The following is a 56,936-nucleotide window of genomic DNA, read 5'->3' on the forward strand; positions in this document are numbered from 1 at the left end:
GGGGGGGGGGGGGGGGGGGGGGGGGGGGGGGGGGGGGGGGGGGGGGGGGGGGGGGGGGGGGGGGGGGGGGGGGGGGGGGGGGGGGGGGGGGGGGGGGGGGGGGGGGGGGGGGGGGGGGGGGGGCGGGGGGGGGGGGGGGGGGGGGGGGGGGGGGGGGGCGGGGGGGGGGCGGGGGGGGGGGGGGGGGGGGGGGCCGTCGTGACGGGGGCGCCGGGGGCGGGCGGCATCAGGGTCCTGGTCGTGGAGGACGACCCGGTCGCCGCGGACGCCCACGCCCTGTACGCCGGGCGCGTGCCGGGGTTCACCGTGGTGGGCGTGGCGCACTCCCGCGCCGCCGCGGTGCGGCTGCTGGAGCGGACGGCCGTCGACCTGATCCTCCTGGACCTGTACCTGCCGGACGGGCACGGCCTGCACCTGCTGCGGTCGCTGCGCGCCGCCGGTCACCACGCCGACGTCATCGCGGTCACCTCCGCCCGGGACCTGGCGGTCGTGCGCGAAGGCGTGTCGCTCGGCGTCGTCCAGTACGTACTGAAGCCCTTCACCTTCGCCACCCTGCGCGACCGCCTCGCCCGGTACGCCGAGTTCCGGGCGGCCGCCGGTGAGGCGTCCGGCCAGGAGGAGGTGGACCGGGCGCTCGCCGCGCTCCGTGCGCCGCAGCCCGCCGCCCTCCCCAAGGGGCTGAGCGCCCCGACGCTGGCCGCGGTCACCCGCACCCTGCGGGAGTCGGCCACCGGGCTGACCGCCGCCGAGGCCGGGGCGGCGGTCGGCATCTCGCGCATCACCGCCCGCCGCTACCTGGAGCACCTGGTCGCCTCGGGGCGGGCGGAGCGCAGCCCGCGGTACGGGCAGGTGGGGCGCCCGGAGCTCCAGTACCGCTGGACGACCGGGAGCCGGTAAATTACCGACAGGTAGGACACCAGGGTACGCATCTGGACGTTCCTACGACATTTGGCCTTGGCTGAACGCACCGTAGCCAGATGTGACCCTCCGCATCTACCTTGTGCGCGTGCACCCCTCTGTACCGTCCCCACCGTTCAACGCCCTCGCCGCCCGCCGACTGCGGGAGGCGCTGGGTATGGCTCCCGCCCACGTCGCCTACGGGCTGCGCGCCCAGTACGGCCTGGGCGTGCCGCCCGAGACAGTGATCGCCTGGGAGCGCGGCGTGGCCGCCCCCGACGCACGGGAGCTCACCGCCCTCGCCGGGGTCCTGTGGTGCTCGCCCGGCGAGCTGCTCGCCGCCGCCACGACGCTGCGCGAGCACCGCATGGCACGGGCCATCGCCCCCGAGGACCTCGCGCGCCGGGTGGGCCTCGACGTCAAGGCGTACCTGCGCATGGAGGAGTCCGGCCGCTGGCGGGGCAACGAGCGCCAGACCGCCGCGCTCGCCGAGGCCCTCTCCCTCGGGCCGCGCGAGCTCATCACGGCGACCGGCCGCGACGAGGAGCTGGCGGACGTGCTGCGCAGCGCGGCGACGACGCGCTGGCAGGCGTACGTCAAGCCGGCGGCCAAGCTGCTGCCGATGGAGCGCTACCACCTGGAGGAGGTGCTCCAGCAGCTCTACGCCGACTATCAGTCGCGGATGGTCGCCACCAACAGTTGGGGGTCGGACGTCACCGGCGACAGCGGCGGCGAGGCGGGCCGCGAGTTCCTGGCCCGGATCGTGGAGCACTTCTGGGAGCTGGCCCGGCTCTGACGCCGGCACGCGGCGCGCCCCAGGGGCCGCCGGAGGGGCGCTCGGGCGCGCCCCAGGGCCGCCGGAGGGGCGCTCGGGCGTGCCCTAGGGCCGCCGGTCGAAGCTGAAGAGCCGGCCCCCGGCGCCCGCGCCGCCCTCGCCGCACGGCCGCTGGACGACCTCCGCCCACGGCTCGGCCGAGGCGTCCCGTACCTCCAGGCACAGGTCCGCGTGGGCGGCCCGGATGCGGTACCCCTCGCCGTCGCCCGAGTCCTCGATGCGGAACGCCTCATGGGTGCCCGGCGTGCCGCAGTCCTGGTCCAGCAGCGGCGCGCCGTCCGGCCGCCCGGACCCGCCGGGAACGCCGGCGCACCCGGGCCCGCGCTCCGGGTGGTCGGTGTGCAGCCGCCACAGCCCGCCGCCCAGCGGGACGAGGGAGTAGCGCGGCACGACCGCCCCGGCGCACGGCACCTGGTACACCCGGCCGTCCGGCCGCCCCGGCCGCTCGTTGAGGCACAGGCCCGAGTGCACGGCCCGGACGTCCACGGTCCCGGCGGCCGGCGCGGTCACCCGGCCGCCCCGCGGGTGCTCGGCGTCGCCGCCCCGGACGAACGCCACCACGGTGAAGGCGGCGACGGCCAGCGTCAGGACGCCCATCACCGGTATGAGCACCCTGAACCGCCCCGCCTCCGGGGCGCCGGCGTCCGGGGGCACCCCGCCCTCGCCACCGCCCGGGCCGGTCCCCGCACCGTCCGTCATGCGCCGCCCCTCCCTCGCCCGTCCCGTCAGCCTCGCGGGTGGGACGGGCCGTCTCAAGGGGGGTTTGCGGCAATCACGGTGAAGGGGAAGCGCCACGGGGACGGCAGGGACGACGAACGGCCCCGGCCGCCAGGGGTGGGGCGGCCGGGGCCGTGGGACGCGGGAGTGTCAGAAGACCGACTCGGCCTCGTACATCCGGTTCTCCGGCACCGTCTTGAGCCGTGTCACGGCCTCCGCGAGCGGCACCAGGTGGATGTCCGTGCCGCGCAGGGCGGTCATGTTGCCGAACTCCTTGCGGTGCGCGGCCTCCACGGCGTGCCAGCCGAAACGGGTCGCGAGGACGCGGTCGTACGCGGTCGGCGTGCCGCCCCGCTGGACGTGGCCCAGGATGACCGGCCGGGCCTCCTTGCCGAGGCGCCGCTCCAGCTCCTTGGCCAGCCGGTTGCCGATGCCCTGGAACCGCTCGTGCCCGTACTGGTCGATGGCGCCCTTCTCGTACTCCATGGAGCCCTCGGCCGGGTGGGCGCCCTCCGCGACGCAGACGACCGCGAACTTCTTGCCGCGCGAGAAGCGCTCCTCGACCATCTTCACCAGGTCGTCGACCTGGAAGGGCCGTTCGGGCAGGCAGATGCCGTGCGCGCCGCCCGCCATGCCGGACTCCAGGGCGATCCACCCGGCGTGCCGGCCCATCACCTCGACGACCATCACGCGCTGGTGGGACTCGGCGGTGGTCTTCAGACGGTCTATGGCCTCCGTCGCCACCATCACGGCCGTGTCGAAGCCGAAGGTGCGGTCGGTGGAGGAGATGTCGTTGTCGATCGTCTTCGGTACGCCGACCACCGGCATCCCGGCGTCCGAGAGCATCCGGGCGGCGGTCAGCGTGCCCTCGCCGCCGATGGGGATGAGGACGTCGATGCCGTACCGCTTCTGGAGCTCCCCGCAGTTCTCCGCGGCCTCGCGCAGCCGGTCGCGCTCCAGGCGGGCGGAGCCCAGGATGGTGCCGCCCCGGGCGAGGATGCCGCTCACCGCGTTGAGGTCGAGCGGCCGGTAGTGGCCGTCCAGCAGGCCCTTGAACCCGTCCTCGAAGCCGATCACCTCGTCGCCGTGGCCGGTCATGGCCCGGTGCACGACCGACCGGATCACTGCGTTCAGGCCGGGACAGTCGCCGCCTGCGGTGAGAACTCCGATGCGCATCGTGCTGTGTCTCCTGCTCAGTAGTGGTACGGGTGAGCCTTCCCGAATTGTCCCACGACGGGCTTGCGCCCCGTGCTCACGCGACCCCCGCCGCGGGCGTGCGTGTCCCGGGTTCCCCCGTCTTCGCAGGCCAGGCGCCCGGCGGGCGCCCTACCCAGCGCCAGAGGTATTGTCAAGGGGGTACGGCCACCCTTACGGGGTTTTTTCTTCACATACGTGTTCGACTTGACTCATTCGACTGCATGGAACGGGAGAGCTTGCGTGGCGCGCAGCGTGTACGTGACCGGGATCGACCGCGGGGACGGCCGGCAGGTCGTGGAGCTGGGAGTCATGGAGCTCCTGACCCGGCAAGTGGACCGTGTGGGGGTGTTCCGGCCGCTGGTGCACGACGGCCCCGACCGCCTCTTCGACCTGCTGCGGGTCCGCTACCGGCTCTCCCAGGACCCGGCCACCGTCTACGGCATGGACTACCAGGAGGCGTCCGCGCTCCAGGCGGAGAAGGGCACGGACGAGCTGGTGTCCCGCCTGGTCGAGCGGTTCCACGCGGTGGCGCGCGACTACGAGGTCGTCCTGGTGCTCGGCTCGGACTTCCACGCCACGCAGCTCCCCGAGGAACTGGCGCTGAACGCCCGGCTGGCCAATGAGTTCGGCGCCCCCGTGATAGCCGTGGTCGGCGGCAAGGGCCAGGAGGCCGACGCCGTGCGCGCCGAGACGCGCAACGCGTTCCGGGCGTACGAGAGCCTCGGCTGCGACATCCTCGCCATGGTCACCAACCGGGTGGCGCCCGAGGACCGCGACGCCATCGCCGAGCGCCTCGCCGCCCGGCTGCCCGTCCCCTGCTACGTGCTGCCCGACGAGCCCGCGCTGTCCGCGCCGACGGTCGCGCAGATCACCCAGGCACTGGGCGCCGAGGTGGTGCTGGGCGACGGCTCGGGACTGGCGCGCGACGCCCTGGACTTCGTCTTCGGCGGCGCCATGCTGCCGAACTTCCTCAACGCGCTGACCCCCGGCTGCCTGGTCGTCACCCCCGGCGACCGCGCCGACCTGGTGGTGGGCGCGCTGGCCGCGCACTCGGCCGGGACGCCGCCGATCGCGGGCGTCCTGCTCACCCTGAACGAGCGGCCCAGCCAGGAGATCCTCACCCTCGCCGCCCGGCTCGCCCCCGGCACCCCGGTGATCTCCGTGAGCGGCAACAGCTTCCCGACCGCCGCGGAGCTGTTCTCGCTGGAGGGCAAGCTGAACGCGGCGACGCCCCGCAAGGCCGAGACCGCGCTCGGGCTGTTCGAGCGGCACGTGGACACCGGCGACCTGCTGAAGCGGATCTCGGTGGCCCGCACCGGCCGGGTCACGCCGATGATGTTCGAGCACGACCTGCTGGAGCAGGCACGGGCGGACCGGCGCCGGGTGGTGCTGCCGGAGGGTGCGGAGGAGCGCGTCCTGCGCGCCGCCGACGTCCTCGTACGCCGTGACGTGTGCGAACTGACGCTGCTGGGCGACGTGGAGGTCATCCGCAAGAAGGCCGCCGACCTGGGCATCGACCTGAAGGACACGCAGCTCATCGACCCGGCCGCCTCCGAGCTGCGCCAGCGCTTCGCGGAGCGGTACGCCGAGCTGCGCGCCCACAAGGGCGTGAGCGTCGAGCTGGCGTACGACGTGGTGTCGGACGTGAACTACTTCGGCACGCTGATGGTGCAGGAGGGCCTGGCCGACGGCATGGTGTCGGGCTCGGTGCACTCCACGGCGGCGACGATCCGGCCCGCCTTCGAGATCATCAAGACGAAGCCGGACGCGTCGATCGTCTCCTCCGTGTTCTTCATGTGCCTGGCCGACAGGGTCCTGGTGTACGGCGACTGCGCGGTCAACCCGGACCCGAACGCCGAGCAGCTCGCCGACATCGCCGTCCAGTCGGCGGCCACGGCCGCCCGCTTCGGCGTCGAGCCGCGGATCGCGATGCTGTCGTACTCGACGGGCACGTCGGGCTCGGGCGCGGACGTCGACAAGGTGCGCGAGGCGACGAAGCTGGTGCGCCAGGCGCACCCGGAGCTGAAGATCGAGGGCCCGATCCAGTACGACGCGGCCGTCGAGCCGTCCGTCGCGGCGACCAAGCTGCCGGGCTCGGAGGTGGCGGGCCAGGCGACGGTGCTGATCTTCCCGGACCTGAACACGGGGAACAACACCTACAAGGCCGTACAGCGTTCGGCGGGCGCCGTGGCCGTGGGCCCGGTCCTCCAGGGCCTGCGCAAGCCCGTCAACGACCTGTCGCGCGGCGCGCTCGTCAGCGACATCGTGAACACGGTCGCGATCACCGCGATCCAGTCCCAGCCCACCGCGTCCGCCCCCTCCGTTCCCCCCGGCCCCTCCGCATGACCGCCCGTACGGCAGAAAGCACCGAACCCATGACCAACCCGACCCGGGTCCTCGTCCTCAACTCCGGCTCGTCGTCGGTGAAGTACCAGCTTCTCGACATGCGCGACGGAGCGCGCCTGGCCATCGGTCTCGTGGAGCGGATCGGCGAGGAGACGTCCCGCCTGGTCCACACGCCGGTCGCCGGCGGTGAGCGGCGGGAGCGCACCGCCCCGATCGGGGACCACGAGGCGGCCCTCAAGGCGGTCGCCGAGGAACTGGCGGCGGACGGCCTCGGCCTGGACTCGCCCGAGCTGGCGGCCATCGGGCACCGGGTGGTCCACGGCGGCCTGAAGTTCTCGGCGCCGACCGTCATCACGGACGAGGTCCTCGCCGAGATCGAGCGCCTGGTCCCGGTCGCGCCCCTGCACAACCCCGCCAACATCACCGGCATCCGCACCGCCCGGGCGCTGCGCCCCGACCTTCCCCAGGTGGCGGTCTTCGACACGGCGTTCCACACGACGATGCCGGAGTACGCGGCCCGGTACGCGATCGACACCGAGACCGCCGACGCGCACCGCATCCGCCGCTACGGCTTCCACGGCACGTCGCACGCGTACGTCTCACGCCGGGTGGCGGGCCTGCTGGGCAAGGACCCGGCCGAGGTGAACGTGATCGTGCTGCACCTGGGCAACGGCGCGTCCGCGTCGGCGGTGGCGGGCGGCCGGTGCGTGGACACCTCCATGGGACTGACCCCCTTGGAGGGGCTGGTGATGGGTACCCGCTCCGGCGACGTCGACCCGGCGGTCGTCTTCCACCTGAAGCGGGTGGCCGGAATGTCGACGGACGAGATCGATGTCCTGTTGAACAAGAAGAGCGGATTGGTGGGGCTTTGCGGCGACAATGACATGCGTGAGATCCGCCGGCGGATCGATGAGGGCGACGAGCGGGCGCAGCTCGCGTTCGACATTTACATCCACCGGCTGAAGAAGTACATCGGCGCTTATTACGCGGTGCTCGGCCGGGTGGACGCGGTCGCGTTCACGGCGGGTGTCGGGGAGAACGCGGCCCCGGTGCGGGAAGCTGCCATCGCCGGTCTGGAGGAGCTGGGCCTGGCGGTGGACGCGGACCTCAACGCGGTCCGCTCGGCGGAGCCGCGGCTGATCTCGCCGGAGTACGCGCGGGTGGCGGTGGCCGTGGTGCCGACGGACGAGGAGCTGGAAATCGCGCAGCAAAGCTACTCACTGGTCACTTCCAAGGGCCTTTGAGCCCCACGATTGAGCGCCGGTCCGCCCATTTGCACATTCCACCAGACGGAATATTCCGCAGTGAAACAAACCGATAGGATCCGCCTTATGCGCCGTTCCAAAATCGTCTGCACACTGGGCCCCGCCGTCGACTCGTATGAGCAGCTCAAGGCTCTCATCGAGGCCGGTATGAACGTGGCCCGTTTCAACATGAGCCACGGGTCCCACGCTGAGCACGAGGAGCGGTACCACCGCCTCCGCCAGGCCGCCGAGGACACCGGCCGGGCCGTGGGCGTCCTCGCCGACCTCCAGGGCCCCAAGATCCGTCTGGAAACGTTCGCCGAGGGGCCGGTGGAGCTGGTCCGCGGGGACGAGTTCACCATCACCACCGAGGACGTCCCGGGCGACAAGTCCATCTGCGGCACCACGTACAAGGGCCTGCCCGGTGACGTGTCCAAGGGCGACCAAGTCCTGATCAACGACGGCAACGTCGAGCTGCGCGTCGTCGAGGTCGACGGCACCCGCGTCAGGACCATCGTCGTCGAGGGCGGGGTCATCTCCGACCACAAGGGCATCAACCTGCCGGGTGCCGCCGTGAACGTCCCGGCGCTGTCCGAGAAGGACGTCGAGGACCTGCGGTTCGCGCTGCGGATGGGCTGCGACCTGGTCGCCCTGTCCTTCGTCCGCGACGCCGGCGACGTCAAGGACGTCCACAAGGTCATGGACGAGGTCGGCCGCCGCGTGCCGGTCATCGCCAAGGTGGAGAAGCCGCAGGCCGTCGAGAACATGCAGGACGTCGTCATGGCGTTCGACGGTGTGATGGTCGCCCGCGGCGACCTGGCGGTCGAGTACCCGCTGGAGCGGGTGCCGATGGTGCAGAAGCGCCTCATCGAGATGTGCCGCCGCAACGCCAAGCCGGTGATCGTGGCGACCCAGATGATGGAGTCGATGATCACCAACTCCCGCCCGACCCGCGCCGAGGCCTCCGACGTCGCCAACGCGATCCTGGACGGCGCGGACGCGGTCATGCTGTCCGCCGAGTCGTCGGTCGGCGCCTACCCGATCGAGACCGTCAAGACGATGTCGAAGATCGTCGCCGCGGCGGAGGACGAGCTGCTCTCCAAGGGCCTCCAGCCCCTGGTCCCCGGCAAGAAGCCCCGCACCCAGGGCGGCTCGGTCGCCCGCGCGGCCGCCGAGATCGCCGACTTCCTGGACGGCAAGGCCCTGATCGCGTTCACCAAGTCCGGCGACACCGCCCGCCGCCTCTCCCGCTACCGGGCCCAGCAGCCGATCCTCGCCTTCACGACGGAGGTCTCCACCCGCAATCAGCTCGCCCTGAGCTGGGGCGTCGAGTCCTTCGTGGTCCCCCACGTGGACAACACGGACGCGATGGTCGACCTGGTCGACGCGGAACTGCTGAAGCTCCAGCGCTACAACGCCGGCGACACCATGGTCATCACCGCCGGCTCCCCGCCCGGCGTCCCCGGCACCACCAACATGGTCCGCGTCCACCACCTGGGCGGCGAATCCCGCTCCTGACGCGACACCCACTTCTGGGCCGCCCCTCCCGCACCGGGAGGGGCGGCCCACTGGCGTATGCGCGGCGAGTGACGCCGCGACCGGTGCGGACCTGCTCGTGCGCCCCGGCTGACGTACTCGTCCCGCGCCGGCCGAGCCTGCCGGCGCACCACGCAGGACGGCCCGGCGACCTCGACGCCTCCGACCGGACCCGCGTGATCGTCCGGCCGGCGTCGCCCACGGGTCCGATCGCCGCCCGTACCCCATCGGCACAAGGGAGGGATTATCGGCCAACTTCTGGCCGACGATCCGCACCTCTCGCGCGATCCTTCACAGCAGCCACACGGGTTAACCATGGCATGAGCACGGCGTTTGCCCGCTGGCTCGCGGCGACCGGCCGAAGGATCCTTCGGCCGGGGCCAGAAGCTTCCACAACACGGCTTGCCCAGTGGTGTTGGCCTCTGCCTATGGTGACCGCCGCACGCGTGGGCGGCACCTGACCCTTCCGCCCCGCTGCGTGCATCAGTCGGCGGCCGGGGGGTCGGCGCCGTCAGGGGGAGGACGAATCGTCATGCTGCGCTGCCGGCTCACTGCGACCACCGACTCGGTAGGCGCCCTCGTGCGCCCCTTTCTCCGCGCGCGGCCGGCCCACTGACCCGGCGCACCCTGCTCGCACCTTCCGGGCCGGTCACCCCCGCCTGCTCTCCTTCGTTACAAAGGAAGCTTCTTTGCGTTCCATACCAGGATTGTTCAGATCCAGATCACGCCCATCCGCGGCGCTCACCTCCGCGATCACCTCCGTGGCCACGCTCGCCGTCCTCAGCGGCCTGGCCGTCCAGCCCGACCTGCGGGACCTCGGCCGGCACGCGGCACCGGCGGGCAACGACTACGACTGGTACGAGGAGACCTCCGACGAGGAACTGCGGCAGGACCAGTGCCTGATGGCCGATGTGCTGCGCCTGGGCGGGCCGTCCATGGCCGCCACCGCGCAGGACGGCCTCAACCAACCGCAGGACAAACTGCACGAACTGGCGAACCGCAAGCACTGGGAGAACACTCCGCTCGCCCAGGCGTACAAGACGGACCGGGAGGTGGCGTCCAAGGAACTGGACGCCCTCTCCGCGCTGCGGGACGGCTGGAAGAAGCCGCTCGAGGGGCTGGAGACTCCGCGCGGCTTCACCGATGCCGATTTCCACTGGCCGCCGGGCACCAGTGACGGCAAGGAGGACTTCTACAGCCGGACCGGTCTGAGCAAGTGGACCGCCGAGCGGTTCTGGAAGGACGAGAGCGACTTCTACGAGGACCCCACCCCGAGGGCCGACGAGCAGACGGTGAAGGCCGTCAAGGACCTCGGCACGCCGCTCTACGGCAAGGACCCCGAGGCCGCCAACAACCCCCACTGGGACCGTGAACTGGCCGAACACGACGGCTTCGAACACCTGTCGGCCTGGTCCCTGGAGCCGATGGGCGCGGACAACGCCCGTCTGTTCCTCGCCTCCGGCGGCTTCTCTCGCACCGCCCCGCAGCCGGGTACGGCCGAGCACCGCGTCGCGGTGGAAGACATGAAGACCCGGTTCGCGTCCTGCGCGTGGCGGGACCCGATGGACCCGAACAAGGTACTCGGCGACATCGCCACCACGGCCGCCAAGGAGTGGCAGCAGGAAATCGCCGCGCAAGCATCGCAGCGCAACCAGATTCTGACGGCCAACAAGGACGCCACCAAGGCCCTTGCCGCGGGCGCGAAGTCGCTCGGGGACCTCCTGGGGCACTCCTGGGCGGCAGATCACCTCGCCCAGTGGCAGGACTACTGGGCCGCAGGCGGGCTGGGCTGGATCGGTGACAGCCCTGTGACCATCGAGGTGCCCGGGGCGAAGGGCAACTGCCTGGATGTCCAGGGCGGCGGCAAGACCAACGGTACGCCGGTCCAGATCTACACCTGCAACGGTGGGGCGGCCCAGCAGTGGTTGCTCGAAGGCGGGGGCGACGACCTCCACCTGCGCAACGTCGGCTCCTACAAGTGTCTGGACGTGGCCGGGAACAAGGCAGCGAACGGCACGAAGATTCAGATCACTGACTGTTACAGCACTCCGGGGCAGGCGTGGACGGGTGACGTCCGCGCCGCCGCACCGCTGAAGAGCACCACCACGGGCAAGTGCCTCGATCTGAGCGCGTTCACCAAGAGCACCGACGCACGGCTGTGGGACTGCAAGGACGCCGACTCGCAGAAGTTCCTGATCAAGCCGTCCGGTCACAAGGGAACCGACAGCCTCTCCTACCCGGACAAGGCACAGTTCGACAAAGCGAAGAAGAATCTCGCCGGCACCCAGGCGGCGGCGAAGAGGCAGCTCGCCGCGCTGAAGGCGCAAGCCGCGGCCGCGAAGACCGCGTCCGCCACCAGCGACGCCGCGGAGAAGGCCGCGTACGCCGTCGCGGACGGCAGTGGCGCCCCCCGGGGTCGTGGTCTGCTGGTGGGTCAGCAGAAGGCGCAGGTCACCAAGGGCGCCCTCGCCGCGCTTGATGCGATGGTGAAGGCGGGTGAGACGGCTGAGGCGGCCACGCGTGCGTCGGCCGGCGACAGCGAAACCATCACTCAACGCGCGCTGGCCCAAGCCGCGCAGGTCAAGGCCGAATTCCGCAAGAAGGCGGCGTACACCGCGGAACTTCAGGCCAAGGCCGCCTCCGACGCGGCCAGGATTCACCGGGACAACGCGAAGAAGGACAAGGAGACCGCCGAGGCCAAGCTCGCCGAGGCACTGAAGGCCGAAGGCGACGCCAAGGCCGCGGCGGCCGACGCGCACGCCAAGCGGCTCTCTGCCGAGGCCGAGGAGAAGACGGCCAAGGCGGAGAAGGAGACCGCAGCCGCCAAGCAGGCCGAGGCGGCCCAGCACAAGAGGAACTCTCAGGCGGAAGCGGGCGAGGCCGAAGACGCCAAGAAGCAGGCCGAGGCCGCCGAGGCCACCGCCGCGGAGAGAAGGAATGGCGCGGTCACGGCCCGCGACAACGCTCAGGCCAAGCGGGACGACGCCTGGGACGCCGAGCAGAAGGCGGACGCCGCACGCGCGAAGGCCGACGCCAAGGAGGCCTACGCCCATTCCCTGGACGCCGGTGATGAGGCCGTAGCCGCACGCGCCGCTGCCGATGCGGCGGACAAGCACGCGGACGACGCCGAGGCGGCGGCGGGCCGGGCCCGTGCCGAGGCAGACGCCGCCACCCAGGCGGCCACCGAGGCGGACGCCGCGGCAACCCGAGCCGAAGCGGCGGCCAAGCGCGCCCGCTCCGACGCGGACGCTGCCCAAGCCGCGAAGCTGAAGGCCGACGCTGCGGTCAGAACCGCGACCAGTGCCGCGGCCGACGCCATCGAGGCCTCCGAGCATGCCTCCGCAGAGGCCAGCACAGCCGTCAAACTGGCGGTCGAGGCGGAGAAGCTGGCCAAGACCGCCAAGACCCACGCGGACGAGGCGGGCAAGGAAGCAACCAGAGCCGTGGCCGCCTCGGCGAAGGCCGCCGGATTCGCCCACGTCACGGCACAGGCCTCCGTCGACGCCGCCAACGCGGCGGCGCAGGTGGCCAAGCCCGCCAACGACGCGATCCAGCTCGGCTCCCCGTATGTCACCACTGACTCGGCCGCCGGTCTGGTCGTCCTCACCGGGCAGGCGTCCAAGTCGATCGCCGAGCAGCAGAAGGCCGTCGCCGACGCCCACGCCAAGAACGCCCAGGCGGAGGCAGCCGCGGCGAAGAACATCGCCGACCAGGCAACCGGCGACGCGAAGCTCGCCTACCAGCACGCGGCCAACGCCGCTTCACACGCGGCGACGGCTCGCACGTACTCCAAGGAGGCTCTCGGCTACGCGGCCGAAGCCGCCACAGCCGCATCGAAGGCGTCGCAGTCCCTGGCCCGCACCATCGAGTACGGCCGCCAGGCCACCGCGGACGCCGCGGCCGCCGACAAGGCGGCGGGCCGCGCCGAAGGCTACGCCAGGGAAGCCCGCAGTTCCGCCGACCAGGCCGCCCTCGACGCCTCAGCCGCCCGCGAAGCCGCGGCCGCGGCCGAACAGGCGGCCAAGGACGCACGCGCCGCCGCCACCCGTGCCGACGCCGCCGCGACCGAAGCCGAACAAGCCGCGAAAGACGCCGCCAAGTACGCCAAGGAAGCCCAGGAGGCGGCCGACAGGGCGGAGAAGGCCGCCAAGGCGCAGCACATCGACACCGGAACGGTCGTCGACGGGACCGGTGGGTCCATCGGCAACATGTTCTACGTCATCGACCACATCGAGAAGGTCGGCGATCCGGAGACGGTGAAGAAGACGGACGGCTGCGACGGCTGGATCGACAAGCTCTTCTACAAGGGCGACTGCACGATCACCGCCAAGCTCCGGTACAGGGCCGTCCTCGACCTCTACCTGTGCACCGCTGAGGATCTGGACCCGTCGAAGTACACGTGCCCCGCCGCCGCGACGGTGTACCTGGGCGAGCACTCGACCAAGGAACTGTCGCACGAGGTCACGTACACCATCACGATCGCCGAGTACCAGGCGAGCGTCGACCCGGTGGACCTCCTCTTCGGAAGCTGGATCAGGTGCGCCCAGAAGATCGCCCCCGGGGGCGCCAACGGGAGCTGGGGCGGATGTGCCTGGGCGGCGGTCGATGTCGCGGCCCTGTTCGCAGGCAAGATCCTCAAGCCCATCGCGGATGCCGTGAGGGCGGCCGACGCCGCGGTGAGAACCGGTGTCGGAGTCGCGGACGCCTATAAGGCCCTGCGGACCCTCGGCCTGTCCGAGGCCGCCATCGAGGGCATTGGCGCGAGGGCTCTGCGCGGTGTGATGGAAAGGTGCAGCACCAAGCCCGACACGAAGGCTGTGCGCGCGGCGGCCGCCCAGAGCGTCAACCCTTGCGAGGGGGTGGTCACCTACCTCAGCACCGAGCTCAGCCGCATGGCGTACAAGGCGAGGGTCGCGGCCGGCATCACCACCGGCCGGAATGTCGCTGTCGCCCGGGTTCCTGGGTGGAACGACCCCAAGACCGGCGATCTCGTCATCGGCTTCAGCAAGGGTGGTGGCTACCACTCGGAGCACCACATCCTGGACCAGTTGGCGGCCAGGAAGTTCAAGCCGACTCAGATCACCGAACTGTACAGCGAGCGGCGCCCCTGCCCGGTGTGCGGACCCATGCTGAGTGACGTGCTGACCCCGGGAACTCCGATTTCCTGGACCATTCCCGACGGACCCGGCTCGGGTGATCTCCTCTACGCGATCATCCGGCCATTGGGAGGGAGGTCTGCTCTCAGCCGGTCCGAGGACCAGTAGAACCATGCCAGGGTGTGGTGGACCTTTTCGGTCCGCCACACCCTTCCGGGAGAAGTGAACGAGAACCATGACCAAGTACGGATTCACCCGCGCCTCTTCTGAAGTCATCGCCGTGCGCGTTGAGTTGGCCGATGACGTCGTCCACGCACTCCGGCGTGCCGGCCTGCCGGCCTTTTGGGACGGGGAGGGGTCCGGCGGCCCTGAGCAGCCGGGCGCGGTGGTCTACGTCGACCCCGACGCCGAGACCGCTTCGGCATCCGTGTCCGTGGGATGGAGGTGCGACACCGGGCTGGTGCAGGCCGCCGTGGACGCTCTCGCATCCGGAAGTCCCCTTGACGCGCCCGCCGTCCGTCATCCGGGGATGATCGGTCTCCACATGCAGGGTGCGCTGATCGGAATCCTCTTGTCGGCGGGAATCATCGCGACTCCGGAGAACGACCGGACGAATCCGGATCATGTCCTGGTGTTCGGGAGGATGACCGACCTGCCACCCGCGCTGCGACCCACGTTCGTCCCGCCGGGAAGCCGGCCCGGACGCGCGTGAACGCGATGGCCTCCCCGCCGGTGTGGTGGGGAGGCCATCGTGCTGTGCGGCTCAGGGAGAGGTTCGGATCAGCCCTCGATGAAGTTCTTCAGGCCCGGCACCGTGAGCGTGCCGCCGAACTGGCCCGCCTGGGTCACCTTGACGTCCGTGAAGAACGCGTAGGGGACGTTCAGTGGGGGCGGGCTGTCGGGGCTGAACTCGATCGGGATGATGCCGAAGAGGTTGCCCTTGAGCGACTCGGTGTACATCGTCACCGTGCCGCCCCGGATGGTCGACTCTGAGCCCGGGCGGGACGTCACATGACCGGTGTGGCCCTCGGAGTGGGCCGTGAGCTGGTGGAGGTCCTTGATGTCGACCTCGCTCGCGGTGAACTTCAGGACCTTCTTCACCTTGCCGCCGTAGGTCTTGACCTCCACGATGCCGTGGTAGTCCAGGCCGCGCAGGGTGAGCTTGGTGCTCTCCAGCTTCCACGGCTCGTCCGGGAGCAGCGGGATGCCGGGCTCCAGTTCGGCGGCGGCGAGGGCCTCCGGGTCGGCGGTGGGGCAGGGGAAGCGCGGCTTGGCGCCCTCAGGGATGTCCTCGTCCTTCTTGGGGTCGAGTCCCTTGACGTCCTCGGGCAGTTCCTCGACCTCGGCGCCGGCCTTGTCGGCGGCGTCCTTGATCGCTTCCTTGGTGTCGTCGACGACCTCGGTGTCCTTGACGTCGTCCTTCTCGGCCGGCGTGACCGGCGGCTGGACGGTGGGCTCGTCCGACGGGGGCGGTGTGGTCGGCGCTGACGTGGTGGGAGCGGTGGTCGACGGGGTGGCCGTCGGCTCCGTCTCCTCGTCGGGCCCGTCGAAGATGTCCTTGATCGCGTCACCGACACCCAGCGGGTCCAGGGGATTCCTGGTCTCGGTCGGGGTGGGGGTGGGCGTGGGCGTCTCGGAGGGAGCCGGGCTCGTGGTGGCGGGCGGCTTGGTCGCGCCGGCCTTCGGCTCGGTGGTCTCCTCCTCCGTCGCGCTCGCGGACGGGCTGGCGCCGGGTATCGGCTCCTTCTCGTCGTCCGCCCCGGGGGGCTCGGTCGCGCTCTGCGACGGCTTGGGCGCCGGGGACTCGGTCTCCTTCGGCTGCTCCGACTCCGACGGCTCGTCGGAACGCGTCACGCACGGGCCGGGCGCGAAGGGGATGTCCTTCTCGTCGGCGAGGGCGAGCTTGGGCGTCATACCGAGACCGACGAGTACGGCGGTGGGCATCGCGGCCAGGGCCATCGCCTTGCCCGCCGGTGCCTGAAGCTTGGTCAGCAGCGACTTTCTCGGGGCCGCGTGACGCGGCCCCTTTCTGATCGCCGGCTGAGTTTCGTCCCCCCGCACTGTTCCTCCCGCCGTTGGCGTCGATCGTGCTGTCGGTAGCGTCGTTCGTCTGCGGGGCCACGGCCGAGAGTTCGTCGGCACGCTCACCGTCGTGTTCGGGCGTTTCCGCTTCCTCTGCCGTTTCCTTTGCCGGTTCACCCGGCGCCCACGAGGCGGACAGAGCGCCGCCGATCAGGGCGCACAGGAAGCCGATGAGGAAGCCGCCGATGTTCGCGACGGGCAGGGACACGAGCGCCAGCACGATGGCGGCGATGCCCGCGAACACCCGCACGACGGAGTGGAACCACATCGTCAGGCCCAGGGTGACCAGCAGGACGCCGATGATCAGCGAACCCGCGCCCGCCGTGGTGGCCATGGCGATCGTCATGTTGCCGAGTCGGAGGTCGGCGTACGGCAGATAGGCGATCGGCAGACCACCGATCATGGTGAACAGCCCGCCCCAGAAGGGCCGGTTGCCCCGCCACGCCCGGAAGCGCAGCCGCCAGTAGGTGAATCCGCGGGAACCAGTGGACTCGGCGCTCATGGAAAACAGCTCCCTGGAAGCGGTGGTGCTGAGAATAACGGTGAAAAGTCACGACAAGGACCCGAACGGGCGGGGCCGCGGCAGGCGCGGCTCCGGCCCGCTCGGCGCGCACTAGTCGGAGAAGCACTCCTTGGTGCCCTTGTGCAGCTTCAGGCTGAGGTCGGGCAGCCGGAAGGTGCCCGCCGTGGTCGCCCACGCCTTCTGCTCGACATTCGTGAGCTTGGCGCTCTTCGCGCGCTGCGAGAAGCCGTTCTTGTTGGCCTCGGTGCCGGGCTGGATGCCCGGGTCCTTCAGCGAACCGGCGGCCACACCGATGTCGATGTTGCCGAACTCGGCGTCGGCGTCGAGCGCCGAGACGTCCAGGTAGATGTCCTTGGCGTAGACCTGCTGGTCCTTGTCACCGTTCTTCGCCGCCGCGGAGTTACCCGCCCGCAGCTCGAGGCTGACGTTGCCGAGGAACGGCACCGGCGTCACCACGGACTGGCACATGTCCGTGATGTAGGCCTCGCTGAAGCCCGAGACCGCCACGGGCTCCCAGAAGCCCTTGCCCTCGAGGTCCTTGCCCTTGACGATGCTGCCGTACTGGACGAAGTCGGTGCCCTCGAGGCTCTTCGCCTTAACCTTGAACTCCTGGCCGGAGATGCTGAACGACGCCGCCAGCGCTCCCTGGGCCAGGCCGATGCCTATCGCGGCCGTCGCGGCCACGCTCGGCACCATGACAACGGCGAACCGCTTCCATCTGGTCCCACCGCGAACCTGGGACTTCATAGATTTCCTCCTTCTCGGACGTACATCTCCGGAGGGGCCGAAGCCCGTCCTGGGATGGGAGAAGTGCTACGTCCTCGGGAAGGAGAGCGCCCGTAGATCAGGCGCGAGCCGCGTCCGAATCACCGGCGATCACCCCCGAGCGACAACCACTCGCCGCGCCGTGCGCGGCCCTGTTCGGACAGGCCCTGCCGGATGGGCAGGAACCCCCCTGTCCGCGGCCGGCGATCAGGCGTGCCGGCCCACTCGGTGGGGACCCGCTCCCGTCGGCGCGGCTGGTTGCCGGGCTGGTACGGGATTGGACCGAGCGTGGCCGATCGTGGTCCATTCACGGCCTCGACACAAGGCCCTTCGTTACCCACTAGTAACGGGTGGATAACCAGGCCACGACGGGGTGATGTCGGGCGGGCACTCAGGGTGCTACCGACCGGTTCGACAGAAGCGGATTTCGTCGACAAAAGTCGGACATAAAGAAGGTGTTGATTTACTGCAAGTAACAGCGGCCGTGTTTACCAAACTTTGGTAAAGCACGGCCGCGTTTTGTCACTGTGTCGCCAAATCGCCGGGGTTCCGGCCAGGGAGGAAGCGCGTCAGAACAGCACGCGCGCCAGCGCCGCGCGGGCCTTGACCACGCGCGGGTCCTCGGGGCCGATCACCTCGAAGAGCTCCAGCAGCCGCAGCCGCGCCGCGTCCCGGTCGTCGCCCGCCGTGCGGCTCACCGTGTCGACGAGCCGGCCGAAGGCGTCCTCCACGTGGCCGCCCACGAGGTCCAGGTCGGCGGCGGCGAGCTGGGCCGGGACGTCGGCCGGGTCGTCCGCCGCGTTCTTGCGCACGGCCTGCGGGTCCATGCCCTGCACCCGCGAGAGCAGTTCCGCCTGCGCGAGGCCCAGCTTGGCCTCGGTGTTGCCGGGGTCGTCGACCAGGACGTTCTTGTACGCCTGGACCGCGCCCCCCAGGTCGTTGGCGTCCAGCGCACGGGCCGCCGCCTCCAGCAGGGCGTCGTACGGGCCGGCCGGCTGGGCCGGGGCCGCGGCGCCACCGGCCGCGTCCGCGTCGACGGTGATGCCGGTCAGGCCGAAGCGCTCCTCGCCCACCCGGATCAGCTCGTCCAGGGTCTGGCGGATCTGCGCCTCGGGCGCCGCGCCCTGGAAGAGGGGCAGCGGCTGTCCGGCGACGACCGCGAAGACGGCCGGAATGCCCTGGACACCGAACTGCTGCGTGAGCATCTGGTTGGCGTCGACGTCGATCTTGGCGAGCACGAAGCGACCGTTGTACTCGGCGGCCAGCCGCTCCAGCAGCGGGCCGAGCTGCTTGCACGGCTCGCACCACTCGGCCCAGAAGTCGATGACGACCGGGACCTCGGTGGAGCGCTGGAGGATGTCGCGCTCGAACCCCGCCTCGTCGACGTCGACCACCAGGGCCGACGGGGGAACGGCTCCGCCGCCGCCCTGCCGGGCGGCCTGGGCGCGTGCCTGCTCCGCCTTCGCCTTGGCCTCTCCGGCCGCCTTCACCGCGGCGAGGTCGACGACGCCGCTCATGGACATGTTCCTAGGCTGCATGGGTACATCCTCCCCCCTCCGCGCGCGTAACCGGTAAGCCATGGCCGAACCGGTGGAGCCACGGCCGAACCGCGGCCGTCCGCGCGCCCCCCGCCGGTGTGCGGGGCGTACGGACGTACGCGATCCAGCAGATGTTGTCGGCGCCGGGTCCCCACCCTGGCGCCTGTGGTTGTCGCTCGGGCCGCTCAAAGCCTTTCGCTACGGGTCGTAGCGTAACCCCTGTCCGCGGGGCCGGGCAGCCGCACCCCCCGGTGAACTGCCTCACATGTACGAGCCGGTAACACCGGGCCTACTCGCCGGTATGGTCGAGCGTCATGTGCAGCAGCTCCACCTCTTCCCGCAGGCGTACCGGCGGCCGCCCGCGCTCCGCCGAGGCCGACGCCGCGATACTGGAGGCGACCCGGGCCGCCCTGGTCGAGCTGGGCTGGTCCAAGCTGACGATGGGGGACGTCGCCGGCCGTGCCGGGGTCGCCAAGACGACGCTGTACCGGCGCTGGGCGAGCAAGAACGAGCTGGTCGTCGACGCCGTCGCCGTCCTCTTCGACGAACTCGAACTGCCCGACCGCGGCAGCCTGATGGCCGACATCGAGGGCGTGGTGCTCCAGTTCGCCGCCCTGCTGGAGCGGCCGGAGACCAAGACGGCGCTGATGGCGGTCATCGCCGAGTCCACCCGCGACGAGCCGCTGCGCGAGCGCATCCGCGCCTCGATCGTGGACCGGCAGAAGCGGCTCGTCCTGGCCGGGCGGCGGCGCGCCCAGGCCCGGGGCGAGCTGCCCGCGAACCCGGCGTCCGCCACCGGCACCGACGACCTGATCTTCGACGTGATCGCGGGCGCGGTGGTCCACCGGGCGCTGGTGAGCGCCGAGCCGGTGGACGCGCAGTGGGTCCAGCGGTTCACCGCCCTGCTGCTCGGAGGACTGGCGGCGGCGGCCCGGACCTGAGGCGCGTCAGAGGGGCCGGTGCATGACGTGCAGCCCCACGTACCCGCGCGTGGGGTGGTGGAAGCCCTCCGGGACCGTTCCGACGATCCGGAAGCCGAGCCGCTCGTACAGCCGTACCGCGTGGACGTTGGTCTCCACGACGGCGTTGAACTGCATGCCCCGGAAGCCCGCCGCGCGGGCCCACTGAAGGCTGTACTCGACGAGCGCCCGGCCCACGCCACGGCCGCCGTGCGCGGGGTCGGTCATGTAGCTGGCGCTGGCGATGTGGGCGCCGTTGCCGCCCTGGTTGTTGTTCATCTTGGCCGTGCCGACGACCGTGCCGGTCTCCTCGTCGACGGCGACGACCGTGCGGTTGGGCGCGGCGAGCAGCCACCAGTCGCGGCCCTCCTCCTTTTCCAGGCCGGGCGGGTAGGTGAAGGTGTCACCGGCGGCGACGATGGTGTGGAAGAACGGCCAGATCGCGGGCCAGTCGTCCGCGGTGGCTTCCCTGATGCTGATCTTCATCGGGTCAGGATGCCCGCGCGCCGCCACGGGCGCAGCCGGATTTCAGGCGTCGCGCACGAACCGGGCGGGCGGGCCCTCCCGTGCCGGCAGCAGTCCGGCCCGTACGAGGGCGGCGCGGCCGGCCATCTCCCCGGCCCGGCGGAAGCCCCACTCCGAGGAGTCCACCTCGTGGTACCGCCCACGGGTGAGCAGGACGGCGGCGGACGTGCCGCCCAGCCCCTCCTGGATGCCCTCCCAGAGGGCGTCCGCGTACTCGGCCGGCAGCAGCCGGGCCGGGACCAGGTTGAGGAACTCGCTGTGCCCTTCCGGTCCCGGCGGCTCGAAGTCGGCGTCGAACAGCGCGAACGGCCCGCAGGCCCCCGCGTACCAGTAGCGCACGGCGATGCCGCGGACGGGTACGGGGAGGCCTGCCATGGGACGGAGTCTAGAAGCCCGGCGGCTCGGTGTAGGTGCCCCACTCGTCGCGGAGGGCGTCGCAGATCTCGCCCAGGGTGGCCTCCGCCCGTACGGCGTCCAGCATGGGGCCGATCATGTTGGAGCCGTCCCGCGCGGCGGCGAGCATGGCGTCCAGGGAGCCGCGCACGCGTGCGTCGTCCCGGGCGGCCTTCCGTGCGCCGAGCGCCTTCACCTGCTCGCGCTCGACCTCGTGGCTGACGCGCAGGATCTCGAGGTCGCCGGTGACGGAGCCCTCGTGGCAGTTGACGCCGACGACCCGCTTGTCGCCCTTCTCCAGGGACTGCTGGTAGCGGAAGGCGGACTCGGCGATCTCGCCGGTGAACCAGCCGTCCTCGATGCCGCGCAGGATGCCGGAGGTGATGGGGCCGATGGGGTGCCGCCCGTCGGGGTGGGCGCGCAGGCCGCGCTCGCGGATCCGGTCGAAGATCTTCTCGGCGTCGGCCTCGATGCGGTCGGTGAGCTGCTCGATGTACCAGGAGCCGCCCAGCGGGTCGGCGACGTTGGCGACGCCGGTCTCCTCCATCAGCACCTGCTGGGTGCGCAGGGCGATCTCGGCGGCCTGCTCGCTGGGCAGGGCGAGGGTCTCGTCGAGCGCGTTGGTGTGCAGGGAGTTGGTCCCGCCGAGGACGGCCGCGAGGGCCTCGACGGCGGTGCGGACGACGTTGTTGTACGGCTGCTGGGCGGTGAGCGAGACGCCCGCGGTCTGGGTGTGGAACCGCAGCCACTGCGCCTTGTCGGTCTTCGCGCCGTAGACCTCCTTCATCCAGCGGGCCCAGATGCGGCGGGCGGCGCGGAACTTGGCGATCTCCTCGAAGAAGTCGACGTGCGCGTCGAAGAAGAAGGACAGGCCGGGCGCGAAGACGTCCACGTCCAGGCCCCGGGACAGGCCCAGCTCGACGTAGCCGAAGCCGTCGGCGAGCGTGTACGCCAGCTCCTGCGCGGCCGTCGCCCCGGCTTCGCGGATGTGGTAGCCGGAGACCGACAGCGGCTTGTACGCCGGGATGTCCCGGGCGCAGTGCTCCATCAGGTCGCCGATGAGACGCAGGTGCGGCTCGGGCTGGAAGAGCCACTCCTTCTGGGCGATGTACTCCTTGAAGATGTCCGTCTGGAGGGTGCCGTTGAGGACGCCCGGGTCGACGCCCTGGCGCTCGGCGGCGACGAGGTACATGCAGAAGACGGGCACGGCCGGACCGGAGATGGTCATGGACGTGGTCACGTCGCCGAGGGGGATGTCCTTGAAGAGGACCTCCATGTCGGCGGCGGAGTCGATGGCGACGCCGCAGTGGCCGACCTCGCCCAGCGAGCGCGGGTCGTCGGAGTCGCGGCCCATGAGGGTCGGCATGTCGAAGGCGACGGACAGCCCGCCGCCGCCGTTGCCGAGGATCATCTTGTACCGCTCGTTGGTCTGCTCGGCGTTGCCGAAGCCGGCGAACTGGCGGATGGTCCAGGTGCGGCCGCGGTAGCCGGTCGGGTGGAGGCCGCGGGTGAAGGGGTACTCACCGGGCCAGCCGATCCGCTCGAAGCCGTCGTAGGTGTCGCCGGGCCGGGGCCCGTAGACGGGCTCCACGGGGTCGCCGGAGAGCGTGGTGAAGTCGGCGTCGCGCTTGCGGGCGGCGTCGTAGCGGGCCTGCCAGCGTCGGCGGCCTTCCTCGATGGCGTCAGCGTCCATACCTTCGAATTTACTAGGACGTCCTAGTAAATGTCGATGGCCGACGGCCGTACGCGTGGCGCACGGCCGTGGGCGTCAGGCCTTGACGGCCGCCGGCTGGGCGTCGGCGAGCAGCGGCTCGACCTCGCGGGAGACCTGGCGCTCGACGAAGAAGGCGGCGAGCGGGATCGTGCCGGAGAGCAGGATCCACAGGAGCTTGCCGAACGTCCACCGGGCCTTGGAGCCCAGGTCGAAGGCGAAGACCAGGTAGATGATGTAGAGGACGCCGTGGGCCTGGGAGACCATGAAGGTCACGTCCTCGCCCGTGTCGAACCCGTACTTGAACACCATGCACGTGCAGAGCACGAGCAGCATGACGGCGGTCACATAGGCCATGGCCCGGTAGCGGGTCAGCACGCTCCTCTTCATGGCGTCGAGCGTAACGTCACGTTCCGGGCGATCTTCGCGGGGGGCCACCCCCTACGCGGTCACTTCTCCTCGAAGTCGTGCGCCGCGATCCGCAGCGGCCGCAGCATCGCGAAGATCTCGGCGCACTCCTCCGCGTCGTACACGCCGAGGCCGAAGTCCATCGCCATCAGGTCCGCCGTCGCCGCCTCGACGACCTCGCGGCCCCGCTCCGTGATGGAGGCGAGGGTGCCGCGCCCGTCGTTGGGGTTGGGGCGCTTGGCCACCAGCCCCGACTTCACCAGCCGGTCGACCGTGTTCGTCACGGACGTGGGGTGGACCATCAGCCGCTCGCCGATCTTGGACATCGGCAGCTCGCCCTCCTTGGAGAAGGTGAGCAGCACCAGCGCCTCGTAGCGGGCGAAGGTGAGCCCGTAGGGCTTGACCACCGCGTCGACCTCCGCGAGCAGGATCTGGTGCGCGCGCATGATCGAGGTGATCGCCGCCATGGAGGGCACGGGCCCCCAGCGGCGCTGCCAGAGCTCGTCGGCTCGGGCGATGGGGTCGAAGGGGAGACTGAGCGGTTTCGGCACGTGATCGACCTTACCGACTGGTCACATGCCGGTCAGCCCTGTCTCGCGGTTCGGGCGCCGTGTGCGGGGCCGCGGTGTCGCAGCCCGGCAGACCATGACCGTTATGTCACGATTGGCCGGTCTGTCAGTCCGCAGCTCACAGCCATACGAGGGGGCTGGATGTCCGGCCACAGAGCGTTCCGCGTACGCACCACCCTTCTCCTGGCGGCCACGCTGGCCGCCTCGGTCCTCACCGCGGCCGGGTGCGCGCCCGGCACGGGCGGCGCGGGCGGCGCCCGGGGCGAGGAGGAGCCCGCCCAGGAGCCGGTGGGCCGCAGCGCACCGGCCAACGGCTCGCCGTTCTGGGTCGACCCGGACAGCGCCGCCGCCCGGCAGGTCAGGGCGTACGTGGCCCAGGGGCGCACCGCCGAGGCGGGGCTGCTGCGGCGGATCTCGGAACGGCCGGCCGCCCTGTGGCCCGCCTGGGACGACCCGGCGGCCGGCATCCGGCGGGCCGTGGGCGACGCGGCGGCGAAGAAGAAGACGGTCGTCCTGGTCGCGTACAACATCCCCCACCGCGACTGCGGCCTGTACTCGGCGGGCGGCGCGGCGAGCCCGGAGGCGTACCGGCAGTGGATCGACTCGTTCGCCGGGGCCATCGGGGACACCCCGGCGATCGTCGTCCTGGAGCCCGACGCCGTGCCGCACGTGGTCGACGGCTGTACGCCCGCCCAGCACCACGAGGAGCGCTACCAGCTTCTCTCCGAGGCGGTGGACCGGCTCAAGCGGCAGCCGCGCACCAAGGTCTACCTGGACGCCGGAAACCCCGCCTGGATCAAGGACCCGGGCCAACTGGTGGAGCCGCTGAAGCGCGCCGGTGTGGCCAGGGCGGACGGCTTCGCGCTCAACACGTCGAACTTCCAGACCACCCCGGCGGTCACCGCCTTCGGCACCGAACTGTCGGCGCTGCTCGGCGGTGCCCGTTTCGTCATCGACACCAGCCGCAACGGCGCCGGCCCGCTCCCGGGCACCGGCGAGGAGACATGGTGCAACCCGCCGGGGCGGGCGCTCGGCACGCCCCCGACCGAGGGCACCGGCGACGAGCGGGTGGACGCCTACCTGTGGGTCAAGCGGCCGGGTGAGTCGGACGGCACCTGCCGGGGCGGGCCGGCGGCCGGCACGTGGTGGCCCGAGTACGCGCTGGGCCTGGCGCGCCGGGCGAAGGAGTAGCGGCCGCCGGGTGCGGGAAAGCGGCGGCGCCTCAGTCGACCCGCACCCACTTCGCCACCGACGGCCGGCCGTCCTTGTCCACCACGAACAGCATGTACCAGCCGGGCGGCACCAGTGTCCGGTCCAGCGGCGCCGCGACCGTGACCGCGTCCCCGGACTTCACCAGGCCCAGTTCGACGGAGCGCTGCTCCACGTCCGTGGTGTGCGTGACCGCGCTGGGCCTGATGAGACGGGCCTTGGTGATGCGGGCGGCGTCCTTGGTGCGGAAGGTGGCCCGGCCGTTCTGGTCGAACTCCTCGGGGCCCTCGCCCAGCACCGGCCGGGCCTCGGCACCGCCGCCGTGGAGGTAGGGCGGGGTGAAGATCTCCACGCGCTGCTCGAAGGTGCCCAGCTTGGTGTTGTCCTTGTCGCCGAAGAGCGGGTCGGAGCCGAACGTCGCCACCCGGCCGTCCGGCAGCAGCAGGGCCTCGGAGTGGTAGTTGCGGCCCACGGTCGGCTCGGCCGCCTCGCGGAAGGAGTCGGTCCGCGGCTCATAGAACTGGGCCTTGAGGATGTCGCTGGCACTGCGGCCCCGGTACTTGGCCGACCCGCCGGTGGTGAAGACGGTGTCGTCCGGGAGCAGCACGCTGCTCAGGTAGCGGGTGCCCTGGGGCAGGGAGGGGCCGGTGCGGAAGGCGGGCCTGGGGGCCTTGAGGTCGATGAGCGCGGTGCGGGCGGTGGACAGCTCCGACTCGCCGACCCCGCCGCCGCCGAGCACCATCAGCTTCTGGTCCTGGGCGGGCGGCAGGAGCAGGGAGGCGGAGGTCTCGAGCTGGTCGGGGTCGGTGATGCCGCGGATCTCCTGGAAGGTGTTCTTCTTCAGGTCCCACAGGCCGGGTACGCGGCCCTTCTCGGCGGGCCCGTAGCCGGCGTTGGAGCCGGTGTAGAAGAGCTTGCCGCCCTGGGTGAGGAAGAGCGCCGGGTAGGTGGGGAAGTAACGGAAGGGGCCCTTGGTCCACTTCTTGGTCTTCGGGTCGTAGATCTCGTTGTCGCCGGGGACGACGTCGCCGACGTCGTTGAGGCCCGAGACGGCGAGGACCCTGCCGTCCTGGAGGGTCACCAGGGTGGGGTACCAGCGGGCGTCCTTCATGGGGGCGACGGGCACGTACTTCTCGGCCTTGGGATCGAACTCGTACGCCGCCTTGATGCCCTGGAAGTCCTGTTTCTCGGTGGTGAGCCTCTGGGCGATGCCGTAGACGTTGGCGGCGTCCTTGCCCTTGAGCCCGAGGACCTTGTACTGGGCGGCCTCGGTGGTCAGGGCCTTGGGGCCCTCCTTGCGCGCCTCGACGAAGACCCGCACCTCGGCGGCGGTGACCTTGGTCTCCCAGGGCTTCATCTGGCCGCTGGTGAAGTACGAGATCTTGAACTCGCGTTTCGCCTTCGGCACCGTCACGTCGAACTTCGACACGTACTCGACGCCCGTCGGCGAGCGGAAGACGGTGCCCTTCTTGAGGGTGACGGCCTTGTCCGGGCTCTCGTTCTTGACGCGCATGCCGCCGCCGGCGCGCTTCACCTCGCCGTCGAGCACCTCGTAGCGCGCGGTGCCGCCGGCCACCAGCAGGCGCCCGTCGGGCAGTTGGCTGTGTCCCGCGCAGAAGAAGTCCTCCGGGGTCGGGATCTTCTTGTAGGTGTTCCTGACCGGGTCCCACAGGACGGTGTCGAAGGTGCCCGCGTCGAACTTCTTCTGGTTGTTCCCCGAGCCGGCGATGAGGAGCACCTTGCCGGTGTGGAGGAGGGCGGCGTGGATGGCGTTGAGCCGGTACCCGCCGGGGACGTCGAGCTGCTGCCAGGAGCCGTACCTGGCCTTGTAGCCGGGCTGGGAGATCTTGTAGGCGTGGTACTTGGCCTGGGCGAAGGAGAGCGCGGCCGGCGCGTTGAGGCCCGCGAGCAGAACCACCGCTCCACCACCCAGCAGGGTCTTCTTGAGCTTCTTCGACGGCCGGTAGGCCATGGGTCAGTTCCCTCCTGTCGTCGTGGCGAACGCCGGTTCGGGCTCGTCGCCGGCCTTCGGCTTGGGCGCGGCCTGGACCACCGGCGCGGGCTGCGGGGCGCGCAGGCGCGCCTGGGCCCGGCGTTCCCGGTACAGGCCGAAGCCCCAGACACCGACCGGGGCGAGCGCGATGGCGAGGGCGAGCACCGCCCAGGTGCGCATGGCCGCGTGCGTGTGGTCCAAGGCGACGGAGGCGCCGAGCGAGGCGACCAGGACGGCGGCCCAGTAGAGGTGAATGCGGAAGGTGGCCGGCCGGTCCTGGCTGGCCTCGCCGCCCTTGGGGGTGACGACGAAGCCGCCCCGGGTGCGCAGCACGGCCGAGGCGAGGGACTTGAGGTAGATGGGCGCGCAGAGCGCGGACATCGCCATGCCGGCCAGTCCTCCGGAGCCCTCCGGCTCGTGCGGGGAGACGTTGTGGCGGCGGTTCCAGAGGTAGAGGCCGATCTGGAGGGCGGCGGCGTCGCTGTAGAGCATCAGCCAGACGGACGACGACACCTGGGTGCCGGAGGCGCCGAGCCAGAGGAACAGGACGCAGGAGAGGATGCCGAGGAACCAGTTGACGGCGGTCATCGGGTAGTAGACCAGCATCAGCGTGTAGTTGAGCAGCCGGCCGGGCGGCAGCCGGAAGAAGGCCCGCCCGTACTGCCGGAAGAGCGTCTCGTACGTCCCGCGCGACCAGCGGAGCTGCTGGGTGAAGAAGTCCGTCCAGGAGGCGGGGCCCTCCCCCACCGCCAGCACGTCGGGGGTGTAGACGGACCGCCACAGGTGGCCGGTGCGGGGGTTCCTGGTGCGGTGCAGCTCGAAGCCGGTGGCCATGTCCTCGGTGATCGAGTCGTACAGGCCGCCGACCTGCTTGATGGCGCTGACGCGGACGACGTTGTTCGTGCCCACGAACATAGGGGCGTGGTAGCGGTTGCCGGCGCGCTGGATGAGGGCGTGGAAGAGGAACTGCTGGGACTCGGCCGCCTTGGTGACGGGCGAGGTGTAGTTGCCGTACACCTGCGGGCCGACGACGAAGGCGACGTCGGGGTCGCGGAAGTAGCCGAGGGTCCGCTCCAGGAAGTTGGGCAGCGGTACGTGGTCGGTGTCGACGGAGGCGAAGAAGTCGTAGTCGTCCCCGTGCATGGCGATCCAGGCGTTGTAGTTGCCGTGCTTGGTGCGGGCCTTGTGGACGCCCCGGGGGCGGTTCCAGGCGGGGACGCCGGCGCGGGTGAAGTGGCGCACGCCCAGCTCCCGGCAGAGCGCCTTGGCCTGTTCGTCGTCGCCCTCGTCGAGCAGCCACACGTCCAGCCGTCCCTCGTGCGTGATGCGGACGGCGCCCTCGAGGGTGGCGCGGACCATGGAGAGGGGCTCTTTGCCCGGTACGTAGGTGGTCAGGAAGGCGACACGGGTGCCCTTCTGGGGGACCACGGGGACGGGATCGCGGGCGACCATGGTGGCGTGGGCGATGGAGACCACGTTGATCAGCATGAACAGGCAGATCAGCCCGATGGACACGAGCATCACGGCGTCGAACCTGATGAGCCACCGGTCGCCGCCCTCCCGGGTGGTCCAGTGGGAGGGCCACACGAGGTAGACGAGCAGGACACCCGAGAGCAGCGGGGCGAGGGTCATCAGGAGGGCGGCCCGTATTCGGTGCGGCTCCTGGGAGAGCAGGCTGCGGTACTGGACCTGGTAGGCCGCCCGGTCCGGTTCCGTGAGGGGACCGGCGAGACGGCTGTAGGTGTCGTAGTCGTAGCCCTCGGGCCGCACGGTGCCTCCAGCTCTCGAGCGGGTCGCTATATCCCCACGTAAGGGGAGAACTGGCGACGTGTCGACTGGAGGGAGTCCGAGCGGGCGGTTCTCGCGGGCGGCAGGTTTGAGCCTTTGGGGGGCGCGGCGCGCGGCGGGTCGCGGCGATGACGGAACCCCGGCCCGCGCGGGGCCGGGGTTCCTCGGGGCGCGTCAGGAGGAGAGGTGGCGCTCCACCGTCTCGACCTTGGCGGTCAGCCCGTCCGTGACGCCCGGCCGGATGTCGGCCTTCAGGACGAGCGAGACGCGCGGCGCACGCGCCTCGACGGCGGCCACGGCGCGCCTGACGACGTCCATGACCTCGTCCCACTCGCCCTCGACGGACGTGAACATCGCGTCCGTACGGTTCGGCAGGCCCGACTCGCGGACGACGCGCACCGCGTCCGCGACGTACTCGCCCACCTCCTCGCCGACGCCGAGCGGGGTGACGGAGAAGGCGACGATCACGCGTTCACCGTGCCCTCGCGGCGGGCCCGGGAGGCGATGACGGCGTCGTCGGCGGCGCGCTTGAGCCTGCGGTCGGCGAAGAAGCCGCCGAAGGGCAGCACGGACAGCACGAAGTAGAGGGCGGCCGTCTTCAGCTCCCACTTGGTGCGGTTCCAGGCGTCCAGCCAGAAGAGCACGTAGAGGACGAAGAGCACGCCGTGGATCGCGCCCATGACCGGCACCGCGTTGAACTCGGTGGTGCGCTTCAGCACCGAGCAGACGAGCAGCAGGATGAACGACACGGCCTCCGGGGCGGAGACCAGTCGGAGGCGGTGGAGGGAGGCGGCGGTCTTGATGTCCACGAGGCAGCACCTTCGGCGTCGGTCGGGGGGTCGACTGTCGCCCGCGCACGATCTTGTGAATGGATGCACAAGCGACCCGTTCATTGTGACAGGCGGCTTTGCGTGTCCTTTATCAGGGTCCGGATCCTCCCCAGGGCTGTGTGCGCGGGCCCGGCCTGCGGTTACCTTCTTCGCGTGGCAACCTTCCGACTCCAAGGCAGCAAGGTGCTCGCCGTCGACATGACCGGCGACGCCGTCAAAGCGAAGAACGGCTCGATGGTCGCGTACGACGGCCAGATGGCGTTCAAGAAGATGTCCGGCGGCGGTGAGGGGCTCCGCGGGATGGTCACCCGCCGCCTCACCGGCGAGCAGATGGAGATGATGGAGGTGAAGGGGCAGGGCACCTGCTTCTTCGCCGACCGCGCCTCCGAGATCAACCTGGTCTCCCTGCACGGCGACAAGCTGTACGTCGAGTCCAGCAACCTGCTCTGCGCCGACGCCTCGCTGCGCACCGGCACCAGCTTCACCGGGCTGCGCGGCGGGGCGACCGGAACCGGTCTGTTCACCACCACCGTCGAGGGGTCCGGCCAGGCCGCGATCATGTCGGACGGGCCGGCCGTGGTGCTGCGCGTGACCCCGCAGTACCCGCTCTCGGTCGACCCCGGCGCGTACATCGCCCACCAGGGCAACCTCCAGCAGAACTTCCAGTCCGGTGTGACCTTCCGCACATTCTTGGGCGAGGGTGGCGGCGAGGCGTTCCAGATCCGCTTCGAGGGCGACGGTCTCGTGTACGTACAGCCCAGCGAGCGCAACACGGTCGGAGGGGACGTCTGATGCCGTTCCGCGAGGTCAATTCGAAGATGGTCGAGGCGACCGTCTCCCCCGGACAGAAGATGTTCAGCCAGCGTGGCGCGATGCTGGCCTATCGCGGTGACGTCACTTTCACGCCGAACATGGCGGGTGGCCAGGGCGGTGTGATGTCGATGATCGGCCGCCGGGTGGCCGACGAGGCGGCGCCCCTGATGACGGTCGAGGGCAGCGGCACCGTCATGTTCGGGCACGGCGGCCACCACATCCAGGTGATCCAGCTCTCCGGGGACACCCTGTACGTCGAGGCCGACCGGCTGCTCGCCTTCGACGGCACGCTCCAGCAGGGCACCATGTTCATGGGCTCGCAGGGCGGCGTCATGGGCATGGTGCGCGGCCAGGTGACCGGGCAGGGCCTGTTCACCACCACCCTCAAGGGCCACGGCGCGGTCGCGGTGATGGCCCACGGCGGGGTCGTCGAACTGCCCATCACCCCCGGCCGCCCCGTCCACGTCGACCCGCAGGCGTACGTCGCCCACCACGGTGACGTCCGCAACAAGCTCTCCACCGCGCTCGGCTGGCGCGACATGGTGGGGCGCGGCTCCGGCGAGGCGTTCCAGTTGGAGCTGAGCGGCAGTGGTGTGGTCTACGTCCAGGCGTCGGAGGAGAAGCTGTGAGCACGCCCGTCATTCACGACCCGTCGAGCCTGCCGAGCGACGACAACGTCAATCCGTACACCTTCTGCGTGGAGCTGAAGGGCTCCCAGTGGTTCCTCCAGAAGGGCAAGATGATCGCCTACTACGGGCGGATCGACTTCAACGGCATCGGGCACGGCCGTCTGGACCGGCTCGTCCGCTCCAGCTTCCACTCGCCGCTGCACGCGAGCGACTGGGTGGTGGCGGAGGGCAGCGGCAAGATGCTGCTCGCGGACCGCGCCTTCGACGTCAACTCCTTCGACCTGGAGGACGGCAACCTCACCATCCGGGCCGGCAACCTCCTCGCCTACCAGCCGAGCCTCGCCCTGAAGCAGTCGATCGTGCCGGGCTTCCTCACCCTGATCGGCACCGGCAAGTTCGTCGCGGCGTCCAACGGCCCGGTGGTCTTCATGGAGCCGCCCCTGCGCGTCGACCCGCAGGCGCTGGTCGGCTGGGCGGACTGCCCCTCCCCGTGCCACCACTACGACCACGGCTACATGTCGGGCGTGATGGGCGGCCTGCGCGCGCTGACCGGTATCGGCGGCGCGTCGGGCGAGGAGCACCAGTTCGAGTTCGTCGGGGCCGGTACGGTGCTGCTCCAGTCCACCGAGGTGCTGATGGCCGAGCAGGCGACGGGCGCGGTGCCGCACGAGGCGGGGGTCCCGGGGGCGGGTTCCGGCCACGGTCAGCACGGATCGGTACCGCGTCTTCCCGGACAGCTCGGGGACCTCCAGCGTCGCTTCGGGCTGTGAGCGGTAGTCTGCGGAGTGTGACGCCCTCGAACGTCTGCGCCCTTGAGGTGCGGATGCGAGGACGGGGGGCCGGAGTGCCCGGCGTCACAACTTCGTCCAGAATTCAACATCTTAGGTAGAATCCCTCTATGGAGACCGAGACGGCCACCAACTGGCTGACCGATGCCGAGCAGTGCGCCTGGCGCACATATCTGGACGTCAACAGGCTGCTGACGTACCAACTGGAGAAGGACCTCCAGCCGTTCGGCCTGACCAACAACGACTACGAGATCCTGGTCAACCTCTCGGAGGCGCCCGACCGCCGCCTCCGCATGAGCGACCTGGCCGCCGCGACACTCCAGTCCAAGAGCCGGCTCTCCCACCAGATCACCCGTATGGAGAACGCGGGTCTGGTCCGCCGCGAGAACTGCGAGTCGGACCGGCGGGGACTGTACGCGGTACTGACCGAGCAGGGCATGGAGACCATGCAGAAGGTCGCGCCGCACCACGTCGAGTCGGTACGCCGGCACTTCATCGACCAGCTCAGCCCCGAGGCCCTGAACGAGCTGCGCCAGTCGCTCAAACCCATCGCCGAACAGCTCCGCGGCCGCCGCGGCAAGCCGTAGGGCTCACCCCGCCGGCAGCCGCAGCACGAACAGCGCACCGCCCCCCGGGGCACGCCCCACCGTGAGCGTGCCGCCGTGCCGGAGGGCCACGTCCCGGGCGATGGCCAGGCCCAGCCCCGCGCCGCCCTCGTCACGGCCGCGGGCGTCGTCGAGGCGGACGAACCGGGCGAAGATCCGTTCCCGCTCGGGCTCCGGCACGCCGGCCCCGTCGTCCGCGACGGTGAGCACGGCGTGCCGGCCCTCGCGGCGCACCGTCACGGTCACGGCCGACTCCGCGTGCCGCTGGGCGTTGTCCAGCAGGTTGCCCAGCACCCGGGCGAGCTGCCCGCGCGACCCGGTGGCCTCCGCCTCCCCGCCCTCGATCCGCACCGGCACCCGGTCGCCCACCCGCTGGGCCACCTCCTCGCGCACCAGCGCCGCCAGGTCCACCCGCCCCTGACCGGGCCGCTCCCCCGCGTCCAGGCGGGCCAGCAGCAGCAGGTCGGCGGCGAGCTGCTGGAGCCGTACGGTGTCGGCGACCGCCCCCGGGAGGTCCAGCAGCTCCGGATGGGCCGCCCCCACCTCGAGCTGGGTGCGCAGGCTCGCGATGGGGCTGCGCAGCTCGTGCGACGCGTCCGCCACGAACCGCCGCTGCCGCTCCACGCTCGCCTCCAGCGCGGCCAGCGTCTCGTTCGTCGTCCGCGCGAGCCGGGCCACCTCGTCGTGGGTGCCCGGCTCGGGGACGCGCCGCGAGAGGTCCTCCGAGGCCGTGATCGCCGCCATCTCGCGGCGGATGCCCTCGACGGGCCTGAGCGCCCGCCGGGTCACCAGCCATGTCACGCCCCCCACGACGAGCAGCAGGAGGGGCAGCGCGGTGAGCATCGCGTCCCGCACGCCCGCCACGGTCGCCGCCTCGGTGGCGAGCGGCGCGCCCGCGTACACGGTGACCTCGCCCCGCGGGCCCGACGCCTGGACGGCGGCGAAGCGGTACGCGGCGGTGTCCCCGTCCACGGTCACCCGGCCCGTGGAGTACGCGGCCTCCTCCGCGACCTCGCCGGCCTCGCCGTCCCCTCCCCCCGGCACGGCCTTCGTCCCGGAACTCCCGGTCCCCGAGATCGCCTCGATGTCCTCCCCCACCGCGACGACCCGCCCCTCGCCGTCGACCACCTGCACCGGGTGCTCCTCGGTGTCGTCGGGCAGGTCCAATCGGGCGAAGGGCGTGCCGCCCGCGACCTGTGAGGCGACCGAACGGGCGGACACCTCCGCCTCCAGCTCCGCCTGGTCCACGAGATTGGCCCGCAGCACCGCCAGCAGGGCGATCCCCGCCACCACGAGCGCCAGCGCGACCACCAGGGTCGCCCCCACCGCCGTCCGGGCGCGTACGGACCTCACCGCTCCTCCAGCCGGTACCCGGCGCCACGCACCGTCGTGATGACCTCCGGCCCCAGCTTGCGCCGCAGCGCGCTCACGTACACCTCGACGATGTTCGGGTCGCCCTCGTACGCGAAGTCCCAGACGTGCTCCAGGATGTCCGCCTTGGACACCACCTCGCCGGCCCGCCCGGCGAGCTGCTCCAGCACGGCGAACTCCTTGGCCGTCAGCGCGACCTCCGCGTCCCCCGTCCACACGCGCCGGGCCGCCGTGTCCACGCGCAGCGCCCCCGCCGTGATCACCGGTGACGGGCTGCCCCCGCGTCGGCGCAGCAGGGCCTTCACCCGCGCCACCAGCACGACGTACGAGAACGGCTTGGTCAGGTAGTCGTCCGCCCCCGTGTCGAGGCCCTCGGCCTCGTCGTACTCGCCGTCCTTGGCGGTGAGCATCAGGATCGGCACGTCGTTCCCGGCCGCCCTCAGCGCCGCGCACACGCGGTAGCCGTTCATGCCGGGCAGCATGATGTCCAGCACGACGAGGTCGTACACCCCCTCGCCCGCCCGGTGCAGCCCCTCCAGCCCGTCGTGGACCACATCCACGGCGAACCCCTCGGCCCGCAGCCCGGCGGCGAGCGACAGGGCGAGCCGCTTCTCGTCCTCCACGATCAACAGGCGCATGCGTTCAGGGTCCCAAACGGAACCTGAAGGAGCCTTCAGCCTCCTTCAGGCTGCGTTCAGCACCCCACCGGCAGGGTGGTTGCCGTACCGAGAAGGCACCGACATTCGGAGGCATCCATGAAGCGCAACATCCTCATCGCCACGGTCACCGCGGCGGCCCTGCTGACGGGCGGCACGGCGGCCGCGTTCGCCTCCTCGGCGGACGACGAGGCGCCCGCGAAGACGACCCGCACCGCGACGCAGGTCGACGACGACCGCGACGACGCCTCCGGGGCCGGCGAGGCGCGGAGCGCCGTCCAGGGCGTCGAGGTCACGGCCGACGAGGCCCTCAAGGCGGTCGCCGGCCATGGCACGGTCGTCTCCCTGGACCTGGACGACGAGGACGACAACGGCGGCAAGAAGTCCTGGGACGTCGAACTGGTCACCAAGGACGGCAAGAACCAGGAATGGACCGTCGACGCGCGGACGGCCAAGGCCACACAGGACAAGGACACCGGCACGGACGACTGACGAGCCGCGGTCGGCGTCCGGCCGGGCACGCCGCACCGCACACGCGGCGCGCCCGGTCAGGGGCTACCGGCCCGTCAGGCCCGCCACCAGTTCGTCCGCCGCCGCGTACGGGTCCGTCTCGCCCGCGACGATGCGCTCCGCGAGCGCGTCCAGGCGCCGGTCGCCGTGGAGGTCGCCGATCCGCTCGCGGAGGGCCGTGACGGCGATGGTCTCGACCTCGTGGGCGGCCCGCGCGCGGCGGCGTTCCGCGAGGACGCCCCGCTCCTCCATCCAGGCCCGGTGCTTCTCCAGCGCCTCGACCACCTCGTCGACGCCCTCGCCGCGCGCGGCCACCGTCTTGACGATGGGCGGCCGCCAGTCGCCCGGCCCGCGGGACTCGCCGAGACCGAGCATGTGGTTCAGCTCGCGGGCGGTGGCGTCGGCGCCGTCCCGGTCGGCCTTGTTGACGACGTACACGTCACCGATCTCGAGGATGCCCGCCTTGGCGGCCTGGATGCCGTCGCCCATGCCGGGGGCGAGGAGCACCACCGAGGTGTCGGCCTGGGAGGCGATCTCGACCTCCGACTGGCCGACGCCGACGGTCTCGACGAGCACCACGTCGCACCCGGCGGCGTCCAGCACCCGGATGGCCTGCGGAGCCGCCCAGGCGAGGCCGCCCAGATGCCCGCGGGTCGCCATGGACCGGATGTACACCCCCGGATCGGACGCGTGCTCGGACATCCGGACCCGGTCACCGAGCAGCGCGCCGCCGCTGAACGGCGAGGACGGGTCGACGGCGAGCACGCCGACCCGCTTCCCGGCCTTCCGGTACGCGGTGACCAGCGCCGACGTCGACGTCGACTTGCCGACACCGGGCGAGCCGGTCAGGCCGACCACGTACGCGCCGCCGGTCAGCGGTGCCAGCGCCGCCATCACCTCACGGAGCTGCGGGGACGCCCCCTCCACGAGCGAGATCAGCCGGGCCACGGCACGCGGCCGGCCCTCCCGTGCCTGGGCGACCAGTGCGGGGACGTCCACCATCACGTACGTAGCTCCTTACTTGCCGTTGCCCGGAACGCGGATGATCAGCGCGTCGCCCTGGCCACCGCCGCCGCACAGCGCCGCCGCGCCGACCCCGCCGCCGCGCCGCTTGAGCTCCAGCGCGAGGTGGAGGACGACACGGGCGCCGGACATGCCGATCGGGTGCCCGAGGGCGATGGCGCCGCCGTTGACGTTCACCTTTTCCGGCGATACTCCCAGGTCCTTCATTGACTGGACGGCAACGGCGGCGAACGCCTCGTTGATCTCGATCAGGTCCAGGGCCGAGACGTCCAGCCCCTCCTTCTTCAGGGCGTGCCGGATCGCGTTGGAGGGCTGGGACTGGAGCGAGTTGTCCGGCCCGGCCACGTTGCCGTGGGCGCCGATCTCGGCGATCCACTCCAGGCCCAGTTCCTCGGCCTTGGCCTTGCTCATCACGACCACGGCCGCCGCACCGTCCGAGATCTGCGAGGAGGTGCCGGCCGTGATGGTGCCGTCCTTGGCGAAGGCGGGCCGCAGCTTGCCCAGGGACTCCACCGTGGTCTCGGCGCGGATGCCCTCGTCCTTGCTGAAGACGACGGGCTCGCCCTTGCGCTGCGGGATCTCGACCGGCGTGATCTCGGCCTCGAAGATGCCGTTCTTCTGCGCGGCGGCGGCCCGCTGGTGGGACAGCGCGGCGATCTCGTCCTGCGCCTCGCGGGCGATGCCGAGGCGGGTGTTGTGCTTCTCCGTGGACTCGCCCATGGCGATGTTCTCGAAGGAGTCGGTCAGACCGTCGTACGCCATGGCGTCGATCATCTCGATCGCGCCGTACTTGTAGCCCTCGCGGGACTTGGGCAGCAGGTGCGGCGCGTTGGTCATGGACTCCTGGCCACCGGCCACGACGACGTCGAATTCGCCGGCGCGGATGAGCTGGTCCGCGAGGGCGATGGCGTCGAGGCCGGACAGGCAGACCTTGTTGATGGTCAGGGCGGGCACGTTCATGGGGATGCCGGCCTTCACCGCGGCCTGGCGCGCCGGGATCTGCCCCGCCCCGGCCTGGAGCACCTGGCCCATGATCACGTACTGCACCTGGTCGCCGCCGATGCCGGCCCGGTCGAGGGCGGCCTTGATGGCGAAACCGCCGAGTTCGGCGCCCGAGAAGCTCTTGAGCGAGCCGAGCAGACGGCCCATGGGCGTGCGTGCGCCCGCGACGATGACTGAGGTGGTACCGGTCGTTCCAGACATGAGGCACGGCCCCTTGGATGTGGAGAGTGAACGAGGGTTTACCGCCAATGTACTGAGCGGTACGTGTCCAGGTCACCGGGCGGCCAGTGTGATGGCGCGCACGTTGCGTAACCACCTCCGCCGCGCTGCACTGGTCCCATGCTGACGCGAATCGACCACATCGGGATCGCCTGTTTCGACCTCGACAAGACCGTTGAGTTCTACCGTGCCACGTACGGCTTCGAGGTGTTCCACTCCGAGGTCAACGAGGAGCAGGGGGTCCGCGAGGCCATGCTCAAGATCAACGAGACCTCCGACGGCGGCGCCTCCTACCTCCAGCTCCTGGAGCCCACCCGCGAGGACTCGGCCGTGGGCAAGTGGCTGGCCAAGAACGGCGAGGGTGTCCACCACATCGCCTTCGGCACGGCGGACGTGGACGGGGACGCCGCGGCGATACGGGACAAGGGCGTGCGGGTCCTGTACGACGAGCCGCGCATCGGCTCCATGGGCTCCCGCATCACGTTCCTGCACCCCAAGGACTGCCACGGGGTGCTCACGGAACTGGTCACCTCGGCCGAGCCGTCCTCCGGGGAGTCCTCGGCGGAGCACTGACCTCCGGATTCCTGGCCCGGTAGAGTGGGCGGCTCCGGGCCGGGGCCGGATCGGGGCCGTGCCGCGACTCCGTCTGTGATCTGACACCATTCCCCGGGGGGCCGTTCGCCGGCGAACGGTGCTCGTACAAAGAGAGTTGCGACCAGGGGACGGATGGGACCGCGCAGTGCGGGGCTACGAACGCCAGGAGAGCCACCGGGCTGACGACCACCTTTCGCGGTTCGAAGCCGAGATGGACCGGCTGAAGACCGAGCGGGAGAAGGCCGTCCAGCACGCCGAGGACCTCGGTTACCAGGTCGAGGTGTTGCGCGCCAAGCTCCACGAGGCGCGCCGCACGATCGCGTCGCGCCCGGCGTACGACAGCGCGGACATCGGCTACCAGGCCGAGCAGTTGCTGCGGAACGCGCAGATCCAGGCCGACCAGCTCCGCACGGACGCCGAGCGGGAGCTGCGCGAGGCACGGGCGCAGACGCAGCGGATACTGCAGGAGCACGCCGAGCACCAGGCCCGCCTCCAGGCGGAGTTGCACGCCGAGGCGGTGCAGCGGCGCCAGCGGCTGGACCAGGAGCTGTCCGAGCGGCGCCAGACGGTCGAGGCGCACGTCAACGAGAACGTGGCCTGGGCGGAGCAGCTCCGCGCCCGTACGGAGGCGCAGGCCCGGCGCCTGATGGAGGAGTCGCGCGCGGAGGCCGAGCAGGCCCTGGCGGCGGCCCGCGCGGAGGCGACCCGGCTGGCCGAGGAGGCCCGCCGGCGTCTGGGCGCCGAGACGGAGACCGCCCGCGCGGAGGCCGAGGCGATCCTGCTGCGGGCCCGCAAGGACGCCGAGCGGCTGCTGAACGCCGCGTCCACGCAGGCCGCGGAGGCCACCAGCCACGCCGAACAGCTCCGCAGCGCGACGACCGCCGAGTCGGACCAGGCGCGCCAGCAGGCCGCCGAGCTGAGCCGGTCGGCCGAGCGGCGGATGGCCGAGGCGGAGGAGCGGCTGCGCGAGGCCCGCGCGGAGGCCGACAAGGTCGTCGCGGAGGCCCGTGAGGCGGCGGCCAAGCGGCTGTCGACCGCCGAGTCGGAGACCGAGCAGCGCACCCGTACGGCCAAGGCGGAGATCGCCCGTCTGGTGGCGGAGGCCACCAAGGAGTCCGAGGCGCTCAAGGCGGAGGCCGAGCAGGCCCTCGCGGACGCCCGCGCGGCGGCGGAGAAGCTGGTCGCCGAGGCCAGCGAGAAGGCCCGCACGGCGGCGGCCGAGGACAGTGCGGCCCAGCTCGCCAAGGCGGCGCGTACCGCCGAGGAGGTCCTGTCCAAGGCGTCGGACGACGCGCAGGAGACCACCCGCAAGGCGTCGGAGGAGGCCGAGCGGATCCGCCGCGAGGCGGAGGCCGAGGCGGACCGGCTGCGGGCCGAGGCGCACGACACGGCCGAGCAGCTCAAGGGCGCCGCGAAGGACGACACCAAGGAGTACCGCGCCAAGACGGTCGAGCTCCAGGAGGAGGCGCGCCGGCTGCGCGGCGAGGCCGAGCAGCTCCGCGCCGACGCCATCGCCGAGGGCGAGCGCATCCGGGGCGAGGCGCGGCGCGAGGCCGTCCAGCAGATCGAGGAGGCGGCGAAGACCGCCGAGGAGCTGCTGACCAAGGCGAAGGCGGACGCCGATGAGCTGCGTACGGCCGCGACGGCCGACAGCGAGCGGGTCCGTACGGAGGCGATCGAGCGGGCGACGGGCTTGCGCACGCAGGCCGAGGAGACGCTGGAGCGCACCCGCGAGGAGGCGGAGCGGCTCCGCACGGAGGCCGAGGAGCAGGCCGAGTCGGTGCGGGCCGCGGCCGAGCAGGCGGCCGCCGCGCTGCGCGAGGAGACCGAGCGGGGCATCGCGGCCCGGCAGGCGGAGGCGGCCGAGGAGCTGGCCCGGCTGCACACGGAGGCGCAGACCCGCCTCTCGGCCGCCGAGCAGGCGCTGGCCGACGCGCGGGCGGAGGGTGAGCGGATCCGCCGCGAGGCGTCCGAGGAGTCCGATCGGCAGCGCGCGGAGGCCGCCGAGCGCATCCGTACGCTCCAGTCGCAGGCCGAGCAGGAGGCGGAGCGGCTGCGCACGGAGGCGGCGTCGGACGCGTCGTCGGCCCGCGCGGAGGCGGAGAACGCGGCGGTGCGGCTGCGGTCGGAGGCGGCCGCGGAGGCGGAGCGCCTGAAGTCGGAGGCGCAGGATTCGGCCGACCGGGTCCGGGCGGAGGCGCAGGCGGCCGCCGAGCGGGTCACGGCGGAGGCCGCCGAGGAGCTGGCCGCCGCGCGTACGGAGGCGGAGCGCCGTCGCCGTGAGGCGGAGGAGACGCTGGGCGCCGCCCGTACGGAGGCGGACCAGGAGCGGGAGCGGGCGCGCGAGCAGAGCGAGGAGCTGCTGGCGTCGGCGCGCAAGCGCGTCGAGGAGGCGCAGACCGAGGCGCAGCGGCTGGTCGAGGAGGCGGACCGGCGGGCGACCGAGATGGTGTCGGCGGCCGAGCAGACGGCGCAGCAGGTGCGGGACGCGGTCGCCGGGCTGCACGAGCAGGCCGAGGAGGAGATCGCCGGGCTGCGGTCGGCGGCCGAGCACGCGGCGGAGCGGACGCGCGCGGAGGCGCTGGAGGAGGCGGACCGGGTCCGTTCCGACGCGTACGCGGAGCGGGAGCGGGCCGCGGAGGACGCGGGCCGGGTCCGGGGACGGGCGCAGGAGGAGGCGGAGGCCGCCAAGGCGCTCGCGGAGCGCACGATGGCGGACGCCATCGCGGAGTCGGAGCGGCTGAAGTCGGACACGGCCGAGTACGCGCAGCGGATGCGGACGGAGGCGTCGGACTCGCTCGCCTCGGCGGAGCAGGACGCGGCACGCGCGCGTGCGGAGGCGCGGGAGGACGCCAACCGCATCCGGTCGGAGGCTGCGGCGCAGGCGGACCGGCTGGTCGGCGAGGCGACGAGCGAGGCCGAGCGGATGACGGCCGAGGCGGCGGAGCTGCTCGCCACGGCGGAGCGGGACGCGGCGCGGCTGCGCGAGGAGGCCGAGCGGGTCAAGGCGGACGGCGAGGCGCGGGCCGAGGAGTTGCGGGCGGCCGCCCGGGCGGACGGCGAGCGGCTCCTGGACGAGGCGCGGCAGGCCGCCGACAAGCGGCGCGCGGACGCGGCGGCGCAGGCGGACCAGTTGGTCGGCGAGGCGACGGGCGAGGCCGAGCGGATCGGCGCGGAGACGGCCGAGCGGGTCGAGCGGCTGGTCGCGGAGGCGACTGCGGAGGCCGAGCGGCTGGTGTCCGAGGCCACGGCGGAGGCCGAGCGGCTGCGCGCCGAGGCGGCCGAGACGGTGGGCTCCGCGCAGCAGGCGGCCGAGCGCATCCGTGTGGAGGCGGAGCGGCTGCGGGACGAGACGGCGACGGCGGCCGAGCAGGTGCGCGCCGAGGCGCGGGCCGAGGCGGACCGGGTGGTCGACGAGGCGCGCGAGGCGGCGGCCAAGCGCCGGGCGGACGCGGCCGAGCAGGCCGACCAGCTCGTCGCGAAGGCGCAGGAGGAGGCGCTGCGGGCGACCGCGGAGGCGGAGTCGCAGGCCGACACGATGGTGGGCGCGGCCCGCAAGGAGGCCGAGCGGATCGTCGCCGAGGCGACCGTCGAGGGCAACTCGCTGGTCGAGAAGGCCCGTACGGACGCGGACGAGCTGCTGGTCGGGGCGCGGGGTGACGCGACGGCCATAAGGGAGCGGTCGGAGGAGCTGCGCCGGCGTACCGAGGCGGAGATCGAGGAGCTGCACGAGCGGGCCCGCCGGGAGAGCGCCGAGCAGATGAAGGCGGCGGGCGAGCGGGTCGACAAGCTGGTGAAGGCCGCCACCGAGCAGCGGGCCGAGGCGGAGGCGAAGGCCAAGGAGCTGCTGGCCGACGCGAATTCGGAGGCGAGCAAGGTCCGTATCTCCGCGGTGAAGAAGGCGGAGGGGCTGCTCAAGGAGGCCGAGCAGAAGAAGGCCACGCTCACCCGCGAGGCGGAGAAGATCAAGGCGGACGCGGAGCGCGAGGCCGAGAAGATGATCTCCGAGGGGAAGCGGGAGCTGGAGGTGCTGGTGCGCCGCCGCGAGGACATTCAGGCGGAAATCTCCCGGGTGCAGGACGTGCTGGAGGCGCTGGAATCTTTCGAGGCGCCGTCAGGGGGTACCAAGGAGGGCGGAGTCAAGGCGACCGCGGCGGCAGGTGTTACCCGTTCGAGCGGCAAGTCAACCGACGAGTAAGCCACTCAAAAGGCTGGACATTCTCCAGTTTGAACGGGCATCCGCTCGAAGACACGCCGCATGGACCCCTAGGATTCCCCCTAACACCTCACCGGTCTCATTCGACAGGAACCCCATGAGCGACACTTCCTCCCCCTTCGGCTTCGAGCTCGTGCGGCGTGGGTACGACCGCGGTCAGGTGGATGACCGCATTACCAAACTCGTCGCCGACCGAGACAGTGCTCTGGCCCGCATCACCTCTCTGGAAAAGCGCATCGAGGAACTCCACCTCGAGACGCAGAACGCCCAGGCCCAGGTCAGCGACGCCGAGCCGTCGTACGCCGGTCTCGGTGCCCGCGTCGAGAAGATCCTCCGCCTCGCCGAGGAGGAGGCCAAGGACCTGCGCGAGGAGGCCCGTCGCGCCGCCGAGCAGCACCGCGAGCTCGCCGAGTCGGCGGCGCAGCAGGTGCGCAACGACGCCGAGGCGTTCGCGGCGGAGCGCAAGGCGAAGGCCGAGGACGAGGGCGTCCGGATCGTCGAGAAGGCGCAGGGCGAGGCCAACTCGCTGCGCGCCGAGGCGCAGAAGGACGCGCAGTCCAAGCGGGAGGAGGCGGACGCGCTCTTCGAGGAGACGCGCGCCAAGGCCGCGCAGGCCGCCGCCGACTTCGAGACGAACCTCGCCAAGCGGCGTGAGCAGTCGGAGCGGGACCTGGCCTCCCGCCAGGCGAAGGCGGAGAAGCGGCTCGCCGAGATCGAGCACCGGGCGGAGCAGCTCCGCCTGGAGGCCGAGAAGCTGCGGACGGACGCGGAGCGCCGGGCCCGTCAGACGGTGGAGACGGCGCAGCGCCAGGCCGAGGACATCGTGGCGGACGCGAACGCCAAGGCGGATCGTATCCGCAGCGAATCGGAGCGCGAGCTGGCGGCGCTGACGAACCGTCGCGACTCGATCAACGCCCAGCTCACCAACGTCCGCGAGATGCTGGCCACGCTGACCGGCGCGGCGGTCGCGGCGGCCGGCTCCCCGGCGGACGACGAGCCGGTCTCGCGCGGCGTTCCGGCGCAGCAGACCCGCTGAATCACCGGCAGGGCCCCGCGGGGACCCCTGGCGCGCACGCCCGGCGGACGTGCGCGCGGGGTCCCCGCGGGGCCTTCCGTGTGTCCGGGGTGCGGCTCGGGCAGGTGGTCCCGCGGGGCCGTCCGTATCCCCGGGGGCGGCGCAAGAGGGCCGTGTCATTCCGGTGGCGGAGGGCCGTACGCGCCCGTAGCGTGGACGGGTGATCGAGCTCGAGGGTCTAACGAAACGTTTCGGTTCGAAAACGGCGGTCGACCATCTTTCCTGCCAGGTGCGCCCGGGGGTGGTGACGGGCTTCCTCGGGCCCAATGGCGCGGGCAAGTCGACCACGATGCGGATGGTGCTCGGCCTGGACCACCCGACGAGCGGGTCGGTCCGGATCGACGGCCGGCACTATCGGGAGCTGGACGAGCCGCTGAAGTACATCGGGGCCCTGCTGGAGGCGCGCGGGCTGCACGGCGGGCGGACCGCGTACAACAACCTGCTCTGCCTGGCGCAGTCCAACCGGATTCCGGAGCGCCGGGTCTCCGAGGTGCTGGATCTCGTGGGGCTGTCGGCCGTGGCCAGGAAGAAGCCGAAAGGTTTTTCGATGGGCATGGGGCAGCGACTGGGAATCGCCGCCGCACTCTTGGGTGATCCGCAGATCTTGATGTTCGACGAACCCGTCAATGGTCTGGACCCCGAGGGAATTCACTGGATCCGCAATCTGATGAAGGCGCTGGCCGCCGAAGGGCGGACGATCTTCGTTTCCAGTCACTTGATGAGCGAAATGGCTCTCACCGCGGACCACTTGATCGTGATCGGGCAGGGGAAGCTCCTCGCGGACACCTCGATGGCGGATTTCATCCATGACAACTCGCGCAGTTATGTACGGGTGCGCTCCCCGCAGCGCGAGGAGCTGCGCGACGCGCTCCACGCCGCCGGGCGGACGGCGGTCGAGGCCGCGGACGGCACCCTGGAGGTCGACGGCGCGACGACCGAGGAGCTCGGCGAGCTGGCGGCCCGCCGCGGGATCACGCTGCACGAGCTGAGCGCCCAGCGGGCCTCGCTGGAGGAGGCGTTCATGCGGATGACCGCGACGACGGTCGAGTACCACGCCCACGGCACGTCCGGTCCGTCCGGGCCCCAGTGGTCGAAGGAGGTCTGACGATGGCGTCGGCACCCGCGGTCCTCCGGTCGGAGTGGACCAAGATCCGTACGGTCGCCTCGACGGTGTGGACGCTGGCCAGCGCACTGGTCGTCACCGTCGCGATGGGCGCGGCGCTGTCGGCCCTGGTGCGGGAGACGTTCGACGAGATGCCGCCCGTCGAGCAGGCCACGTTCGACGCTACGGTGGTCAGCTTCTCCGGGATGCTGCTGGGCCAGCTCGCGATGGTGGTCTTCGGCGTCCTGGTGGTCGGCACCGAGTACAGCACCGGCATGATCCGTACGTCCCTGGCCGCCGTGCCGCAGCGGGCGACGTTCCTCTTCAGTAAGATCGCGGTGGCCGGTGTGCTCGCCCTCGCGGTGGGCCTGGCGACCAGCTTCCTGTCGTTCTTCCTCGGCCAGGCGCTGCTCGGCGAGCACCGCACCGGCATCGGTGAGGAGAACGTGCTGCGCGCGGTGATCGGCGGCGGTATCTACATGGGGCTGATGGCGGTGTTCTCGATGGGGGTCGCGGCGATGCTGCGCTCGACGGTGCTCTCGCTCGGCATCCTGGTCCCGTTCTTCTTCCTGATCTCCCAGATCCTGTCGGCCGTGCCGAAGGCCAAGGAGGTGGCCGAGTACTTCCCCGACCAGGCGGGCTCCACGATCATGCAGGTCGTCCCGGGCGCCCTGGGCAGCGACCCGGCGCCGTACACGCCGTGGGGCGGGCTGGGGATCATGGTCGGGTGGGTGGCGGCGGCACTGGTCGGCGGGTACGCGGTGCTGAAGCGGCGGGACGCCTAGGAAGCATCTCCCGGGGCGGAAGCGGAACCGTCAAGCGGCGGATACCCTCTTACCTCTTACGGGGGTCCTGTGTGTGTGCGTGCCGCGGGCCCGACGACGCAACCGACCTGTCGATGGGGCTGGAGAATGATCGAGGCAGTCGGCCTGACGAAGCGCTACGGCGCCAAGACGGCCGTGTACAACCTTTCCTTCCAGGTGAGGCCGGGCACCGTGACCGGCTTCCTGGGACCGAACGGCTCCGGCAAGTCGACGACGATGCGCATGATCCTCGGCCTGGACCGGCCGACATCGGGCCACGTGACCATCGGCGGTCACCCCTTCCGGCAGCTCCCGAACGCGCCGCGCCAGGTGGGCGCCCTGCTGGACGCCAAGGCCGTGCACGGCGGGCGCAGCGCGCGCAACCACCTGCTGTCGCTCGCCCAGCTCGCGGGTATCCCGGCGCGGCGGGTCGACGAGGTGCTCGGGGTCGTCGGCCTCCAGGACGTGGCCCGCAAGCGGTCGAACGGCTTCTCGCTCGGCATGGGGCAGCGGCTCGGCATCGCGGCCGCGCTGCTCGGTGACCCGCAGGTGCTGCTGTTCGACGAGCCGGTCAACGGCCTGGACCCCGAGGGCATCCTCTGGGTGCGCAACCTGATGAAGGCGCTGGCCGCCGAGGGCCGGACGGTCTTCGTCTCCTCGCACCTGATGAGCGAGATGGCGCTGACCGCCGATCACCTTATCGTCATCGGCCGTGGTCAGCTCCTGGCCGACATGAGCGTCAAGGACTTCATCTCGGCCAACTCCGCGGACTTCGCCCGGGTGCGCACGCCGCAGACGGAGCCCGCGCAGCGGGACAAGCTGATGGGCGTGCTCGCCGAGGCGGGCGGCCAGGTGCTGTCCGAGCCGGACGGCGCCCTGCGCGTGACCGGCCTGCCGCTGCCGCGGATCAGCGACCTGGCCCACGGGGCCGACGTACGCCTGTGGGAGCTCTCGCCGCACCAGGCGTCGCTGGAGGAGGCGTACATGCGCCTGACCCAGGGCGCCGTGGACTACCGCTCGACCACCGACCAGCGGGCCGGCCTGATGCAGCAGCCGGACCCGATGGGCTACGCGCCGCCGCAGCCGGTCGTCCCGGACGTGCCGCAGCAGGGCTGGTACGCCCCGCCGCCGCCCGGACAGAACCCGTACGCGGGCGGACAGCAGCCCACCGGACAGCCCGCGCAGCCGCCGCAGCCGCACGCCGTGCCCCACCAGCCGGCACCCACCGCTCCGGCCGCACCCGCCGCCCCGGCCGTGCCGCCCGCCCCCGCCTCCGCCCCCGCAGACCTGAGCAAGAGCGAGGACGCCCGATGACCACCGCCCCCTACCAGCAGTACACGTCGCCCATCCCGGTGCGCCGCGCGCACCTCGGTGACGCGCTCGCCTCCGAGTGGACCAAGATCCGTTCCGTGCGCTCCACCATGTGGACGCTCGGCGTCATGATCCTGCTCATGGTCGGCGTCGGCCTGCTCGCCATCGTGGCGATCAACGCGACCGACGCGCCGATGGGCAACGACCCCGTCCTCTCCCTGGGCTTCAACGGCGTGCTGCTCGGCAGCATCTGCGTGGTCACCCTCGGCGTGCTGACCATCTCGTCCGAGTACGGCACCGGCATGATCCGTACGACGCTGACCGCCTGCCCCAGCCGCGCCCGCGTGCTGACGGCCAAGGCCATCGTCTTCTTCCTGCTCACCCTCGTGGTCACGACGATCACCGCCGCCCTGGTCGCCGCCCTCCAGACGGCCATGATCGACGGGGGCGTCGAGGCGACCGGGGAGCAGTGGCTGCGCGCCACGGTCGGCGCGGGCCTGTTCACCGCGGTCCTCGGGCTGGTGGCGCTGGCCGTCGGCGCGCTGGTCCGGCACTCCGCCGGTGCGATCACCATCATGATCGGCGTGATGCTGCTGCCGCTGGTGGCCGCGATGTTCATGTCGTCGATGGTGAAGGTCCAGGAGTTCCTGTTCCAGTACTCGATCCCGAGCCTGCTCATCGCCTTCTACAGCGAGGAGGGCCTGATCGACGGCGGTCCGCACGGCTGGACGCCGCTGTGGATCCTGAGCGGCGTGGCCGCCGTCGCGCTGGCCGGGGCGTTCTTCGCCACGGAGAAGCGGGACGTCTGACTCCGCCTCCCGCCTCAGTGGCGGGGCGCGTTCCGGGACCGCTGCACCCGCGTGGTGCGGCGGTCCTTGGCGTTCCAGCACGCCTTGTGCCAGTGCCGCCGGTCGTCCACGCCGCCGTACTCGGGCCAGGCCACCACGTGCGGGAGGGACGAGGGGATCTCCTGGTCGCAGCCGGGGCAGCGGTACCTCTTGCCGGCGGAGCTGGCGCCCGCCACATGACGGACCGACCACTCCTCGTCCTGCCAGGACTCGCTGCGCTGGAACCCCCCGTACCGGTCACCGGGCTCGCCGCCGGTCGCGTTCGGCTTCTCGCCGCCACGGGGGCGGTTGCGGCGCGGGGACACGGAACACCTCACTGGGGCGGACGCGGACGTTTGCCCGTCCAGCCTAAGGGCCGCGACTGTGGGTACTCGCACGGTTCGGAACGAGTTACCGGAAAATCGCAACAACTTGCCTGTCGGCCGTTGCCTTTGGCACCTGCCAGACGTTGTTGCCAGTGAGGGGAGCCGCGTCGGCCGGTCAAGGAGGCATAAGGCGATGCGTGTGGGAACTTTTGTACTGGCGGCCCAGTTTCCCGGCCAGGGCCAGGGGGAGACGCTGCACCGCGCGGTGCGGTCGGCGGAGGTCGCCGAGGAGGCGGGGCTGGACTCGGTATGGCTGGCCGAGCACCACTTCGTACCGTACGGCGTGTGTCCGTCGGCCGTGACGCTCGCCGCGCTGCTGCTCGGCCGGACGCGGCGCATCCGGGTCGGGACGGCCGTGAGCGTGCTGCCGACGGCCCACCCGGTGGCGCTCGCCGAGCAGACGGCGCTGCTGCACCTCACGTCCGGCGGGCGGTTCACGCTCGGCGTGGGCCGGGGCGGGCCGTGGGTCGACCTGGAGGTGTTCGGCACGGGCCTCGCGGCGTACGAGTCCGGGTTCCCCGAGTCGCTGGACCTGCTGCTGCGCTGGCTGCGCGAGCCGCGCGTCTCGGCGGACGGGCCGAGGCACCGGTTCCGCGAGGTCGCCGTCGTACCGAGGCCGCAGGAGCTCATCGACGGCGACGCCGTGCCGGAGACGATCGTCGCGTGCACGTCGCCCGGCAGTGTGAAGCTCGCCGCCGAGCGCTGTCTGCCGATGCTGCTCGGGATGCACTGCGGCGACGAGGAGAAGGCCGACATGGTCGCCCTGTGGCGGCGTGAGGCGCTCGCGGCCGGGCACACCCCGGACGCGGTGGCGCACGCGGCGGCCGGCCATGTCTCGGCAGGCGTGGCGCAGCTCGCCGACCGGACGGCGGACGCGGTGGAGACGCTGGTCAAGGCGATGCCGGGGTGGCTGAAACAGGGGCTGGACGCCCATGTCACCGTGGACGGCCGGCGCCGGGCGATGCGTGACCCGGTCGCCTACACCGAGTTGCTGTGCGGGCTGCATCCGGTGGGCTCGCCCCGGGTGGCGGCGGACCGGCTGGCGGCCACCTCGGAGCGTACGGGCATCACGCGTTTCGCCCTGCTGGTGGAGGGCTCCGGGGACGTCGCGGCCACGGAGGAGAACGTGCGGCGGCTGGGCGCGGAGCTGGTGCCCCGGCTCGATTGATGGCCTCATGCTGCCGCCCTGCACCTGTTGCACCTCCCGCGATGCGGAGCGGCAGCACCAGGTGTCAGCAGTCGCGCAGGGTCGGCGACTGGTTCAGCAACTGGGCTCGTACGGAGGTGAAGCGGGCGAGCCGCTCGTCGACCGAGGAGTCCAGCGGGAACACCGCGACGCGGTGGCAGTTCTGGAACGCCAGACGGACGCCGAAGTGCCGCTGGAGCGCACCACGGATCGCGTCACTCGCCAGCGCACGCAGCAACTGGCCGCGCGCCTGCTCGTCCGGCGGCGGCGTCTGGTTGTCGGCGAACGGACCGCCGTCGACCTTGAGCTGGGCCACCAGGGAGCTGATCATCTCCCACGCGTAGGGCAGGGAGGTCCGGACGCAGTCGACGAAGTCGGCTTCGTCGACCTCGCCTCGCTCGGCCTGTTCCAACAGCGCCGGTGAGACGTCGAGCGACATGGGTTCTCCTCTCGCGACCCCGGGGACCGGGGTCTTACGGGCAGGGAAGGAGGACGCCCCCCGCACGACACGCTGCGTGCACGAGCGACAACCTCCCGCTTCCACGGTAAGCGCGCTGTCCGGACCGCACCAGGAGATTGGGTGCACAACCGGCCATGGGAGAAGGGGAGTTTAGGACCGAATCGCGCGGAAGAGCGTGTGTCTTGTAGCGTTGCCGACCATGCGTCTCGTCATCGCCCGCTGCTCCGTGGACTACGCGGGCCGGCTCACCGCCCACCTGCCCTCCGCGCCCCGTCTGATCCTGGTCAAGGCCGACGGCAGCGTCTCCATCCACGCCGACGACCGGGCGTACAAACCGCTCAATTGGATGTCGCCGCCGTGCACCCTCAAGGAGGGCGACGACCGCGTGTGGACGGTCGTGAACAAAGCGGGCGAGAAACTGATCATCACGATGGAGGAAATCCTCCATGACTCGTCACACGAGCTCGGTGTCGATCCCGGCCTCATCAAGGACGGCGTGGAAGCACACCTCCAGGAGCTCCTCGCCGACCGGATCGAGACACTCGGCGACGGCTACACGCTGATCCGCCGCGAGTACCCGACCGCCATCGGACCGGTCGACATCCTGTGCCGTGACGCGGACGGCACGACCGTGGCCGTGGAGATCAAGCGGCGGGGCGAGATCGACGGCGTGGAGCAGCTCACGCGCTACCTGGAGCTGCTGAACCGCGACCCCCACCTGGCACCGGTGAAGGGCGTCTTCGCCGCCCAGGAGATCAAGCCGCAGGCCCGGGTGCTGGCGACGGACCGCGGGATCGGGTGCGTCGTGCTCGACTACGACGCGCTGCGCGGCATCGAGGACGACAAGCTGCGGCTGTTCTGACCCCGCCGCCCCCGTGCGCGAGGGCCCCGGTGCGATGCCGCACCGGGGCCCCGCGTCCGTTTCCGGGCCGTCAGGCGGCCGTGCCGGACGGGGTGGGACCGCTGCTCGTCGCGGGCGCGCTCTGGGTGGCCCCTCCGGCACCGCTCGTCTCGGTGCCCCCGTCGGCGCCACCGCTGCTGGTGCCGCCACCGGCACCGCTGGTCGTGTCGCCCGACGTGGAACCGCCCGTGGTGTCACCGGAGGTCGAGCCGCCCGTCGTCGTGTCACCGGACGTGGAGCCGCCCGTGGTGTCACCCGACGTGGAGCCGCCCGTCGTGGTGTCACCGGAGGTCGAGCCGTCCGTGGTGCCCCCGGACGTCGTGCCGCCCGAGGTCGTCCCCCCGGTCGTGCCGCCCGTCGTGGTGCCGCCCGTGGTCGACCCGCCGGTCGTGCCGCCCGTCGTCGGCGTGCCCGAGGTGGGCCCGCTGCTGGTGGGGCTGCTGGAACCGGGCCCCGACGTGGTCGGCGTCGCGCCGCTGGTCGTCGACGGGTCGCCCGACGGGGTGGCCGGGGTGCCGGTCTCGCCCGGGCTGGCCGAGGAGCCGGGGGTGCCGGAGCCGGCGGGGCCGGAACCGGAGCCGCCCGTGCCGCCCGTGCCGCCGTCGCCGCCGCCCGGCTCGCGCGTGGAGTCCTCGGCCGGCACGTCCGCGTCCAGCCCGCCGTCACCGCCGTCCTCGTTGGCCGACTGGTCCGACGTGACCCGGCCCGAGCCGCCCTTGCCGTCGTCGCCGCCCGAGGTGGCGCCCAGGGTCACCACCGTGCCGAGCACCGCCGCGAGGATCGCGCCCGCGCCCGCCGCGACCAGGTTGCGCCGGGCACCGTGCAGGATGGTGCGGCGCGTGGTCGGCCCGGCCGCACGGGCAGGCGGGTCCTCGCGGGCGACGAGCGTCTCGGTCTCACCGCCGGGGCCCGGCCGCCCGGACGTCACCGGCACGGGCGCCGCGCTCGCGACGGCCGCCACCACGCCCCCGGGCGGGGACGCCGACTCCTCGCGCCGTGCCGCGGGCACCTCCTCGCCCGCCGCCGTCCGGCCACCCGGCAGCGGTCCGCGCTCCCGGTCGGCGACCAGGGCGAGGGCGCGCCGGCCGGCCACCGTGCCGCGCTTGTCGGCGAGCGCGCCGCGCATGGCGATGGACGCCTCCAGTTCGGCGCGGGCCCGGTCCAGGTTCCCCGCGCACAGCGCGAGGACGCCCAACTCGTGGTGGAAGTACGCCTCCTCGGCGACCTCGCCGGCGAGCCGGGCCGCCTCCGCGCCGGTGCGCAGCGCCCGCTCCCAGGCGCCCCAGTGCAGTCCGGCGGCGAACGCGGGCGCCGCGCTGCGGGCCAGGACGACGGCCGCGTCGGCGTACCCCTCCTCCTCGTCGTCGGCGAGGTCGGTGGTGTCCGGGGAGCCGGAGCCGCCGAAGACGGTGCCCACCGCGGCGCCGTCGCCCGGGGCCGCGCTCGGCCCGCCGTCCGCGGCGGCCTTCACCAGGGCGGTCATCGCGGCCAGCACGGCGTCCGCCTCGGTGACCGCCCGCTCGGGGCTGACCGACGGGTGGCCGACCCACCAGGCGTAGTGGTGGGCGGCGGTACGGGCACGGTCGGCGGCGCCCCCGTCGTAGCCCTTGGCGACGAGCTGCGCCATGACCCCGGCGGCGAGCCGGTGGCGGGTGCCGACGGGGGTGAGCAGTCCGCAGCGCAGCAGTTCGCCGACCGAGGAGTCCGCGTGCGTGTCGTTGACGAGCGCCGGCAGGTGCGCCTGGTGCGGCACCTCGCCGCCGAGCGCGACCGCGAAGCGCAGCGTCTCGCGGGCGGCCTCGGAGAGCCGGGAGGCGAGCAGCGGGGCCGGGGCGGCGCCGTCGCCGAGGCTGGGCAGCGGGGCCTCGCGGCCGTCGGCGAAGACGTTGTCCTCGTCGTCGTCGTCCGAGGGCGTCCGCAGTTCGTCGCGCTGCCGCAGCAGGGCGCCGGCCTGGACGAACCGGAGGGGCAGGCCCTCGGACTCGAACCAGAGGTCGCCGGCCCAGTTGGCCTCGTCGTCGGTGAGCGGCCGGTCGACGACGCGCTCCAGCAGTTCCAGGGCGGAGCCGCGGTCGAGCCCGGAGAGGAACACTTCTTCGAGGTGGGACTCGGCCGACGGCGCGGCGACGTCCGGCGTGGCGGCGAGCAGGAACGCGCACTCGGGGGTGGCGTCGAGGAGCTCGTCCAGCGCGGTGCCGCCGAACTCCAGGTCGTCCAGGACGACGACGGCGCCGATGCCGTGGACGGCGGCCGACAGCCCGGCGCGGTCGGGGCGGTGGGCCGGCGAGCTGTGGACGGTGGCGAACAGTTCGTACAGCAGCTCGGTGGGCGTGCGGTGGTGGCCGGAGAGCCGGACGACCCCGTCGGGGGCGAGGTTCGCGCAGTCGGCGGCGACGGCGTCGAGCAGCGCGGTACGCCCGGAACCGGCCGGTCCGGTGAGCCGTACGGAGCGGCCGCGGGACAGCAGCCGGACCAGCCGCTCGCGCTCCTCCTGGCGCTCCAGCAGGGGCAGCGGCGGGGCGGCGGGACCGGGCGGTACGGGCGGGCCGGCGGCCCGGGTCAGGTCGGCGCGTTCCTCGGGGGTGCGGCGGCCGGGCGGCTCCGGGCGGCGCCCGGGCGGGCACGGTTCGATCTCGCTGCCGTCTATCGGGTTGACGGTGAGCAGCAGGTCGCCGGAGACGAGCTGGGTGGTGCGGACCCGGCCCGGTGGTGCGCCGCCCTGTCCGAAGGCGGGCCTGGGGCCGTCGTCACGCGTGGTGCGCGGGCGCCCGTCACCGTCGCGGTCGTCGTGGCCGAAGTCTTCCGGTCCCCGGTTGATCGGGTCCATGGTGAAAGCCCCCAAAAGCGTGGTGCGGCGAAGCCCCTCCCGGCCTTTCTGCACGCCCGCTGTCGCTTCTGGTCCGGTGCCCGCCGGGTGGGTCCGTCAATCGGGCGGGCGACCGAACCCTAGACCTTCGCTCAGTATGAATGAAGAGCCGGGGTGCCACGGCGCCCAAGACGTCACGGTCTTGTGAGGATTGGGCGCCTGGTGCGCTTTATCAGGCCCGTACCGTTACACGCGGGGCAACGTTTCGGCGGCGATACCGCCCTCGATGGCGAGGATGCGGTGCAGCCGGGTGGCCACCAGCAGGCGCTGCATCTGGGGCGGTACGCCCCGCAGCACCAGCCGGCGGCCGCAGCGGCCCGCACGCCGGTGAGCGCCCATGATGACCCCGAGTCCGGTGGCGTCCCAGGAGTCGAGGCCGGTCAGGTCGAGCACCAGGTCGCCGGCTCCGTCGTCGACGGCCGAGTGCAGGACCGTACGGGCGTCCGCCGCGCTGCGGACGTCGAGGCGGCCCCCGACGACCAGCTCGGCGTGGTCGCCCCTGATGTGCATATGCGCTCCCCGAGAGTGCGTAATCGTCACGTCTTTACGTCGTGCACGTCTTTCGTCGTCACGTACTTCTATGCAACAACTGACTGCCTGACCGGCTGACCAGTTGCGCCTTGTAAGCGAACCGATACCGAATTCACCCTGAGGGGTGATGGTGACGTGGTCGAAACGGCCTTGACAGGGCTCAGTGCTTGTAGAAGCCCTGCCCGCTCTTGCGACCGATGTCACCCGCGTCCACCATCCGGCGCATCAGCTCCGGCGGGGCGAACTTCTCGTCCTGCGACTCGGTGTAGATGTTGCTGGTGGCGTGCAGCAGGATGTCGACGCCGGTGAGGTCGGCGGTCGCCAGCGGCCCCATCGCGTGGCCGAAGCCCAGCTTGCAGGCGATGTCGATGTCCTCGGCGGAGGCGACGCCCGATTCGTACAGCTTCGCGGCCTCCACGACCAGGGCGGAGATCAGACGGGTCGTCACAAAACCGGCGACGTCACGGTTGACGACGATGCAGGTCTTGCCGACCGACTCGGCGAACTCGCGTGCGGTGGCGAGCGTTTCGTCGCTGGTCTTGTAGCCGCGCACCAGCTCGCAGAGCTGCATCATCGGGACGGGCGAGAAGAAGTGGGTGCCCACCACGCGCTCGGGGCGCTCCGTCACGGCCGCGATCTTGGTGATCGGGATGGCGGAGGTGTTGGAGGCGAGGACGGCGTCGTCGCGGACGAGCTTGTCCAGCGTGCGGAAGATCTCGTGCTTGACCTCCAGCTTCTCGAAGACGGCCTCGACGACGATGTCGGCGTCGGCGGCGGCGTCGAGGTCGGTGGTCGTGGTGATGCGGCCCAAGGCGGCCTCGGCGTCGGCGGCTTCGAGCCGGCCCTTGGCGACGAACTTGTCGTACGAGGCCTTGATGCCGTCGGTGCCCCGGGTCAGGGCGGCGTCGGTGACGTCACGCAGCACGACCTCCCAGCCCGCCTGGGCCGAGACCTGCGCGATTCCGGACCCCATGAGTCCGGCCCCGATGACGGCGAGCTTCCTGGCCACGATCTTCCCCTTAACGCCCGTTTATGTTTCGGCTCTTCGCGGAGGTTAGCGGGCGCGCGCGGCCGTGTGGCGCCGAAGAGATGCGCGTCACGTCTCAGATGACGGACATCACACCGGTACGGGGAGCGGGGTGAGCCGGGCGGCCCGCCCCCGCCCACCGTCGCGGGCCGCGACCCGCTCGACTTAGGCTGGCCGCATGGTCAACCTGACGCGCATCTACACCCGCACCGGCGACAAGGGCACGACAGCGCTCGGCGACATGAGCCGGACCGCCAAGACGGACCTGCGCATCGCGGCGTACGCCGACGCCAACGAGGCGAACGCGGTCATCGGCACCGCCATCGCGCTGGGCGATCTCGACGAGCAGGTCGTCAAGGTCCTCGTCCGCGTCCAGAACGACCTGTTCGACGTGGGCGCGGACCTGTCGACGCCGGTGGTCGAGAACCCGGAGTACCCGCCGCTGCGGGTGGAGCAGAGTTACGTCGACAAGCTGGAGGCGGACTGCGACCGGTTCCTGGAGGACCTGGACAAGCTCCGCTCCTTCATCCTCCCGGGCGGCACCCCGGGCGCGGCGCTGCTGCACCAGGCCTGCACGGTCGTCCGCCGCGCCGAGCGCTCGACGTGGGCCGCGCTGGAGGTGCACGGCGAGGCGATGAACGCCCTGACGGCCACCTACCTGAACCGCCTGTCCGACCTGCTGTTCATCCTGGCGCGCACGGCGAACAAGGAGGTCGGCGACGTGCTCTGGGTGCCCGGCGGGGAGCGCTGACCAAAGCCGTGGGGCGCCCGGCGCGCCGGCCGGGGCCGTGGGGCGCCCGGCCGCGTCAGCGCCGCTCCGCCCGGACCGGTTCGCGCTCCTCGGGCGCGGGCCCGTTGGGGGCCTTGCGCGGCCACACCGCGTACGAGAGGGCGACCAGTCCGTGCAGGCCGGCCGCGCGCCACGCCGCGCCCATCCAGCTCTGGAGCGAACCGGTGCGGCTCGCGTCGCCCACGTAGAGGATGGCGAGCCACAGCAGGACCGTGGCGACCACCGCACCGAGGAGGGTGCCGAGCCAGACGCGGCCCTCGTGCCGGGCGCGGGCCCTGCCGTAGCGGGGCGGACCGACCGGGCGGGGCGCGCCGGCGAGCCGGTGGGCGGCGTGGCCGTCGAGCCACTTCACGGTGCGGTGGCCGTGGCCGACGGTGTAGCCGATGTACAGCGCGGCCAGCCCGTGCTTCCAGCTCGGCTCGGCACCGTTCCTCAGGTCCATCGCGGTGACGACGAGCAGCACGACCTCCAGCAGCGGCTCGCACAGCAGCAGCGCCGCGCCCGTGCGGGGCATCCTCAGCAGGTAACGGGTGGCGAGCCCGGCGGCCAGCAGCACCCAGAAGCCGACCTCGCAGACCACGATGAGCGTGACGACCACGACGCTCTCCTTTCGTACCCCTCAAGCCTTCCGGCCGCCGTGCGCCGAATCGTCGTCACCGGGCACGAACCCGCACTGCATCCTTCGATGTAGTCGGTGTTCCGACCGCACGTGGAGGTCACGGCGGGGCGCAGCGTGTTGGATGGACGGGTGAGACTCCCCCGTACGCATCGCGACGACGCGCTGATCGCCGCCGCCGGGTTCGCCTGCGGCCTGCTGCTGTGGTCGTTCGGGTTGTACACCCAGGGGCCGAGCAGTCCGCTGCCCGGCGGGCCGGTGGTGCTGGTGCCGCTGGCCGCCATGACGGCGCTGGCGCTGCTGCGGCGGACCATGCCGCGTACGGCGCTGCTGGTGGGGACGGTCGCGGTGGTCGCGGACCAGTTCACCCGGGGCAACCTGCTGACGGTCGTGATGTTCGCCGACATCGTGTACGCCGCCGTGGTGTACGGTCCGCCCGCCTCGGCCCGCCGGATTCCGGTCACCACCGGGCTGATCACCATCGCGGTGACGCTGGGGTTCCTGGCCTGGTTCCGGCAGCCGGAAGCGCTGCTGATCGGTGTGGTCACGGCGCTGCTCTCGTTCTTCCCGGCCATCACCGGCGCCGTGGTGCGCAACCACCGCCAGGCCGCCGACACGGCCCGGCTGCGGGCGGAGCAGACCGCGCTGCTGGCCGAGATGGACCGCCGCCAGGCGGTGATCGCCGAGCGCTCCCGGATGGCGCGGGAGCTGCACGACATGGTGGCCAACCACCTGTCGGCGATCGCCATCCACTCCACCGCCGCGCTGTCGCTGGACGACCCGAAGACGTCCCGTGACGCCCTGGGCGTCATCCGGGAGAACAGCGTCGACGGCCTGGCCGAGATGCGCCGGCTGATCGGCCTGCTGCGCGACAGCAGCGGCCATGACGAGCCGGCCGCCGCCCCGACGCTGGACGGCCTGGACGCCCTGGTGCGGCAGGCGGGGGTGAGCGGCGCGGCGGGCGGCCTGACGTTCCGGCTGGTCGACGACCGGGAGCCGGACGCGCGGCTCCCCGCGCCGGTGGAGCTCGCGGCGTACCGGATCGTGCAGGAGTCGCTGACGAACACGCTCAAGCACGCGGACGCGGGTGAGGTGACCGTGGCGCTGCGCTCCGCCGACCACGCGCTGACCGTCCAGGTGACCAGCGCCTTCGGCGCCCGGCCGGGGCCGCGCGCACCGGGGTCGGGGGCCGGCCTGGTGGGGATGCGGGAGCGGATCGCGCTGCTGGGCGGGGTGTTCGAGGCGGGCCCGGTGGACGACCGGGGCGTGAAGATCTGGCGGGTGCGGGCGGAACTGCCCGTGGCGGAGGACGACAAGGAGCCGCAGGCATGACCGGAACCCCACGGGTACGCGTACTCGTCGCCGAGGACCAGGGCGCGGTGCGCGCCGGGCTGGTCCTGATCCTGGGCAGCGCGCCCGGCATCGAGGTGGTGGGCGAGGCCGGGGACGGCGAGGAGGCGGTGCGGCT

General features: G+C 71.9%; 50 protein-coding genes and 1 pseudogene (1 of these 51 running past the window's edge). 26 read left to right on the plus strand and 25 right to left on the minus strand.

Features of this window, described 5'->3' with window-relative positions:
- Positions 1-198: 198 nt before the first annotated feature.
- Both E2B92_RS28010 and E2B92_RS28015 read left to right on the plus strand, forming a co-directional pair.
- The gene (locus E2B92_RS28010; RefSeq protein ID WP_133087738.1) at positions 199-897 is read left to right on the plus strand and encodes a response regulator; all 699 of its coding nucleotides are present in this window, start codon (positions 199-201) and stop codon (positions 895-897) included.
- Positions 898-1,006: 109 nt separating this feature from the next.
- Positions 1,007-1,693, plus strand: coding sequence for a helix-turn-helix domain-containing protein (locus E2B92_RS28015; protein ID WP_382665909.1), 687 nt, complete (start codon positions 1,007-1,009; stop codon positions 1,691-1,693).
- Between the two features lie 84 nt (positions 1,694-1,777).
- On the opposite strand, the gene E2B92_RS28020 is transcribed toward E2B92_RS28015, so the two are convergent.
- Positions 1,778-2,431: an RICIN domain-containing protein gene (locus E2B92_RS28020; RefSeq protein WP_126887930.1), complete on the minus strand. Its 654-nt coding sequence runs from the start codon at positions 2,429-2,431 to the stop codon at positions 1,778-1,780.
- A 168-nt stretch (positions 2,432-2,599) separates the two neighbouring features.
- Entirely contained in the window at positions 2,600-3,625 is a 1,026-nt protein-coding gene (locus E2B92_RS28025) for an ATP-dependent 6-phosphofructokinase (RefSeq protein ID WP_126887929.1), read from the minus strand.
- Positions 3,626-3,886: 261 nt separating this feature from the next.
- Between E2B92_RS28025 and pta the strand changes: the two genes are divergently transcribed.
- From pta to E2B92_RS28050, 5 genes are all read left to right on the plus strand, one after another.
- Positions 3,887-5,992 (plus strand): phosphate acetyltransferase, encoded by a 2,106-nt coding sequence (gene pta / locus E2B92_RS28030; RefSeq protein WP_126887928.1) that lies wholly within the window; start codon positions 3,887-3,889, stop codon positions 5,990-5,992.
- Positions 5,993-6,021: 29 nt separating this feature from the next.
- Positions 6,022-7,236: an acetate kinase gene (locus tag E2B92_RS28035; protein ID WP_126887927.1), complete on the plus strand. Its 1,215-nt coding sequence runs from the start codon at positions 6,022-6,024 to the stop codon at positions 7,234-7,236.
- An 87-nt stretch (positions 7,237-7,323) separates the two neighbouring features.
- A complete protein-coding gene (pyk, locus tag E2B92_RS28040) occupies positions 7,324-8,754 on the plus strand; it encodes a pyruvate kinase (RefSeq protein WP_126887926.1) in 1,431 nt (476 codons plus the stop codon).
- Between the two features lie 779 nt (positions 8,755-9,533).
- A complete protein-coding gene (locus tag E2B92_RS28045; RefSeq protein WP_126887925.1) occupies positions 9,534-14,036 on the plus strand; it encodes a ricin-type beta-trefoil lectin domain protein in 4,503 nt (1,500 codons plus the stop codon).
- Positions 14,037-14,103: 67 nt separating this feature from the next.
- On the plus strand, positions 14,104-14,580 hold the full coding sequence (locus E2B92_RS28050) for a hypothetical protein (protein WP_126887924.1): 477 nt from the start codon (positions 14,104-14,106) through the stop codon (positions 14,578-14,580).
- Between the two features lie 68 nt (positions 14,581-14,648).
- On the opposite strand, the gene E2B92_RS28055 is transcribed toward E2B92_RS28050, so the two are convergent.
- The 4 genes and pseudogenes from E2B92_RS28055 to E2B92_RS28075 all read right to left on the minus strand — a co-directional run bounded on the left by E2B92_RS28055 (position 14,649) and on the right by E2B92_RS28075 (position 18,776).
- Positions 14,649-15,929 (minus strand): hypothetical protein, encoded by a 1,281-nt coding sequence (locus E2B92_RS28055; protein WP_133087739.1) that lies wholly within the window; start codon positions 15,927-15,929, stop codon positions 14,649-14,651.
- A pseudogene (locus E2B92_RS33615) lies at positions 15,922-16,452 on the minus strand (DUF6114 domain-containing protein); the annotation flags it as partial. The pseudogene E2B92_RS33615 and the gene E2B92_RS28055, both read right to left, overlap by 8 nt.
- A 111-nt stretch (positions 16,453-16,563) precedes the next feature.
- Entirely contained in the window at positions 16,564-17,220 is a 657-nt protein-coding gene (locus E2B92_RS28065) for a DUF6230 family protein (protein WP_126885875.1), read from the minus strand.
- Positions 17,221-17,807: 587 nt separating this feature from the next.
- Positions 17,808-18,776, minus strand: a complete 969-nt coding sequence (locus tag E2B92_RS28075; RefSeq protein WP_126885877.1) for a tetratricopeptide repeat protein — start codon at positions 18,774-18,776, stop codon at positions 17,808-17,810.
- A 314-nt stretch (positions 18,777-19,090) separates the two neighbouring features.
- On the opposite strand from E2B92_RS28075, the gene E2B92_RS28080 reads away from it, so the two are divergent.
- On the plus strand, positions 19,091-19,717 hold the full coding sequence (locus E2B92_RS28080; protein WP_126885878.1) for a TetR/AcrR family transcriptional regulator: 627 nt from the start codon (positions 19,091-19,093) through the stop codon (positions 19,715-19,717).
- A 6-nt stretch (positions 19,718-19,723) separates the two neighbouring features.
- Here E2B92_RS28080 and E2B92_RS28085 read toward each other — a convergent pair whose 3' ends face one another.
- The 5 genes from E2B92_RS28085 to E2B92_RS28105 all read right to left on the minus strand — a co-directional run bounded on the left by E2B92_RS28085 (position 19,724) and on the right by E2B92_RS28105 (position 23,323).
- Positions 19,724-20,215, minus strand: a complete 492-nt coding sequence (locus tag E2B92_RS28085; protein ID WP_126885921.1) for a GNAT family N-acetyltransferase — start codon at positions 20,213-20,215, stop codon at positions 19,724-19,726.
- A 48-nt stretch (positions 20,216-20,263) separates the two neighbouring features.
- Complete coding sequence (locus E2B92_RS28090) at positions 20,264-20,635, minus strand: hypothetical protein (RefSeq protein WP_126885880.1); 372 nt, start codon at positions 20,633-20,635, stop codon at positions 20,264-20,266.
- A 10-nt stretch (positions 20,636-20,645) separates the two neighbouring features.
- Positions 20,646-22,346 carry an acyl-CoA mutase large subunit family protein gene (locus E2B92_RS28095; RefSeq protein ID WP_126885882.1) on the minus strand — a complete coding sequence of 567 codons (1,701 nt, stop codon included), beginning with the start codon at positions 22,344-22,346 and terminating at the stop codon, positions 20,646-20,648.
- A gap of 75 nt (positions 22,347-22,421) precedes the next feature.
- Positions 22,422-22,754 carry a DUF3817 domain-containing protein gene (locus tag E2B92_RS28100; protein ID WP_126885884.1) on the minus strand — a complete coding sequence of 111 codons (333 nt, stop codon included), beginning with the start codon at positions 22,752-22,754 and terminating at the stop codon, positions 22,422-22,424.
- Positions 22,755-22,813: 59 nt separating this feature from the next.
- Positions 22,814-23,323, minus strand: coding sequence for a MarR family winged helix-turn-helix transcriptional regulator (locus tag E2B92_RS28105; protein WP_126885886.1), 510 nt, complete (start codon positions 23,321-23,323; stop codon positions 22,814-22,816).
- Positions 23,324-23,482: 159 nt separating this feature from the next.
- On the opposite strand from E2B92_RS28105, the gene E2B92_RS28110 reads away from it, so the two are divergent.
- Positions 23,483-24,532: a glycoside hydrolase family 6 protein gene (locus E2B92_RS28110; RefSeq protein WP_126885888.1), complete on the plus strand. Its 1,050-nt coding sequence runs from the start codon at positions 23,483-23,485 to the stop codon at positions 24,530-24,532.
- 31 nt (positions 24,533-24,563) lie between these two features.
- On the opposite strand, the gene E2B92_RS28115 is transcribed toward E2B92_RS28110, so the two are convergent.
- The 4 genes from E2B92_RS28115 to E2B92_RS28130 form a co-directional block, all read right to left on the minus strand.
- Positions 24,564-26,522 (minus strand): kelch motif-containing protein, encoded by a 1,959-nt coding sequence (locus E2B92_RS28115; protein ID WP_126885890.1) that lies wholly within the window; start codon positions 26,520-26,522, stop codon positions 24,564-24,566.
- A 3-nt stretch (positions 26,523-26,525) separates the two neighbouring features.
- The gene (locus tag E2B92_RS28120) at positions 26,526-28,313 is read right to left on the minus strand and encodes a glycosyltransferase family 2 protein (protein WP_126885892.1); all 1,788 of its coding nucleotides are present in this window, start codon (positions 28,311-28,313) and stop codon (positions 26,526-26,528) included.
- Between the two features lie 192 nt (positions 28,314-28,505).
- Positions 28,506-28,799 (minus strand): MTH1187 family thiamine-binding protein, encoded by a 294-nt coding sequence (locus E2B92_RS28125; RefSeq protein WP_126885893.1) that lies wholly within the window; start codon positions 28,797-28,799, stop codon positions 28,506-28,508.
- Positions 28,796-29,140 (minus strand): DUF3817 domain-containing protein, encoded by a 345-nt coding sequence (locus E2B92_RS28130; RefSeq protein ID WP_126885896.1) that lies wholly within the window; start codon positions 29,138-29,140, stop codon positions 28,796-28,798. Before E2B92_RS28130 ends, E2B92_RS28125 begins: the two co-directional genes overlap by 4 nt.
- 174 nt (positions 29,141-29,314) lie before the next feature.
- Between E2B92_RS28130 and E2B92_RS28135 the strand changes: the two genes are divergently transcribed.
- From E2B92_RS28135 to E2B92_RS28150, 4 genes are all read left to right on the plus strand, one after another.
- Positions 29,315-29,953, plus strand: a complete 639-nt coding sequence (locus tag E2B92_RS28135; RefSeq protein ID WP_126885898.1) for an AIM24 family protein — start codon at positions 29,315-29,317, stop codon at positions 29,951-29,953.
- Positions 29,953-30,603 carry an AIM24 family protein gene (locus E2B92_RS28140; RefSeq protein ID WP_126885899.1) on the plus strand — a complete coding sequence of 217 codons (651 nt, stop codon included), beginning with the start codon at positions 29,953-29,955 and terminating at the stop codon, positions 30,601-30,603. Before E2B92_RS28135 ends, E2B92_RS28140 begins: the two co-directional genes overlap by 1 nt.
- The gene (locus tag E2B92_RS28145) at positions 30,600-31,373 is read left to right on the plus strand and encodes an AIM24 family protein (protein ID WP_126885901.1); all 774 of its coding nucleotides are present in this window, start codon (positions 30,600-30,602) and stop codon (positions 31,371-31,373) included. The genes E2B92_RS28140 and E2B92_RS28145 overlap by 4 nt, the downstream gene beginning before the upstream one ends.
- Positions 31,374-31,501: 128 nt before the next feature.
- A complete protein-coding gene (locus tag E2B92_RS28150) occupies positions 31,502-31,978 on the plus strand; it encodes a MarR family winged helix-turn-helix transcriptional regulator (RefSeq protein WP_126885903.1) in 477 nt (158 codons plus the stop codon).
- Positions 31,979-31,981: 3 nt separating this feature from the next.
- Here the strand turns inward: E2B92_RS28150 and E2B92_RS28155 are convergent, their stop codons facing one another.
- A complete protein-coding gene (locus E2B92_RS28155; RefSeq protein ID WP_126885905.1) occupies positions 31,982-33,349 on the minus strand; it encodes a sensor histidine kinase in 1,368 nt (455 codons plus the stop codon).
- On the minus strand, positions 33,346-34,005 hold the full coding sequence (locus E2B92_RS28160; protein WP_126885907.1) for a response regulator transcription factor: 660 nt from the start codon (positions 34,003-34,005) through the stop codon (positions 33,346-33,348). Before E2B92_RS28160 ends, E2B92_RS28155 begins: the two co-directional genes overlap by 4 nt.
- 117 nt (positions 34,006-34,122) lie before the next feature.
- Here E2B92_RS28160 and E2B92_RS28165 point away from each other — a divergent pair, with 117 nt between their 5' ends.
- On the plus strand, positions 34,123-34,515 hold the full coding sequence (locus E2B92_RS28165; RefSeq protein ID WP_126885909.1) for a PepSY domain-containing protein: 393 nt from the start codon (positions 34,123-34,125) through the stop codon (positions 34,513-34,515).
- Between the two features lie 63 nt (positions 34,516-34,578).
- On the opposite strand, the gene meaB is transcribed toward E2B92_RS28165, so the two are convergent.
- Together meaB and E2B92_RS28175 are read right to left on the minus strand one after the other, a co-directional pair.
- A complete protein-coding gene (meaB, locus tag E2B92_RS28170) occupies positions 34,579-35,535 on the minus strand; it encodes a methylmalonyl Co-A mutase-associated GTPase MeaB (protein ID WP_126885923.1) in 957 nt (318 codons plus the stop codon).
- Between the two features lie 15 nt (positions 35,536-35,550).
- Entirely contained in the window at positions 35,551-36,759 is a 1,209-nt protein-coding gene (locus E2B92_RS28175; RefSeq protein WP_126885911.1) for an acetyl-CoA C-acetyltransferase, read from the minus strand.
- A 138-nt stretch (positions 36,760-36,897) separates the two neighbouring features.
- On the opposite strand from E2B92_RS28175, the gene mce reads away from it, so the two are divergent.
- The 7 genes from mce (at position 36,898) to E2B92_RS28210 (ending at position 46,687) form a co-directional block, all read left to right on the plus strand.
- Positions 36,898-37,350: a methylmalonyl-CoA epimerase gene (mce, locus tag E2B92_RS28180; protein WP_126885913.1), complete on the plus strand. Its 453-nt coding sequence runs from the start codon at positions 36,898-36,900 to the stop codon at positions 37,348-37,350.
- 166 nt (positions 37,351-37,516) lie between these two features.
- The gene (gene scy / locus E2B92_RS28185) at positions 37,517-41,569 is read left to right on the plus strand and encodes a polarized growth protein Scy (RefSeq protein WP_126885914.1); all 4,053 of its coding nucleotides are present in this window, start codon (positions 37,517-37,519) and stop codon (positions 41,567-41,569) included.
- Positions 41,570-41,684: 115 nt separating this feature from the next.
- On the plus strand, positions 41,685-42,623 hold the full coding sequence (locus E2B92_RS28190; RefSeq protein ID WP_126885916.1) for a cellulose-binding protein: 939 nt from the start codon (positions 41,685-41,687) through the stop codon (positions 42,621-42,623).
- A gap of 199 nt (positions 42,624-42,822) precedes the next feature.
- Positions 42,823-43,767, plus strand: a complete 945-nt coding sequence (locus E2B92_RS28195; RefSeq protein ID WP_126885918.1) for an ABC transporter ATP-binding protein — start codon at positions 42,823-42,825, stop codon at positions 43,765-43,767.
- 2 nt (positions 43,768-43,769) lie between these two features.
- On the plus strand, positions 43,770-44,549 hold the full coding sequence (locus tag E2B92_RS28200; RefSeq protein WP_126885919.1) for an ABC transporter permease subunit: 780 nt from the start codon (positions 43,770-43,772) through the stop codon (positions 44,547-44,549).
- Between the two features lie 126 nt (positions 44,550-44,675).
- Positions 44,676-45,881, plus strand: coding sequence for an ABC transporter ATP-binding protein (locus tag E2B92_RS28205; protein ID WP_133087740.1), 1,206 nt, complete (start codon positions 44,676-44,678; stop codon positions 45,879-45,881).
- Positions 45,878-46,687 (plus strand): ABC transporter permease, encoded by an 810-nt coding sequence (locus tag E2B92_RS28210; RefSeq protein ID WP_126883257.1) that lies wholly within the window; start codon positions 45,878-45,880, stop codon positions 46,685-46,687. Before E2B92_RS28205 ends, E2B92_RS28210 begins: the two co-directional genes overlap by 4 nt.
- A 14-nt stretch (positions 46,688-46,701) precedes the next feature.
- On the opposite strand, the gene E2B92_RS28215 is transcribed toward E2B92_RS28210, so the two are convergent.
- Positions 46,702-47,031 carry an ATP/GTP-binding protein gene (locus E2B92_RS28215; RefSeq protein WP_126883256.1) on the minus strand — a complete coding sequence of 110 codons (330 nt, stop codon included), beginning with the start codon at positions 47,029-47,031 and terminating at the stop codon, positions 46,702-46,704.
- 193 nt (positions 47,032-47,224) lie between these two features.
- Between E2B92_RS28215 and E2B92_RS28220 the strand changes: the two genes are divergently transcribed.
- Positions 47,225-48,259 carry an LLM class flavin-dependent oxidoreductase gene (locus E2B92_RS28220; protein ID WP_126883255.1) on the plus strand — a complete coding sequence of 345 codons (1,035 nt, stop codon included), beginning with the start codon at positions 47,225-47,227 and terminating at the stop codon, positions 48,257-48,259.
- A gap of 64 nt (positions 48,260-48,323) precedes the next feature.
- Here the strand turns inward: E2B92_RS28220 and E2B92_RS28225 are convergent, their stop codons facing one another.
- Positions 48,324-48,716 carry an SCO5389 family protein gene (locus tag E2B92_RS28225; protein WP_126883254.1) on the minus strand — a complete coding sequence of 131 codons (393 nt, stop codon included), beginning with the start codon at positions 48,714-48,716 and terminating at the stop codon, positions 48,324-48,326.
- A 220-nt stretch (positions 48,717-48,936) separates the two neighbouring features.
- Between E2B92_RS28225 and nucS the strand changes: the two genes are divergently transcribed.
- Complete coding sequence (nucS, locus tag E2B92_RS28230) at positions 48,937-49,599, plus strand: endonuclease NucS (RefSeq protein WP_185923484.1); 663 nt, start codon at positions 48,937-48,939, stop codon at positions 49,597-49,599.
- Between the two features lie 70 nt (positions 49,600-49,669).
- Here the strand turns inward: nucS and E2B92_RS28235 are convergent, their stop codons facing one another.
- The 3 genes from E2B92_RS28235 to E2B92_RS28245 all read right to left on the minus strand — a co-directional run bounded on the left by E2B92_RS28235 (position 49,670) and on the right by E2B92_RS28245 (position 54,044).
- Positions 49,670-52,465 carry an ATP-binding protein gene (locus E2B92_RS28235; protein WP_126883252.1) on the minus strand — a complete coding sequence of 932 codons (2,796 nt, stop codon included), beginning with the start codon at positions 52,463-52,465 and terminating at the stop codon, positions 49,670-49,672.
- Positions 52,466-52,690: 225 nt separating this feature from the next.
- Complete coding sequence (locus tag E2B92_RS28240; RefSeq protein ID WP_031073773.1) at positions 52,691-53,014, minus strand: STAS domain-containing protein; 324 nt, start codon at positions 53,012-53,014, stop codon at positions 52,691-52,693.
- Between the two features lie 181 nt (positions 53,015-53,195).
- Positions 53,196-54,044 (minus strand): 3-hydroxyacyl-CoA dehydrogenase family protein, encoded by an 849-nt coding sequence (locus E2B92_RS28245; RefSeq protein ID WP_126883251.1) that lies wholly within the window; start codon positions 54,042-54,044, stop codon positions 53,196-53,198.
- Positions 54,045-54,240: 196 nt separating this feature from the next.
- On the opposite strand from E2B92_RS28245, the gene E2B92_RS28250 reads away from it, so the two are divergent.
- Positions 54,241-54,813 (plus strand): cob(I)yrinic acid a,c-diamide adenosyltransferase, encoded by a 573-nt coding sequence (locus E2B92_RS28250; protein WP_126883250.1) that lies wholly within the window; start codon positions 54,241-54,243, stop codon positions 54,811-54,813.
- Between the two features lie 55 nt (positions 54,814-54,868).
- Here E2B92_RS28250 and E2B92_RS28255 read toward each other — a convergent pair whose 3' ends face one another.
- Positions 54,869-55,450, minus strand: coding sequence for a hypothetical protein (locus E2B92_RS28255; RefSeq protein ID WP_126883249.1), 582 nt, complete (start codon positions 55,448-55,450; stop codon positions 54,869-54,871).
- 150 nt (positions 55,451-55,600) lie between these two features.
- Between E2B92_RS28255 and E2B92_RS28260 the strand changes: the two genes are divergently transcribed.
- Positions 55,601-56,800 carry a sensor histidine kinase gene (locus E2B92_RS28260; RefSeq protein WP_126883248.1) on the plus strand — a complete coding sequence of 400 codons (1,200 nt, stop codon included), beginning with the start codon at positions 55,601-55,603 and terminating at the stop codon, positions 56,798-56,800.
- Positions 56,797-56,936: the 5' portion of a response regulator gene (locus E2B92_RS28265; RefSeq protein ID WP_126883247.1), read on the plus strand. It continues 526 nt past the right edge of the window; only the first 140 of its 666 coding nucleotides appear in the window; its start codon is at positions 56,797-56,799; its stop codon lies off the right edge, out of view. Before E2B92_RS28260 ends, E2B92_RS28265 begins: the two co-directional genes overlap by 4 nt.

Source organism: Streptomyces sp. WAC05374, from assembly GCF_004353505.1.
GTDB lineage: Bacteria > Actinomycetota > Actinomycetes > Streptomycetales > Streptomycetaceae > Streptomyces.

Coding starts and splice junctions, on each gene's coding strand:
- pyk (WP_126887926.1), top strand. CDS start 7,324: ATGCGCCGTTCCAAAATCGTCTGCACACTGGGCCCCGCCGTCGACTCG.
- E2B92_RS28150 (WP_126885903.1), top strand. CDS start 31,502: ATGGAGACCGAGACGGCCACCAACTGGCTGACCGATGCCGAGCAGTGC.
- E2B92_RS28165 (WP_126885909.1), top strand. CDS start 34,123: ATGAAGCGCAACATCCTCATCGCCACGGTCACCGCGGCGGCCCTGCTG.
- E2B92_RS28020 (WP_126887930.1), bottom strand. CDS start 2,431: ATGACGGACGGTGCGGGGACCGGCCCGGGCGGTGGCGAGGGCGGGGTG.
- E2B92_RS28065 (WP_126885875.1), bottom strand. CDS start 17,220: ATGAAGTCCCAGGTTCGCGGTGGGACCAGATGGAAGCGGTTCGCCGTT.
- E2B92_RS28160 (WP_126885907.1), bottom strand. CDS start 34,005: ATGCGCCTGTTGATCGTGGAGGACGAGAAGCGGCTCGCCCTGTCGCTC.
- E2B92_RS28110 (WP_126885888.1), top strand. CDS start 23,483: ATGTCCGGCCACAGAGCGTTCCGCGTACGCACCACCCTTCTCCTGGCG.
- E2B92_RS28175 (WP_126885911.1), bottom strand. CDS start 36,759: ATGTCTGGAACGACCGGTACCACCTCAGTCATCGTCGCGGGCGCACGC.
- E2B92_RS28210 (WP_126883257.1), top strand. CDS start 45,878: ATGACCACCGCCCCCTACCAGCAGTACACGTCGCCCATCCCGGTGCGC.
- E2B92_RS28050 (WP_126887924.1), top strand. CDS start 14,104: ATGACCAAGTACGGATTCACCCGCGCCTCTTCTGAAGTCATCGCCGTG.
- E2B92_RS28220 (WP_126883255.1), top strand. CDS start 47,225: ATGCGTGTGGGAACTTTTGTACTGGCGGCCCAGTTTCCCGGCCAGGGC.
- E2B92_RS28235 (WP_126883252.1), bottom strand. CDS start 52,465: ATGGACCCGATCAACCGGGGACCGGAAGACTTCGGCCACGACGACCGC.
- E2B92_RS28075 (WP_126885877.1), bottom strand. CDS start 18,776: ATGCAGCCTAGGAACATGTCCATGAGCGGCGTCGTCGACCTCGCCGCG.
- E2B92_RS28090 (WP_126885880.1), bottom strand. CDS start 20,635: ATGGCAGGCCTCCCCGTACCCGTCCGCGGCATCGCCGTGCGCTACTGG.
- E2B92_RS28035 (WP_126887927.1), top strand. CDS start 6,022: ATGACCAACCCGACCCGGGTCCTCGTCCTCAACTCCGGCTCGTCGTCG.
- E2B92_RS28140 (WP_126885899.1), top strand. CDS start 29,953: ATGCCGTTCCGCGAGGTCAATTCGAAGATGGTCGAGGCGACCGTCTCC.
- E2B92_RS28100 (WP_126885884.1), bottom strand. CDS start 22,754: ATGAAGAGGAGCGTGCTGACCCGCTACCGGGCCATGGCCTATGTGACC.
- E2B92_RS28205 (WP_133087740.1), top strand. CDS start 44,676: ATGATCGAGGCAGTCGGCCTGACGAAGCGCTACGGCGCCAAGACGGCC.
- meaB (WP_126885923.1), bottom strand. CDS start 35,535: ATGGTGGACGTCCCCGCACTGGTCGCCCAGGCACGGGAGGGCCGGCCG.
- E2B92_RS28080 (WP_126885878.1), top strand. CDS start 19,091: ATGTGCAGCAGCTCCACCTCTTCCCGCAGGCGTACCGGCGGCCGCCCG.
- E2B92_RS28240 (WP_031073773.1), bottom strand. CDS start 53,014: ATGCACATCAGGGGCGACCACGCCGAGCTGGTCGTCGGGGGCCGCCTC.
- nucS (WP_185923484.1), top strand. CDS start 48,937: ATGCGTCTCGTCATCGCCCGCTGCTCCGTGGACTACGCGGGCCGGCTC.
- E2B92_RS28025 (WP_126887929.1), bottom strand. CDS start 3,625: ATGCGCATCGGAGTTCTCACCGCAGGCGGCGACTGTCCCGGCCTGAAC.
- E2B92_RS28200 (WP_126885919.1), top strand. CDS start 43,770: ATGGCGTCGGCACCCGCGGTCCTCCGGTCGGAGTGGACCAAGATCCGT.
- E2B92_RS28095 (WP_126885882.1), bottom strand. CDS start 22,346: ATGGACGCTGACGCCATCGAGGAAGGCCGCCGACGCTGGCAGGCCCGC.
- E2B92_RS28250 (WP_126883250.1), top strand. CDS start 54,241: ATGGTCAACCTGACGCGCATCTACACCCGCACCGGCGACAAGGGCACG.
- E2B92_RS28225 (WP_126883254.1), bottom strand. CDS start 48,716: ATGTCGCTCGACGTCTCACCGGCGCTGTTGGAACAGGCCGAGCGAGGC.
- E2B92_RS28115 (WP_126885890.1), bottom strand. CDS start 26,522: ATGGCCTACCGGCCGTCGAAGAAGCTCAAGAAGACCCTGCTGGGTGGT.
- mce (WP_126885913.1), top strand. CDS start 36,898: ATGCTGACGCGAATCGACCACATCGGGATCGCCTGTTTCGACCTCGAC.
- E2B92_RS28190 (WP_126885916.1), top strand. CDS start 41,685: ATGAGCGACACTTCCTCCCCCTTCGGCTTCGAGCTCGTGCGGCGTGGG.